Genomic DNA, 55,857 nt, shown 5'->3' on the forward strand with positions numbered 1-55,857 from the left:
ATTTCTTTGCCGGGCGTCGCCCTGCGTGGCGGGGCGTCAGCCCAAGGCCGCTGCGGCCTGTTCCTGTAGCCACGCCACCATTTTGCGATAGGGCACAGGGCCATAGCTGATCCGCGCAACCCCCAGCTTGGCCAAAGTTGCGGTGTCGGGAGTGCCGGGCAGGGCAATGATGTTCACCGGCAGATCCGTGGCCTTACACAGGCGACCGATCATGGCTTCATCCTTTAAACCGGGGGCAAAGAATCCGCTGGCACCTGCATCGGCATAGGCTTTGGCGCGTGCGATGGCATCATCCAGCATGGCGTCGTCATGGGTGTCCGGCTGCGCCTTGAGGAAGATATCGGTCCGCGCGTTGACAAAGGCTGGGATACCGGCGGCATCACAACCCGCGCGCATCGCGGCCACGCGGGTCGCCTGCGTTTCGATGTCAAACAGGTCCTTGGTCCCGACGATCTGATCTTCGAAATTGAAACCGATGACCCCGGTTTCCAGCGCGCGCTGCACGTTACCCGAAATGCCCGCCGCATCCGTGGCATAGGCCCCTTCGAAGTCCAGGGTGACGGGCAGGTCCACCGCGCCGACGATGCGCAGAGCGTTGTCCAACACATAATCCATGGGAATGTTCTGACCGTCCCCGAAACCCTGCGCCATCGCAACTGGTGCGCTGCCTGTGGCCAAGGCTTTGGCCCCGGCGTCCTGCACGGCCTTGGCGCTGCCCGCGTCCCAGATATTGTATAGGATCACCGGATTGCCCTTTTGATGCAGGGCGGCAAAGGTCTTGGCGCGGGTGGTTTGATCGGTCATGGCAGGGCTCCTGTCTTGAAATTTGAAGACAGTTAACCCTGCAATGGGGCGTTTCGAATAGAAAAATCGAAAGCGCCCCTCACTTTGAGGTGACTTAGACCAAACGCGACGTCTCTTTCGCAGCGCGTACGAAGTCGCGGAACAGAGGGTGGGGCTCAAACGGTTTGGATTTGAGCTCGGGGTGGTATTGAACCCCGATGAACCATGGATGATCGGACCATTCGACAATCTCGGGCAGACGGCCATCGGGTGACATGCCCGAGAATTTCAGGCCCGCTTTTTCTAACTTATCCCGATATTTGATGTCGACTTCATAGCGGTGACGGTGACGTTCTTCGATATTTGAGCCGCCATAAACCTCGGCCACCTTGGACCCATCCGCCAGAACCGCATCATAAGCGCCCAGACGCATGGTGCCGCCCTTGTCGTCGCCAACTTTGCGTTCGACCTTGTGGTTGCCCTGCACCCATTCTTTCAGGTGGTACACCACGGGTTCAAAACGCTTTTTCCCGGCCTCGTGGTCGAATTCTTCGGACCCGGCCTCGGTGATGCCTGCTGCGTTGCGGGCGGCCTCGATCACAGCCATCTGCATGCCCAGACAAATGCCCAGGTAAGGCACCTTATGTTCACGCGCATATTGCGCCGCTTTGATTTTGCCCTCGGTCCCACGCTCGCCAAAACCACCGGGTACGAGGATCGCGTGGAAGCCCTCTAAATGAGGGGCGGCGTCTTCGGTGTCGAAAACCTCGGCATCGACCCATTCGACCTTGACCTTGACACGGTTGGCCATGCCGCCGTGGGTCAGCGCCTCGGCAATCGACTTATAGGCGTCTTCCAACTGGGTGTATTTGCCGACGATGGCGACTTTGACCTCGCCTTCGGCGTTGTGGATGCGGTCGCTGACATCTTCCCATTTGGCCAGATCGGGTTTGGGGGCCGGGCTGATCTGGAACGCGTCCAGAACAGCCTGATCCAGACCTTCGCGGTGATAGGCCAGCGGAGCGTCATAGATGGTGCTAAGGTCCTGCGCCGCGATCACGCTGTCCGGGCGGACGTTGCAGAACAGGGCCAGCTTTTCACGTTCTTTCTTCGGAATCGGGCCCTCAGAACGGCAGACCAGAATATCCGGCGCCAGACCGATGGAGCGCAGTTCCTTGACCGAGTGTTGGGTCGGCTTGGTTTTCAACTCGCCCGACGCTTTGATGTAGGGCAGCAGTGTCAGGTGCATAAACATGCACTGACCGCGCGGCTTGTCCTGACTGAACTGACGAATGGCCTCAAAGAAGGGCAGGCCCTCGATATCGCCCACGGTGCCGCCGATTTCGCACAGCATGAAATCGACCTCATCCTCTCCAATGGCGATGAAATCCTTGATCTCGTTGGTGACGTGCGGGATCACCTGAATGGTCTTGCCGAGGTAGTCTCCGCGACGTTCTTTCTCGAGCACGTTAGAGTAAATCCGACCCGAGCTCACCGAGTCGGTCTTGCGCGCAGCAACACCTGTAAAACGTTCATAGTGGCCAAGGTCCAGATCGGTCTCGGCCCCGTCGTCGGTGACGAACACTTCGCCATGTTCAAATGGCGACATCGTGCCGGGGTCAACGTTCAGATAGGGATCCAGCTTGCGCAGGCGAACCGAGTAGCCCCGCGCCTGCAACAAAGCGCCCAAAGCCGCCGAAGCCAGCCCTTTGCCCAAGGACGAAACCACACCACCAGTGATGAAAATAAAACGCGCCATGTTGTTCGGCTAGCTCCCGTGAGACGTCAAAATCAGCTGCCCGACGGTTTACGAAAAACCGCTGCATCACGGGACTTCACATATAAAGGATTCGCGCCCATAGCGCAAGAGAACCGCAAGATGCTGTTGCAGTTCTCTGTCAGATTTCTAGGTTTTGTGGCTTAATCCGCTTGCGGGATCAGCGGCGCATTGTCGCCCTGCGCCGGAGGCAGCAGATCATCCGCCGACGGAACCGCCGGTGCGCTTTCTTCGGTTGCGGCCGGGGCAGGGACGCCCAAACGGTCAATGACTGAGCTGCCCGAGGATTTCTGCGCCGCAATGATCGTCAGCGTGATCGAGGTGACGATAAAGCACGCCGCCAGAATCCATGTGACCTTGCTCAGCGCAGTTGCGGCAGCGCGTCCGGTCATGGCGCCACCGCCACCGCCACCCATGCCAAGGCCACCGCCTTCAGACCGCTGCATCAGGACGACGGCGATCAGGCCCAAAGCCAGAAGAAGATGGATGATGAGAACGACGTTTTCCATGGTGGTCCTGTACAGCGTGGCGTGTATCGCGTGGTACTTATGCAAGTTTGGGTCCGGGGGCAAGACACGAGTTTCCATCACCTCTGGTGATGTGTGATATCACGTCAAAGGGACTGGACAGACTGGCGGATCGTGACGCAACCTGCGGCCATGCCACATGACGATCACGACCACCCGCACGCGCTGTTGCCGCCGGAACCTGCGCTTCGAGTCAAGGCGCTGGAGACGATTCTGACCCGTAAGGGTCTGATCGACCCGGCGGCTTTGGATGAAATCATCGACACCTATCAGAACAAGATCGGCCCTCAGAACGGGGCGCGCGTTGTCGCCAAGGCTTGGGCGGACCCCGAGTTCAAGCGCGCCTTGCTGGAGGATGCAACGCCCGTCGTCGCCGATCTGGGGTTTTACGGGCGGCAGGGCGAACACATCGTGGTCGTGGAAAACACGCTCGAGCTGCACAATATGGTCGTATGTACCCTGTGCAGTTGCTATCCGTGGCCGCTGCTGGGTATTCCGCCGGGCTGGTACAAATCCGATGCTTACCGCGCCCGCGCCGTGCGTGAACCGCGCAAGGTTCTGGCTGATTTCGGCGTGTCTCTGCCCAAAGACACCGCCATTCGCGTCTGGGACTCAACGGCTGAGATTCGGTATCTGGTTCTGCCGATGCGTCCCGAAGGCACAGAAAGTCTGTCCGAGGACGAACTGACCGCCCTTGTTACCCGCGACAGCATGATCGGCACCGGTCTTCCCAAGGTGCCCTCATGACCCGCGTTCACGATATGGGCGGGCGGTTCGGGGATGGCTCAGTTATCCCCGAGGCGGAAGATGCTCCAGTTTTCCCGCAGGAATGGCATGGGCGTGCTCTGGCCGTAACTTTGGCTGCTGGCTTCCTGGGGCAATGGAATATCGACATCTCGCGCCATGCGCGCGAACGTCTGTCACCAAAGGACTACACACGGTTTTCCTACTACGAGAAATGGATTTCGGGCTTGGCCGACCTCTTGATTGAACGGGGTGTCCTGACGTTGGAGGATCTAAAAGGCGGGAACGGTGACACCCCCCATCCGTTGGCGTCGCGAGCCCTGAAAGCAGAGAACGTCAGCGCTGCGCTGGCCAAGGGCGGCCCTGCGGACCGCCCGTCCAAGGTTGCTATGCGTTTCCAGCCGGGACAGGCCGTTCGCACGGCGCACCCATCCGCCAACCGCCTGATCGACGGTGGGCATACTCGGCTGCCAATTTACGCGGCCGGTGCGCAAGGGTGGATATTGCGCCTCCATGGGACACATGTTCTACCTGATTCCAACGCGCATGGATTAGGGGAAGCGCCCGAACCCCTCTACGCGGTGGCCTTCACGGCATCAGAACTTTGGGCAAACCCGGAAAACCCAAAGGACGAGGTCGTACTGGATCTCTGGCAAAGCTATCTGGAGCCCGCATGACCGACTGCGTCGCACACACAGCGCCCGAACCCGTTTTCGCCGAGCCCTGGCACGCACAGGTCTTCGCGGTGACTGTCGCATTGAATGAAGCAGGCCGATTCGAATGGCCAGATTGGGCCACCCGATTTTCCGCGACACTTAAGCGGCGGGGGCTTTCGAAAGAGTTGGATGGCGGAGACGACTATTTTCGAGCGTGGCTGGACGCGCTTGAAACCCTGTTGGAAGACGCCGGAGAGGCCGATGCGCAAGATATCGGCGAAATGTCGGCAGCTTGGGAAAATGCTTTTCTGACCACGCCGCACGGACAGCCAGTCAAATTGGCAACCGGGTAGGGGGCTCTGCCCCCGCCGCCCGTTCCGGGCGACTCCCCCGGGATATTTCTGGCCAGATGAAGCAGGGGATCCGCTCTTCATCTGGCTATAAATATCCCCGCCGGAGGCACCGCGCGCAGCGCGGTTTAAAGCTGCGGCGAATTATCGGTTTCCCTGTCGCTGTCACATCGCTATACGAGCCGAGTTTGATTACTCAGCGCAAAAGGACCTGTTATGGCCAATGTGGTTGTTGTCGGCGCCCAGTGGGGTGACGAAGGAAAAGGCAAGATCGTCGATTGGCTCAGTGAGCGGGCGGATGTGATTGCGCGTTTTCAGGGTGGGCATAATGCCGGTCATACGCTGGTTATCGATGGCGAGGTCTACAAACTGCACGCGTTGCCGTCCGGCGTCGTCCGCGGGGGCAAGCTGAGTGTGATCGGCAATGGTGTTGTGCTGGACCCTTGGCATCTGCTCAAGGAGATTGGGACTATTCGCGCGCAGGGTGTTGAGATCTCGCCCGAGACACTGATGATCGCCGAGAACACGCCTTTGATCCTGCCAATTCATGGTGAACTTGACCGGGCCCGAGAAGAAGCAGCGAGCAAGGGGACCAAAATCGGGACGACTGGTCGTGGGATCGGCCCGGCTTATGAGGACAAGGTGGGGCGCCGATCCGTTCGTGTTGCTGACTTGGCCGATGAGGCAACGCTCGAGGCGCGCGTCGACCGGGCGTTGCAGCATCATGATCCGCTGCGTAAGGGCTTGGGGATCGAGCCGGTTGACCGCGACGCGCTGATTGCGCAGTTGAAAAACGTCGCGGCGGAGATCCTGCCCTTCGCCGCACCGGTCTGGAAAGTGCTGAACGAAAAGCGCAAGGCCGGTAAGCGCATTTTGTTCGAAGGGGCACAGGGGGCTTTGCTGGATATCGATTTCGGCACCTATCCGTTTGTGACCTCGTCCAACGTGATTGCCGGTCAGGCGGCAACGGGTGTGGGCATCGGGCCGGGCTCGATCGATTTTGTGCTGGGCATTGTCAAAGCATACACGACCCGTGTTGGCGAAGGTCCGTTCCCGACCGAACTGGATGATGCCGACGGTCAGCGTTTGGGCGAGCGGGGCCATGAATTCGGTACCACCACGGGGCGCAAGCGCCGCTGTGGCTGGTTTGATGCCTGTCTAGTGCGTCAGACCTGTGCAACCAGTGGTGTGAACGGCATCTCGCTGACTAAACTGGACGTTCTGGACGGGTTCGAGACCTTGAAAATCTGTGTGGGGTACGAACTGGACGGCCAACGTCTGGACTACTTGCCCACCGCTGCGGATCAGCAGGCGCGTTGCAAGCCCATTTACGAAGACATGCCGGGTTGGAGCGAATCCACTGAAGGCGCGCGGAGCTGGGCGGACTTGCCTGCCAATGCGATCAAGTATGTGCGCCGGGTCGAGGAACTGATCGAATGCCCTGTGGCCCTTTTGTCCACCAGCCCGGAGCGGGACGACACCATTCTGGTGACCGACCCGTTTGCTGACTGATGAGCAGCGAGGAAAAGCCGGGCCTTAGCTATAAGGCGCGGCGTAGATGGTCTCTGGTTCTGCTGCTGGTGGGACTGCCAGCCTATATCGTGGCGGTTGTGACGGTCGTGAACTGGCTTGATCGACCGCCGATTTGGTTAGAACTTCTGGTCTATGTGGTTCTGGGCATGCTCTGGGCTTTGCCGTTCAAATTTGTGTTTAAGGGTGTTGGCAAGGACGACCCGGATAACCCACAGGATTGACCGCCAATACCGACCTCACCTTCGAGGCCAACTGAGAATTGCACGGGCGAATGCATGGTATTCTCCGGAGATTTCTTCAGCCAGGCTAAAGGGTGAAGGCCATGGCGTCGCCAGTGTTGCTTCGATCTGGCCTGTGATTAGTTTCAATTCTGCTTTGTGCTTGGCTGCCAGACGACGCATCTTTTGGTTGGTGGCAAGGCACAGCATGTGGACTTCGTTGATCCCGCGATTGCGTGCAGCGGTAAGGAGGCGGGAGAGCAACCCGTCTCCAATGCCCCTGTCTTGCCAGCCAGTTTCAACAGTTAGCGCGACCTCTGCTACGTAGTTCAGGCTGTCCGGAACAGCCCGAAGTTCCCCTACGCCGCGCAGTCGTGAATCCGGGAAAGCCCCAAAAATCAATGCCGCATCATCAAAGATACCGGAAAGATAAGCTTCAACGAATTCTGTGCTGACGGGCGCGCCGAAACGCGATGTCAGTGCGTCACTTTCCAATGATTTGAAGTGGCTTTCGATTTTGGGCCTGTCATAGGGCCTCAGACAGCGAATCGGAAGTTCATACATGGCGCGACCTCTGTTTGAACCGAGGGAAAAGTGCCTGGCGTAGTGGTTCAAACCTAGCATAATTCTGCGGTGCAGCATAGCAGGACGCTAGGTACTTTCAGTTTAGTGCTCAAAAAAAAGGGCCAGAGGAATTTCTCTGACCCTTCTGGTTTTAGTTTTTTTGGCGATCAGCCCGCGGCGCGTTCGTCGTCGTCGGGGCGGAAGCCAATATCCGTTGAGGCTGCAAACCGGCCACCACCGGCTTTTTCGATTTTGCCGTCGCGCAGCAACTGACCGAATGAGCGCAGGCTTTCCTCGCGGTTGAAATCCGCCTGTTGGAGCGACCGGATTTTGTTCATCAATTGCGGACGCGAGAACTGCTCCTGACCTTCGATAAATGACAGATAGGATGCGGCGGCTTCCAGAAGGTCGGGCAAGGACTGGGCGCCCTGTTCTTGTGCGAAAAGGGCAAAGCCGCCTTCTTCGCCCGCCTGAGCATCCTCAGATGAAGACACGCGGCGCGGCGTGACGGGGGCTGCCTCAGGGGCATCCGCGTCGATACGCTGCTCGGCGACCAGTTTCAGCGGGGCCATCTTATCTGATTGCGGGCGCGTGCCGGTGACCTGAATGTCCGGCCGGCGTGGGCTGACCGATGCGGTCAGATCACGATAGACGCTGTGATCAGATGTTTCTTCGGCTTTTGGCTTGTCCTTGCGCTCGGCTTCGGTCGCGGCCACTGCAGCGCGCAGGTGCGAGTATGTCTCGCGCTGATCTGTGGTTGCCGGGTCCTCCATCTGGACATCGGCTTTGTCCATAAGACGCGAAACGTCCTGGTCCAGGCTTCCGGTATCCGAGGCAGAGTCCGCCGCGCGTCGGGCAAGAAAAGCCTCGACATTCGAAATCTCGCTCAGCAGGTCTTCTTCATCGTCGGCAGTCAACACCCCTTCCTCTTGGGTGGTGTCGTCCTCCGGCATATCCATGGCTTCCTCGTCCTCCTGCAGCAGGTTGACGGGATCGTTTTCTTCCATGGCATCGGCTTCGGGTGTCAGGTCTTCTTGCGCTGCTTCCTCGGCCTCTTCAACCATCGCGGCAGGCTGAATTTCTTCTTCCGGCTCACCATCAGAGACTTCGGTTGGGGCTGCTTGGACTTCTTCTGCAGGTTCACCGAATTCGGTGCTCAGGGTATCGTCGAAGACCTGCTCAGTTTCTTCAGGCGCATCTTCGACAATCTCATCTTCGGCCAAGGCTTCTTTGATCGCGGCCACGGCCTCTTCCGGGGATTCTTGCGGTTCGGTATCGGACGCTTCGCCCAAATCCTCGGCGGTTAGCGAACCAGCTTCGAATGCTGCGGCCACAGCGTCCGACGGTCCGGCCGCCGCCTTCATCAAGGTCGTTTCTTCATCCTCGGAATAGATGACGGTGTTTTCTTCCGAATGAGAAACGACCGCGCGGATGCGTTGCAGTTTGGCGGCGATGCTGTCGGCGGCGGGAGTAGGCGCGTCTTCGACCTCGTCCGCTTCGGTAGCCACCGGATCGGGTTGAGACGGTACAGGCTCAGGGTCGGCGGTGGGCGTGGGTGCTGTGGCAATCGGGGCGGGTGCGGGTTGTTCAGTGGCACGCAGCAGCAGGCCCGAGTCATTCTGGCTGGCTTCCACCCGGCGCGCGACATCGCGCTGAGCGATGCGGGCCAGCATCTCGGCATCCGGTTGCGGGGGTTCTGACCCGAAGTAACGATCCTCGGCGGCAAGGTCGCGGAAATATTCTGCGATTGCCTTCATTGTCTCGAAGGAATCGTCAAAGCCTTCCAAAGTGCATGAGAAGGTTCCGTATGAAACGGTCAAAACCTTGTTATTCTGTACCATCAGACGCACGTCCTTTACAAACTACGAGAGCCAACCCGCCCGGCGATGGGCATACCCATTGGCCCTGAACTATGCCAATCAGCCTATCATTTTGTGGTTTCAATGTGTCCAAATCCGGGAAAAATGATCAATCTTAGAAAAAATACGGGAATTGTACGCTGTGATGGGCCAATAACGCTAGTCGGCGGCGGAGAAATCAACCCAAAGGACATCGAACTGGCGCTGATTCGCGCCGAAACCTGCGTTGCAGCTGATGGAGGGGCTGCGCCATTGCTGGATGCGGGGGTCATTCCTGACGCGGTGATTGGCGATTTTGATTCGCTTTCAACAGACCACAAGGCCCAGATTCCTGCGGATCGGTTGTTTCCTGTTCGTGAACAGGACAGCACGGATTTCGACAAGGTTCTGCGCAATGTGGCGACGCCGCTGGCGCTGGGTATTGGGTTTCTAGGCGCGCGTCTGGATCATCAGCTTGCGGTGCTTAACGCTCTGGTTCGGCATCAGGATCGTCCGTGTCTCCTGTTGGGCGCGCAGGAAGTGGTGTTTCACGCGCCCCCCCGGATCACATTGCCTTTGGCGGTGGGACAGACTGTGTCATTGTTTCCATTGCGGCGCATAACCGGGCGCAGTCAGGGGCTGGAATGGCCGATTGACGGGTTGGAACTGGCCCCGGATGGGCAGGTCGGGACCTCAAACCGCGCACTGGCGGATGTGACACTGGAAATGGAGGGGCCGGGGCTGCTGGTGATGGTGCCTCGGGATGCGTTGGATCAGGTTATGCGGGCGTTTCTGTCGGGGCGGACCGGGCGCTGGCCCGCTCTCGCAGAATGACGAACAATCCGGCTGCGATGGTGATGGCGATCCCCACGGCTGCGATTCCGTCTGGCAGGTCATGGAAGATCAACCAGCCGATCAGGGTGGCGACAGGGATTTCCAGATATTGCATCGGCGCCAGTGTGGCCGAGGGCGCATAGCGCAGGGACCACGTCATGAACAAATGCGCCACGGTGCCTAACAGGCCGATGGCCCAGAGAAGCGCATAGGTGCCGTCGGTGGGTGCGATCAGCGACAGTTCCCACACGCCTGCGACGGTTCCGATCAGCAGAAACGGCAGCATCAAGACCGTGGCCATAGTGCCGGAAACGGCTTGCAGAGCGATCGGGTCGGTCTCTTTCGCAATGTGCCGTGTGACCAGCATGAACAGCGAAAAGACCACGGCGACCACCAGCGGCAACAAAGCTGCGGCGCCGACTTGTACAAAGCTGGGCTGGATCACCAACAGCGTGCCAACAAACCCGACGATACAGGCGATCAGGCGGCGCAGGCCGACCTCTTCCCCCAGAACGTATTTGCCGAGTAGCAGCATGATGAAGGGCATGACAAACGCGATGGCCACCGCGTCTGCCAGCGGCAGATATTGCAGCGAGGTGAACATCGCGCTGATCCCGATGATGTGCAGAACTGTACGCAGCAAGGTCAGCCGAAACACGCGACGGGACATCCGCCATAGCCGCCCTGTCAGGGCGACCAGCGGCACAAGCACCAGCGCCTGCACGGCGAAGCGCACAAAGACCAGCATGGCTACTGGGGTCGTCTCGCCCAACAGCTTGGCCATCGCATCGCCCACCGGGGCGAGGACGCAAAAGCCAAGCATCAACATGATGCCAAGAACGGGACGATCCTGAGTCATGGGCGGCACGCTACGGGGTTTGCGCCGCCGATGAAAGCGCCTGTCTCAGCAGTTCGGGACGTTCACAGCCAAACCGCCCAGCGAGGTTTCTTTGTACTTCTCGTGCATATCGTGCCCGGTTTGGCGCATGGTCTCGATCACCGCGTCAAGCGGGACAAAATGATGCCCGTCCCCGCGAAGCGCCAGAGACGCGGCTGAAACCGCCTTGATCGCCCCCAATCCATTGCGTTCGATGCAGGGGACTTGAACCAGCCCGGCGACCGGGTCGCAGGTCATTCCAAGGTGATGCTCCAACGCGATTTCGGCGGCGTTTTCTACCTGCTCCGGCGTTCCGCCCATCACCGCGCACAAACCTGCGGCGGCCATGGCTGAAGCGCTGCCAACCTCGGCCTGACATCCGGCCTCGGCCCCCGAGATCGAGGCGTTGAACTTGACCAGACCGCCAATGGCGGCGGCAGTCAGAAGGAAATCCTCAATGCGGCTTTCAGAGGCACCTGGCACGTGATCCAGGTAATAACGCAGCACCGCCGGCAGCACGCCGGCCGCGCCATTGGTAGGGGCGGTGACGACCTGACCCCCAGCGGCGTTCTCCTCGTTCACGGCCATGGCGTAAACGCTCATCCAGTCGTTGATCGTGTGCGGGGCGTTCAGGTTCATGCCCCGCTCGGCTTGCAGCGCGTCATGGATGCCCTTGGCGCGGCGGCGCACATGCAGGCCACCAGGCAGGATGCCATCGGTGTTCAGACCACGCTCGATACAGTCGTTCATCACCTGCCACAGGCGCGCGCTGCCCTTGGCGAAACTGTCCGCGCACCCGCGCGCAATCTCGTTGGCGCGCTTCATTTCGGCGATGCTTTTGCCACTGGCTTTAGCCATGTCAAGCATCTCGACTGCGGATTTGAAGGGGAAGGGCACCGGGTCGCCTTCGTCGGTTGCCTTGCCCTCGGCCAGTTCCTCTTCGGTCAAAACAAAGCCGCCGCCGATCGAGTAATAGACTTGTCGCAGGATCACGTCGCCCTGTGCATCCGTAGCCATCAGGATCATGCCGTTGGCGTGGCCGGGCAGGTGGTGTTCGTAGTCAAAGACCAAATCGGTCTTTGGGTTGAACTCCAGCGCCGGCAGCCCCTCGGGCATGACGCTATGCGTTTCGTTGATCGCGGCCAGCGCGGCCTCGGCCTTTTCATTGTCATAGGTGTCGGGCACAAAACCGGCGAGGCCCAAAATGGTAGCGCGGTCGGTGGCATGGCCGACACCGGTGAACGCCAGCGATCCGTGCAAAGACCCGCGCAGCCCCGAAAATTCGAACGGAGAGGCGCGCATCTGGTCCAAAAACCGCGCGGCGGCCACCATCGGCCCCATAGTGTGCGACGAGGACGGGCCGATGCCCACTTTGAACATATCGAAGACAGACAGGAACATATCAGGTAGCAGAGCCTTCTGTAGGGTTAGCGTAAGTCGGGGCGGTGAAGGGCGTGGCGCCCAACCCCTCGGCCGCGATGGCGGCGCGGGTTGCGGGACGGGCTTCCAACTGCATCACGATGCGTTGCAAGTGAGGAGTATCAGCCAGTTGATACCAACTGCGATCCGCCTTGGCAGGATAGAGCGCCATCCAGCGCATCTGGCAGGCCAAATAATAGGTCAAAACCGACGGGCTGTCAGGATGCAGCCAGTTCGGAGTGCTTTGGGCCAGCGTATCCAGCAATTTCAGGTGATGCCGAAGGCGCGGGCGGATACCAGCGCGGAGGGTGTCGGCCTGTGCCGCGTCGATATATTTCTCGGCATAGAATAAAATGCGCAGATCTGCGTGCAGCGTGTTCGAAGCAAAGAACATCCATTTCAGAAACGCGGCCCGCTCGGGATCGGTGGCAGCGGGGGCCAACTGCCCATGGGTGTCAGACAGCCACAGCAGAATAGCGGCTGTTTCGAAAATCGGGCCCTGCGGCGTTTCCAGCACCGGGATCAGCCCGTTCGGGTTCAGCGCGCGATAATATGCGCTGTCCTGCGCGTTGCGGGTGCGATCCACCAGCACGGTCTCGAACGGCAGGTCCATCTCGGACAGTGCCAGCCGGATCACCAGCGAGGCGTTGTCGGGGGCATAGTGCAGGCGATAGGGCGCAGTCATGAAACCTATCTATACCTTACATCATTTTCCCAAAGCCCCGATTGCGACGTTTCCAATCGGAAACGCGTAGTTTCGCGACGCGTTGGCCCGCGTGGTTCTGCAATTCGCTCTCGCAGTTGGCGCGGGCATTCCGTATACGTTGCCTCAGTAAGACAGGGGGATGCCGCCATGACCGCAGAAATGTCACCGATCGACCGGGCAAAATACGTGGCCGCGCGTCGGGCCGCCGATCTGGTGCAGGACGATATGCGCGTGGGGCTGGGGACCGGGTCCACCGCCGCCTGGATGGTGCGCCGCTTGGGCGAACGGGTGCAGGAGGAAGGCCTGAAGATCAAGGGCGTTCCCACCTCGACCCGGACTGCGCAACTGGCGCGTGAGGTCGGGATCGAGGTCGTGTCTTTGGATCAGGCCGGATGGCTGGATATGACCATCGACGGCGCGGATGAGTTCGATCAGGAGATGAACCTGATCAAGGGTGGCGGCGGTGCGCATTTGCAGGAAAAGATCGTCGCGACGGCCAGCGATCAGATGGTGGTCATCGCCGATGCCGGGAAAGAGGTTGAGACCCTTGGCGCTTTCCCCCTGCCGCTTGAGGTCATTCCTTTTGGCTGGCAGACCACGCGCACTCTGGTCGAAGAGGTTCTGGATACGATGGACGTTCTGGGTACTTCGACCGCTTTGCGGATGGATGGGGACTTGCCCTTTGTCACTGACGAAGGCAACCATGTGCTTGACCTGCATCTGCACCGTATCGGAAACGCCCGGCAGCTGGCGCTGGTGCTGAATCAGGTGCCAGGCGTGGTCGAAAATGGGTTGTTCATCGACATCTGCGACAAGGTGGTGATTGGGCACGGCGATGGCCGGGTCGAGATCAGGGATATCAATGAGGGCACGACCGAAACAGAGCAACCTGCCGACAGTGATGAGAACCTGTTTTTGGACATTGCGGACTGATACGAGTGATTTCTTCGCAAAATCCGGCCCATCAAGGGTTGGCAGTTTCGCAATCGACCCCAGATAAGCAACGAAATTTGGCCTGACAAAAAGGAACTCGGGATGAGCTTTGACTATGATCTTTTCGTCATCGGCGGAGGCTCGGGTGGAGTCCGCGCCGCGCGTGTCGCGGCGGGTGAAAACGGGGCCAAGGTGGCGCTGGCCGAGGAAGATCGCTATGGCGGAACCTGCGTTATCCGGGGCTGTGTGCCCAAAAAGCTGATGGTTTTCGCCAGTGAGTTCTCGGGCATGGTGGGTGACGCGCAGGCTTACGGTTGGGATATCCAGCCCGGCGCGTTCGACTGGAATACGTTCCACGGCAAGCTGGTAACAGAACTGGATCGGCTGGAAGGCATCTATCGCAACATCCTGAAGAACAACGGCGTGGAAAGCTTTGACCAGCGGGCCACCGTGGTGGATGCGCATACGGTTGAACTGGCCGATGGCACCCGCAAGACCGCCAAGCATATCCTGATCGCCACCGGCGGTCGCCCGGTTGTGCCTGAGTTTCCGGGATCAGACCTCGCCATCACTTCAAACGAGATTTTCCACCTGCCGAAACTGCCCGAAAACATCCTGATCGTGGGCGGCGGCTATATCGCCAGCGAATTTGCAGGGATCATGAATGGGCTGGGCGTCAAGACCACGCAATTCTATCGCGGTGAACAAATCCTTCGCGGCTTTGACCAAGAGGCCCGCGATTTGATCTGCAACGAAATGCGCGCAAACGGGATCGACGTGCGCCTGGGTACCAATGTGGTTGAAATGGCCAAGGATGGCGACAAGATCCGTGTCAAAGCCACCGACGGGACCGAGGATCAGTTCGACGTGGTCATGTACGCCACCGGTCGAGCGCCCAATGCCGACAATCTGGGGCTTGAGGCCGTGGGTGTTGAACGCGGCCGCAAGGGTGAGATCATCGTGGATGAATACAGCCAGACCGGCGTGCCCTCGATTTATGCCATCGGGGATGTGACTGATCGTGTAAACCTGACCCCGGTTGCGATCCGCGAGGGCATGGCCTTTGTGGAAACCGTCTTTAAGGGCAACCCGACGCCCGTGGATCATGACCTCATCCCCACCGCCATTTTCACGCAGCCCGAAATGGGCACCGTGGGTCTGAGCGAGGAGGAGGCCGCCGCGCAGGAACCGGTTGAGGTTTATGCGACCTCTTTCAAACCGATGCAAAAGGCGTTTGCAGGCGGGTCCGACAAAGTGATGATGAAGCTGATCGTTTCTCAGGCGACACGCAAGGTCCTGGGTTGCCACATAGTCGCGCCTGGCGCGGGTGAGATGATCCAGCTGGCGGGCATTGCCGTAAAGATGGGCGCAACCAAAGAAGATTTCGACCGCACGGTCGCCGTTCACCCGGTCATGGCCGAAGAACTGGTGACAATGCGTCAACCTGTGCGCACTGCTTGATTTGCAACCTCGCGCACACAAGTTACAAGGGAACCCGTGATCACACGGTCCAACACAAGGGAAAAGATACATATGGCGGGCAACAGCGGTGGCCCCTGGGGGGGCGGAGGCTCCTCGGGCGGCGGAGGAAATCGGGGTAACAACGGGAACGGGCAACGCCCACCCGAAGGCGATGGCCCGCAGATCCCCGAGATCGACGATCTGGTAAAAAAGGGGCAGGAACAGCTGCGCGTCCTGATGGGCGGTCGCGGCGGTTCGGGCCGAGGAAGCAATGGCAAGGGCGGCGGCGGTGGTCCGCTGTTTACGAAGGGGACCGTGCTTATCGGTCTCGTCGTTGGTGCTGTGCTTTGGGGCGCGGCCAGCTTTTACACCGTCAAACCCGAAGAACAGTCGGTTGAACTGTTTCTGGGCGAATTCTCATCGGTCGGAAATCCCGGCCTGAACTTTGCCCCTTGGCCGTTTGTCACCGCCGAGGTTATCCCGGTCACTCGGGAACAGACCGAAGACATGGGCGGAACACGCGGCAGCGACGATGGGTTGATGCTGACCGGGGACGAAAACGTGGTCGATATCGACTATCAGGTCGTCTGGAACATCAGCGACCCCGCCAAGTTCCTGTTCAATCTGCGCGATGCGCGTCAAACGATCCGTGCGGTGTCTGAGTCGGCCATGCGTGAGATTATCGCACAAAGTGAGCTGGCACCGATCCTGAACAGGGACCGTGGTGTGATCGCAGAACGCTTGCAAGAGCTGATCCAATCAACAATGGACAGCTATGATTCCGGCGTGAACATCATCCGTGTGAACTTCGACAAGGCCGACCCGCCGCAGGACGTGATCGCCGCCTTCCGCGACGTTCAGGCCGCGGCGCAGGAACGTGACCGTCTGCAAAATGTGGCGGACGCTTATGCCAACCGCGTGTTGGCGGAAGCGCGCGGTGAAGCCGCGCAGGTGCTGGAAGAGGCTGAAGCCTATCGCGCCCAGCAGATCAACAGCGCCATGGGTGAGGCCAGCCGCTTTAGCGCAGTTCTGGAAGAGTATTCCAAAGCACCCGATGTGACCCGTAAGCGCCTCTATCTGGAACGGATGGAGCAGGTTTTGGGTGACGTGGACAAGATCATTCTGGACGAAAACTCGACCGGTTCGGGGCAGGGCGTTGTGCCGTACCTGCCGCTAAATGAACTGCGCCGCAATTCTGGGCAGGAGAGCAACTGATGCGTAAATCACCAATTATTCTAGGTGCAGTTGTCTTGTTGGTAGTGGGCATCCTGTCCTCTATTTTCATCGTAGACGAACGCGAACGCGCGCTGGTTCTGCAATTTGGACGCGTGGTTTCCGTTAAGGAAGAACCTGGTTTGGCTTTTAAAATCCCGCTGATTCAGGAAGTTGTGCGCTATGACGACCGTATCTTGTCGATCGACGTGCAACCGCTTGAAGTGACGCCTCTGGACGATCGCCGTTTGGTGGTCGATGCCTTCGCGCGCTACCGGATTTCGGATCTGGAGCAGTTCCGTCAGGCGGTCGGTGTCGGCGGCATTCCGGTGGCAGAGGATCGTCTGGACCGTATCCTCCGCGCTGAAACGCGGGAAGTGCTGGGGTCGGTCTCGTCCCGTGACATCCTGAGCTCCGACCGTGCAGCGTTGATGCTGCGCATCCGCAACAGCGCGATTGCCGAAGCGCGGGCGCTGGGCGTGAACGTGATCGACGTACGCCTGAAGGCGACGGACCTGCCGCAGGCCAACCTGAACGCGACCTTCGACCGGATGAAGGCCGAGCGAGAACGTGAAGCGACCGACGAACGTGCCCGTGGTAACGAGGCTGCCCAGCGTGTGCGCGCGCAGGCCGACCGGACCGTGGTTGAACTGGTGTCGGACGCCAACCGTGAGGCCGAGATCATCCGCGGTGAGGCTGACGCCGAACGAAACGCGATCTTCGCCGAAGCTTTCGGCAAAGACCCGGAGTTCTTCGAATTCTACCGCTCGCTGTCGGCATATGAACGTGCGCTGGGCGGTGGCAACAGTTCGATGGTGCTGAGCCCGGATTCCGAGTTCTTCAACTACCTCAAATCGCCTACAGGGCAGGCAGCCCAGTAATGGGTATGATCCTTCTGGCCTTCGGGCTGGTACTGATTGTCGAGGGGCTGGCCTATGCGCTGGCCCCTTCGCTTATTGAACGCATGTTGGAAGCGTTGCGCAGCCTGCCCGAACAGGCGCGGCGGCTGGCCGGATTGCTGTGCGTGGTCTCGGGTCTGGTGCTGCTTTGGGCCGCGTATCAGGTCGGGTTTTAATACAGCCTTTTCACTTGCCGGTGATTTCCCCGCGATCCTCAGTTGCGGGCTAGGCCAAACCGACTACATTGGTTGTCAAGAAGGACCGCCTGCGGGCGATCTACCGTGTAGTGACGACAAGGAGTTCCCAAGTGCAGGCACAAGCGCGCAGTATTTCCGTCCGGCGGGACGAGGTTGTTGGTTTCATGCGGCTGATGTGGTTGGCCATTGCCGGGATGGTTCTGGTTCTGGCCCAAACCGTCGCCGCGCAGGCGCGCGGGGAAAGCCTTGCGCCTCTGGCTGAAAAGATCAGCCCGGCGGTGGTGAACATCACCACTTCAACCTTGATCGAAGGGCAATCCGGGCCGCAAGGCATTGTGCCCGAGGGCTCTCCGTTTGAAGATTTCTTTCGGGAGTTTCAGGATCGAGAGGGCGATGACGACAACCGCCCGCGCCGCAGCAACGCGCTGGGTTCGGGTTTTGTGATTTCCGAGGATGGTTTCATTGTCACGAACAATCACGTGATTGCCGAAGCCGATGAAATCCTTGTTGAATTTTTCCCCGGCGACGGTCAACCCAAGAAAGAGCTGCCTGCAAAGGTCATCGGCACTGATGAGAAAACCGATATCGCACTGCTTAAGGTCGAGGCCTCGGGGCCACTGCAATATGTGCAGTTCGGCGATAGTGATGTGGCACGTGTGGGCGATTGGGTGATTGCGATGGGCAACCCGCTGGGTCAGGGCTTTTCGGTTTCAGCCGGGATCGTCTCGGCCCGCAATCGTGCGCTGAGCGGGTCCTACGACGACTACATCCAGACCGATGCAGCGATCAACCGGGGCAACTCGGGTGGGCCGCTGTTCAATATGGATGGAGAGGTCATTGGTGTGAACACAGCGATTCTGTCGCCCAATGGTGGCTCAATCGGGATTGGTTTCTCGATGGCGTCGAATGTGGTGATCAAGGTCGTGGATCAACTGCGCGAGTTTGGTGAGACCCGCCGTGGTTGGCTGGGTGTACGCATTCAGGACGTGACCGAGGATATGGCCGAAGCCATGGGTCTGGAAAAGCCCGGCGGTGCGTTGATCAGCGATGTGCCGGACGGCCCAGCCAAAGAGGCTGGCCTGCTGGCGGGCGATGTGATTCTCAGCTTTGATGGTGTTGAGGTTGAAGACACGCGCGGTTTGGTGCGGCAGGTCGGTGAAACTACGGTGGGCAAATCTGTCCGCGTAGTTGTGCACCGTGATGGCGGCACGCAGACCGTTCTGGTGACATTGGGCCGCCGTGAGGATGCCGAGCGTTCCGGTGGGAGTGAAGAAGAACCTGCAGAGGAAGCTCCGGTCGAGGAAGACGCGGATATTCTGGGCCTGACGATCTCACCGTTGACTGAGACGCTGCGCACCGATCTGGAATTGGATGCTGACGCTGAGGGACTGGTTGTAACAAATGTGGATGAAGCCTCGGAGGCTTATGCCAAGGGCCTGCGGGCGGGTGATCTGATCACCGAAGCCGGTCAGCAGAAGGTCGCGTCGATTCAGGATCTTGAGACGCGCATGGACGAAGCACGCGAAGCGGGCCGCAAGTCGCTGTTGCTGCTGGTACGGCGTGGTGGCGATCCACGTTTTGTAGCACTTAGCCTGGGCGAATAACCTGCCTTTCAGATTGCAAGAATGGCCGGGGTCTGCACCCCGGCCTTTTTTCATACACCGGAAATGAGAAGAGCCGCACACCGGGGAAGGCGTGCGGCTCTGATACAGGGAGAGGTCAGTGGACAGATATCGGGGATGATTCTCTGACCTCCTACGGTAACAGTTATGAAGATAGTCTTAACGACTACACAGGTATGTGAAGCAGGTCACAGCGGATCAGATAAGATCGGAATCCGCCAATTCCCGAAGCGCGTCGAAGTCGTGGATCATCAACCCGCCACGCGATGCCTCGACCACCTTGTCGCGCTTCCAGGTCGAGATGGTTTTCGACACGGCCTCGCGCGTGGCGCCGACAAACTCGGCCAACTCGCTTTGCGAGAGGGACAGACGGCTTGAGGGGTCCTCTTGCAGGTCGGTCAGGTGCAGCAGCTTGCGGGCCAGACGGATCGGCATGGGCAGGAAAACCTGTTCGTTCAACTGGGACCCCATCCAACGCATCCTGAGACCGGCCAAACGGATCATATCAACTGCCAAATCCGGGTGTTGTCGGATTTGGTTCATCACATCTGCGCGCCGCACCCGCAATACGCGAGAAGGCTCGGCGGCGGCAATGGTCGCTGTACGCGGACCGCTGTCGAACAGCGCTATCTCACCAAAAACTTCGCCGGGTTTCATCAGGGTCAGCGACAGTTTGCGACCGCTCATCGCCAGAAAGGACACTTCGAGCGTACCGGCGAGAATGGCGTAGAGCGCATCGCCCTCATCGCCCTGTTCAAACAATGTCTCGCCTTCATCAAGCGAGATTTCGGTCGCCTGTGCCGACAGCATCGCGCGCAGACGGTCGGATGCTTCGGCCAGAAAACCGGTATTGGGAAAGGCCGTCATGTGGATGTGGTGCTCCGGCTGGCAGGTGTGAGTGGTCCCACAACTTTCCACAGCACGGGCGATTAGCCAAGGATTTTATGTAGTTTTACGGAATCCACGGCCTATTGCTGGTCAGGATCGTCCATATAGGTCTGCAACATGCTGAACTGAAGCATGAGAAAGACCATTAATGCGATCGGAAAACCAAAGGTTTCGATTTTGACCCACAGATCGGTCGACATGGTGCGCCAGACGAATTCATTGGCGACGGCCAGCACTGCGAAACAGGCACACAGCCGGCGTGTCAGAATCATCCAACCTTCGTGGCGCATGGGCAGCATCTCGTCCAAAACATAGGCGAGGTAGGATTTCTTTTGCAGCAGACCAATGCCGAGGATCAGGGCGAAAAAGCCATAGACCAGGGTGGTTTTCATTTTGAAGAACCGCTCGTCATTGAACCATGCGGTCAGGCCGCCGAAGAAGATCACCATGAAAGCGGTGAAGATCTGCATACGACTGAGCTTGCCGGTCAGGAACCACAGGATACCCATTGCAGCCAGCATGAGGGGAACGAAGATGATCGTCGCGACGATAAAGCCGGAATATTCCGTTCCTGCGAACTGAAAACTGTCATCGCGTAGGCGCAAATAGATGAAGAAGAAAGCCAGCGGCGGGCCAAGCTCCAGCACCTGTTTCAGAAACGGGTTGATCTCATTCTTGCCTGTCATGTCGGTTCCCTGCTGTTTACCCGCCCATTTCAACTATTACGGCGCCGAGTGCAATCAATGCCATCAGCGCGATGCGTCTGGGGCCAACGGTTTCTTTCAAAACCAGCCAGCCAATAAGCGCTGCGAAGACGGTTGAGGTTTCACGAAGGACAGCTGCTTCGCCGACTTTATCCAGACGGGTGGCGAGCATGATCGAACCGAAGGACAGAGGCGCAATGATACCTCCCGCTAGCCCGCGCAGCATGAGGGGGCCGAGCGTCGGGCGGTGGATCATCGCGCGCCATCTGAGGAAGGCGTAGAAGGGCAGCGTCGCCCCGTCGATCATGAAAAACCATGCAAGGAAGGTGAATGGATCGGCGGTGGCACGAATGCCATATGCGTCATAGGTGGTATAGAGCGCGACGAACAAGCCGGTGGCGAAGGCAAGTGCCAGGGCGACGCCAAGTGTTTCGCGGTTGGTTTCGAGAAACCGGAAGTTATAGGCGGCCAGTCCGAAAATCCCGCAAAGCAGGACAGCCACACCGAGCCATTGGGTGCCGGTGAAGGTTTCGTCAAACAACAGGTAAGCGCCAATCACGGTGAACAGTGGACCGGTGCCGCGCACGACCGGGTAAACCACTGTGTATGAGCCTTTGGTGTAGGCCAGGGCCTGAAGGATTTTGTAGAGGATGTGGATCAGCCAGACGACTGCGAATATGGGCCACATAAAGGGTTCGGGCCAAGGCACGACGAAGAGGGCAAACGGGGCCGCCATAAGGCAATAGCAGGCGTCAATCACCCCGCGCGACATCCAGGGATCGTGGCGCCCTTTTTGCAGCGCGCCAAAGGCTGCGTGCAGGAAAGCGGCTGACAGCGCAAGCGCCAGGGCGAGCCTGTGGCCCGCTTCGGTGCCTTCAAGGGAGATCAGCCAGTCGCTCAAATTTCGGTCTTTGTTTTGGCGGAGAAGTGGGGGGCTGTCTGCCCCCCACGCCCCCCGAGGATATTTTTGGCCAGATGAAGCGGCGGATCAGCTTTGCAGGCCGGTGAGGGCGGCGGCGAATTCTTCGGGGTCGAACGGGGCGAGGTCGTCGATTTGCTCTCCGACGCCAATGGCGTGGATGGGCAGACCGAATTTATCCGCCAGCGCCACCAGAACCCCGCCTTTGGCGGTGCCGTCGAGCTTGGTCATCACCAGACCGGATACATCAGCCAATTTCCTGAAGGTTTCGACCTGGCTGAGTGCGTTCTGGCCGGTGGTGGCGTCCAGTACCAGCAGGGTGTTGTGAGGGGCGCTGTCGTCGACCTTGCGAATGACGCGGACAATTTTTGCCAGTTCCTCCATCAGGTCGGCGCGGTTTTGCAATCGGCCAGCGGTGTCGATCATCAGAAGGTCTGCGCCTTCGTTCCGCGCTTTGGTCAGGGCGTCAAAGGCCAGCGACGCCGGGTCCGAGCCTTCGGGGGCGGTCAGAACCGGGACGCCTGCGCGGTCGCCCCAGACTTGCAATTGTTCGACGGCGGCGGCGCGGAAGGTATCCCCCGCGGCGATGACGACTTTTTTGCCCGCGGCTTTGAACTGGCTGGCCAGCTTGCCGATGGTGGTGGTTTTGCCCGAACCGTTGACACCCACAACCAGCACGACCTGCGGGCGTTTGGGGTAAAGCGGCATGGGCTTGGCCACGGGTTCCATCACGCGGGCGACTTCCTGTGCCAGCAGCTGCTTGATTTCCTGCGTAGACAATTTGCGTCCAAAGCGCCCCTCGGCCATGTTCGAGGTGACACGCAGGGCGGTATCGACGCCCATATCCGAGGCGATCAGCAGCTCTTCGAGCTGTTCCAGCATGTCATCGTCCAGGGTGCGACGGACAACGGTTTGGGACTCGGACCGGTTGAACAGGCGGCTCAAGACGCCTTTGGGCTGGGTTGGTTCGGGCGCGGGTTGTGCGGCAGGTTCAGGTGGCGCGGTTTCGACCGGTTGTGGCGTGCGTTCAGGTTCGGGCGGTGCGGAGACGGGTTCAGTTTGCGGTGCAGGCTCAAGTGGGCTGGGCTCGGGTGCAGCCGTTTCCTCTCCGCCATCTTCGACGATTGCATCCAGCCCCTGTTCGAGGCGGGACGAGGATTTGAACAGCTTGTCCTTGAGCTTTGAGAAAAACGCCATTTTTGGTCTCCGCAGGTGTTCCTTTCACCTAATGCGGATTTGCGGCAGTTGCAAAGGGTCAGAGAAAGGCGATCAACAGACCGGCCTGTGCGCCCCAGTATAGCGGCCAGACCAGATAAGGCGTCATCCGCAGGGCCGGGTGATGGGCGGGCAGCAGGAATTTCTCGGTCGCAAGGATCAGGTCCGAGGCGATGAAGGCCATCGCTGCGGGCAGGGCCCAACGCAAAGCGCCGGTGTCGGGCAGGGCCAAAACGGTGACGCCCATGCCCAGAATGATCGGGATATAGCCCAGAACTGGTAGTTTGAGATCCCCGGCACGTGGGGCCAGAAGAGTTGCCGCGACGATACCCAGCAGGATCAGGGACCAGAATAGGCCGGGGTGAGTTAAAATCAGGCTGGTATCGCTGCTGGGATGCGACAGAAACAGTGCGATATAGGCCAGGTGTCCGGCTGCAAAGGCACCGATCCCTGCCATGAACGTTGTGTCGGTTTCGCGCGACAACAGCGCGTCTCCGATGGCGCAGAGGCTCAGTGCGGCGATCAAAAGGAGTGGCGCCTCAGACAGCAGGGCGATGACGGCAAGGCAGGCGACCGAGGCGGTTTTCAGCACCGACCTAAGTTTGCTGGCCGGGCGAGGCGCCAAGGGCAGATAGGCCAACGCGCAGGCAGCAGCGACCAGAAACAGCGCAGTTGTCATTCAAGTGTCCCTTTTTTCGTCCAGCTTCATCGGGAATGCGTCCGCAACTCAACCCATGACGTTAAGGCAGCCTGTCCTGACAGATTGGTAATTGGCATTGCCGGTTGGCATCTGACATCATGCGGACATGATCAGGCATGTTGCGATTCTTCTGGCTATGTCCGCGCAGATGGCGGGGGCGCAATCCGCGCTTTCGGGGGCTGAATTTGACTCGTATACGCAGGGTAAAACCTTGTTCTACGGCTTTGAGGGGCAGGTTTATGGGGTCGAACGTTATTTGCCCAACCGACGCGTGATCTGGTCCTTTCTGGACGGAGATTGCAAGGAAGGCGTCTGGTACGAGCAGAATGACCAGATTTGTTTTCTGTACGAAGACCGGCTGGACCCGCAATGCTGGGTGTTTGTCGAATCCGGCAGCGGCTTGATTGCTCAGTTTGAAGGCAACCCCGAGCAGACGGAGCTGTACGAGGCCGAAGATATCGATGAGGAGATGGTCTGCCTCGGCCCCGAGGTTGGCGTTTGAGCGAGACCTAGAACAGTGAACCCTGATCAGGTGGCGCTTTTTTCTGCGTTTTCTTAGCTGGTGGCTTTGCTGTGGACGACATGCCCGTCGCTAATATGCCGTCGGCGAATTCGATCTCAAGCGCGGTATGTTTTGCCGCCTGTTTCCGGGTTGTCACCACCTCGCCCTCGGCGCGCACCACGGCATAGCCCCGCTGCAACGTGGCCTTGTAGCTGAGTGTTTCTCGAAGCCTGTCCGTGGCTTCTAACGTCTGTCGCATCCGGTCCAAACGCGTGGTCTGGGCGGTGTTCAGACGCTCGGTCAAGCGGGTCAGGGATTGCCGTTGAGCGTCAATGTCGCGCTGAATAGGGCGCAAGGACAGGCGGGATGACAGGTTGCGCACCGCCTCCTGCCGTGAGGACACCAGATTTCGCAGGGTCGAGGGGCGCAGATGGGCCGACAGTTCCACAACTTTGATGCGTCGCGCTTGAACACCACGTTCCAAAGCCGGGGTCAGGCGATCGGCAATCAGATCAAGACGTTGACGCGGTGTGTTCAACAGGCTGTCGGGGCGCGGTAACGCTCGGGACAGGTCGCGCAGGCGTTGGCTGCGGCGCTGCACGGCGTCGGTCGCAGCGCGGGACAGGCGCGCGCCCTGTTCGCCGGTCCAGGCCAACAGTTCCATCCGCACGGGCACGGCCAGTTCGGCGGCGGCGGTGGGCGTCGGCGCGCGACGGTCCGAGACATAGTCGATCAGTGTCGTATCCGTTTCGTGCCCCACGGCTGAGATTAGTGGAATGTCTGAAGTCGCAGCCGCCCGTGCGACGGCCTCTTCGTTGAAACCCCACAGGTCCTCGATCGACCCGCCGCCGCGGGCGACGATGATCAGGTCTGGGCGCGGCAGGGCGCCTCCGGGGGTGAGTTGGTTGAAACCGTTGATTGCGTTGGCAACCTCGGGTGCGCAGTTCGATCCTTGCACGGCGACAGGCCAGATCAGCACCTTGCGCGGGAACCGGTCGCGCAGGCGGTGAAGGATATCGCGGATCACCGCGCCAGATGGTGATGTCACTACGCCGATGATCTGCGGTAGATAGGGCAGGGGCTTCTTGCGTTCAGGCGCGAACAGCCCTTCGGCCTCTAGCTGTTTCTTACGCTTTTCCAGCAACGCCATCAGTGCGCCTTGGCCTGCGACGGCGACCTCATCGACATTCAGGTTGTATTTCGATTGCGCGCCAAACGCGGTGAGACGCCCGGTTACGACGACCTCAAGCCCTTCATCGGGCACCACGGACAGTCCCGAGATCTGACCCTTCCACGTGGTGCAAGCCAGCACGTTCCGGTCATCCTTGATATCATAGTAAAGATGGCCTGAGCGCGCCTTGAACACGCGCCCGACCTCACCACGCACACGGATTCGGCCAAAGGTGCCTTCCAGTGTGCGTTTTACCTCGCCGGAAATGTCGGAAACACTGTATTCAGGTGTGTTTTGGCCGGGAATGGGATCGTCAAGCAGGTCGGACATTTCAGCGCCTTGTGTCAAATGCCCACCCAGCTTAGAACGCGCGGAAGGCGAGGCCAAGCAGATCGGAGAGCAGTCATGAATATCCTCATTCTCGGGAGCGGTGGACGCGAACACAGCCTAGCCTGGGCGGTGATGCAGAACCCCAAGTGTGACCGTCTGATAGTCGCGCCGGGCAATGCCGGAATTGCTCAGATTGCCGATTGCGCGGCTCTGGACATCGAAAATGGCGGCGCTGTGGTCAGCTTTGCCGAAGACAACGCGATTGATTTTGTGATTGTCGGCCCTGAGGCCCCCTTGGCGGCTGGGGTTGCCGACCGCCTACGCGAAGCGGGTGTTCTTGTCTTTGGCCCCTCGGCTGCGGCGGCGCAGTTGGAGGCATCAAAGAGTTTTACCAAGGAAATCTGCGACGCCTCGGGCGCGCCGACGGCAGCCTATGGGCGCTTTACCGAGGCCGAGCCCGCCAAGGCCTATATCCGCGAACAAGGCGCGCCGATTGTGGTCAAGGCCGATGGACTGGCCGCCGGCAAGGGCGTGATTGTGGCGATGGACGAAGGGACCGCGCTGGAGGCCATCAACGACATGTTTGGCGGGGCTTTTGGCGGGGCCGGGGCCGAGGTGGTGATCGAGGAATTCATGGAGGGCGAGGAGGCCTCGCTTTTCGTGCTGTGTGACGGTGAGGATATCCTGTCGGTCGGCACCGCGCAGGACCATAAGCGCGTAGGCGACGGGGATACCGGGCTGAATACAGGCGGGATGGGAGCGTATTCTCCGGCCCCGGTTCTGAGCGCCGAGGTCGAAGCCCGCGCGATGGAAGAGATCATCAAGCCGACCGTGGCCGAGATGAAAAAGCGCGGGATGCCGTTTCAGGGGGTTCTCTATGCGGGTTTGATGATCAAGGACGGGCAGCCGCGACTGGTGGAATACAATGTGCGCTTTGGCGATCCCGAATGTCAGGTGCTGATGATGCGCCTGGGCGCGCAGGCGATGGATCTGATGCATGCCGCAGCCGAGGGCCGTTTGCGTGAGGCGCAGGTGAACTGGGCCGATGATCATGCGCTGACCGTTGTGATGGCGGCTCAGGGATATCCGGGGTCTTACGAGAAGGGCAGTGTTATTGGCGGTCTCGACGGGCTGCCCGAGGACAGCAAGAACATGGTCTTTCATGCCGGGACCAAGGCTGCGGATGGGCAGGTATTGGCCACGGGTGGTCGGGTTCTGAACGTCACCGCTCGGGGCGAGACATTGCAGGAGGCGCGTGATCGGGCTTATGCGATGGTGGATGGGATTGACTGGCCCGATGGGTTCTTTCGCCGCGATATCGGCTGGCGCGCTTTGTGATCTGATTGCCGGGCCGCGCCCGTCTCGATTTTTTGGCGCGAGGGGCCAGCCCCTCGCGCTCCCTGGGATATTTTGGGCCAGATGAAGGGCGGATCAGCAAATGAGTGCGTTTGTTAGGTCACTGCGCTTCTTGAGGGGGCCAAGGTCGCGGGTTTGCCAATCGCCTCGGTAAGAAACGCTGACGATGGTGCTCCAGTCGGCGCTGGCGACGACCATCTCGGGGCCGGTGCCGCAATCGCGGATGGCGCTCGAAATATAAGCTTCTCCAATTTTGTGGTTTGTCAGACCAGGCAGTACCGCGATTTCGGTCAGTGCGCCATCTTTGAAGCGCCAGATGCGCAGGGTTTTGGCCAGGTGAGGGCGGTCGATATAGGCGATCTCGACGTAGCCGTCGCCGTCCAGATCGGCCGCGCCGATCGGTGCGAGCCAGCGGAAACGGGTGCCGATATGCGGGGTGGCGGCGATCTTTTCCCCGTGCGCGTTATAGATGGCGAGTTGTGCGCCTGTATCCTTCTGGGCTTCGACAACCAGAACTTCGAGCGTACCGTTTTGATCAACGTCCGCCAACCGGGGCGCTAGATCTTCGAAAACACGGTCCTCGGGCAGGCGGATGGTCAGGGCAGATCGTTCCTTGGCGCCCGTCGAGCCTTGTGTGGCAGGCGTGTTTTCTATGGTAAGCTCAAGCGCTCCATATTCGATCTGATCCCCCAGGACGCCATGAGGATATCGGGTCGTGGGTTCGGTATAACGAGCCGCGACAATCGTATCTGCAATGGCAGGGGCTGTTGTGACCAACCACAAGCACATTGCCATAAGCGCGCCGCGTGACCTGCCTTGCCAGAGGCGAGAGAGTCGGCGCGGCGCTTTGGAGATCATCAGATCTGTTTCTCGGGCATCTGAACGACCAGACCGTCCAGCGCGTCGGTGACTTTGATCTGGCAGGTCAGGCGGGACCGCTCTGGGTCGGGCTCAAACGCAAAGTCCAGCATGTCTTCTTCCATGTCGTCTTTGGCTGGCACTTTCTCGACCCAATCAGGGTGGATATAGACATGGCAGGTCGAGCAGGCGCAGGCGCCGCCGCAATCGGCCTCGATGCCGGGGATGTTGTTGTCACGGGCCCCTTCCATGACGGTCAGTCCGTTGGCGACCTCGACAGTGTGCTCGGTACCGCCATGCTCGACATAGGTGATCTTTGCCATTGCGTGCGTCTTCCTTTTACGATGTTCGAAACCTTCCTTAGTCAAGCCATTTAGGTCTTTCCACCCTCATTTGCGACTCGGGATGCCGCGACTGGACATTCCTGTGATATGTTCTATTTTTGTTCTCATGCTTGTTGCCCCTGTTCGCAGTGCAGTTTCAAACCGAGACTGGCCGCGCCCACCCGCTTGCCTGCCAGCCAATCGGCTGGACGATCCGCCCGATCATGCGCGTGTGACCGTGGCCGGGCTGGTGATCTTGCGGCAGAGGCCGGGTACAGCCAAGGGCGTGATCTTTCTGACGCTGGAGGACGAAACCGGCATCGTGAACGTGGTTGTCTGGCGCGCGATGTATGAACAATTTCGCCGGGCGGTGATCTCGGGCCGGTTGCTGCGGATCACGGGGCGGATGCAGCGGGCGCATTCCGTAACCCATGTGATCGCGGAAGAGATCGAAGATATCTCGGCCATGTTGGACGTGTTGGTACGGGGGGAGGGACAATCGCCCCAAAGCAAGTGAGAAGAAAACACCCAGACGTCATGGTTTTGCCAAGGTTGAATGTAATTCAGTCACCAGTTTGACGGGTATTACATTATGAAAAACAAGTATTTGTACCGCGTATTTCGACTGCGCCGGCTGATATTTCTTAGTTTGTTTCTTTTGTTCGTGCCATGGGCTGTGGGGACGCAGGTATTTGGTCATTCCGCACTTTTGGCGGGTCCGAAAATGCAACTCGTGACGGCCTTGTTTGGTGTATTTGCAATCATGTTACTGGTGCTCATTTACCCGCGGGTCTGGTGGGAGACGGTCACAACGGCCTTGGTGCTTGGGATAACGCTAATGCTCTTGCCGGTGATTGAGATGCTGCCCGACCTTGCGCCAACACAAAATCAAGGGAAGGCAACAGCCTGGACGATTATCGGAACGGTTCTGGTCAGTTTTTTCTTATGGCTCGGCCTGAACTGGCTGCCCAGCGTTTTTCTGCATGTTCCCCTTGGTTTGCGGGAATGGAAGTCGCGCGCCAGATACCTCATCCCTGCACAGCGTGCCTTTGACATTCTGAAGACAGCACCTGACAGCTATAGCGGAAAATACAAAACCGGCCCGGTGGGGGATGATGGGTTGTTCACGGTCTCGATGAACGTGAACACCGTAAATCCCGACACCTGGGACCCGGAGAACATGGAAATGCTCTATAAATGCAAGATCGAGCAAGAGAGCGGTACGAGTCAGGTTATTTCGACGTATTATATGGTTGAAGGAGAGGCCAACGTGGATGTCGAACGCTTGACTGTCCGCGGCGAAGGGCAGACCGCGATATGTGAGACAGTGACAATCAGAAGCCGACGAAACCTGTACGAAGATTTGGGTTTTTGGGTGCAGGATTTCGGAGCGGACCATTTGCATGCTAGATTGGATGCCGCCGAAGGTCTGTCCTCGATTGCGCTGGTCGACTTGCCGTATGTGTCGCCATTGGTCGGGCTTGCGCGGTTTTTCGAGCAGTTTAATGAAGATCCGCCTGGTAAAAGCGGCGGATCGATTTAGCACTCTGCCGACTATCGCTTGTCCCGGTGGTTCTTGGACATGCCGACATACGGTACACGGCCCGCCTGAAACTTACTCCTGCCTTGCCCAAACGTCAGCGTTGATGCACAGTTTCATCATCGGAACTTTGGCGGCGCCGACAGGCTGCCGTGCCACGCTTTGGGAGGACCGTGACATGCCATCCAAAACCGCAGATTCCACACCGCCAGACGACCTGACGCCCCAGCCACAGGACAGGGCCAACGTCAATACGATCACTGCTGACGATATCACGGCCTCTTTGAAGGCCGGGTTTTCCGACTTTCTGGCGCGCCCGGTCATGAGCGGCTTTTTTGGTCTGTTCTATGCGGTCTTCGGCATTCTACTGGTTTGGGTCATGGTCTGGCTGGGCAGGATCTGGATGATCATTCCGGCCATTGTCGGCTTTCCGTTGATTGCACCATTTGCAGCCGCCGGGCTGTATGAAATGTCACGCCGGTTGCAAAAGGGACAGGCGTTCGGGTGGTCCGACATCCTGACCGTCATGGCCCATCAGCGCAAACGCGAGATGGGCTGGATGGCCTTTGTCACCCTGTTCATTTTCTGGGTATGGGTTTATCAGGTTCGGCTGTGGCTGGCGATTATCCTGCAAAACGCCTCGTTCTCGGATTTGAACGGGTTTTTGAACATCGTCTTCTTTACCCCGCAGGGCTGGACGTTTCTGGCCGTTGGCACGTCCATAGGCGCATTCCTTTCCGCGGTCCTGTTCTCGGTCACTGTCGTCGCCATGCCCATGTTGCTGGATCGCGAGACCAACTTTGTCTCGGCCATGCTTACATCTATCCGCGTCGTCACCGAAAACCCTGTGGTCATGCTGAGTTGGGCGGCGATTATTTCGGTCACGATGCTGTTGTCACTAGTTCCGGCATTTCTGGGCCTGATCTTCACCTTGCCGATTCTGGGGCATACGACATGGCATCTCTACCAGCGGGCGGTGCCACCGGTAGAGGGGTGATTTGAATGTGAACCCTTCGGAAAAGGGTCAGCCGCCGACCGTGTTCATCGCTTGAACAAATTGCTCTGCGATTGCTTGTCCCGGTGATCTCCGCGCAACTCGGCGTGCAGCGCGCGACCGGCCTGAACGCCGGGGCGGGCGCTGACGGTTTCCAGCCAGCGGGTGAAATGAGGTTTGTCCTCCAGCACCTGTTGCTGACCTTCCCACAGGCTGGCCCAGCCCCAGATCGACATGTCTGCAATCGAGTAGAAATCGCCCGCGACATATTCATTCTCGGCCAGCCGCCGGTCGAGCACGCCGTAAAGCCGCCCAACTTCGGTGCGATAGCGATCCTTGGCATAGGGCAGGTCCTGTGGCGGATCCAGTTGCGGGGCGTATTTCAAAAAGTGGTGCGCTTGACCGGCCATGGGTCCGACCCCGCCCATTTGCCACATCAGCCATTCCTCAACGGCGATCCGGTCACGCTCGGTTTCGCCATAGAACCGCCCGGTCTTGCGGGCCAGATACATTAGGATAGCACCGCTTTCGAAGACCGAGATCGGTTCTCCATCCGGGCCGTCGGGGTCCACGATGGCAGGCATCCGGTTGTTGGGCGCGATTTTCAGGAATTCGGGATCGAACTGATCGCCCTTGCCGATATTGATCAGATGGGTGGTGTAGGGCAGCTCCATCTCTTCCAGAGCGATAGACGCCTTCCACCCGTTTGGCGTAGGCCAGAAATACAGATCAATCATGGTCTCTCCTTCGGTTGACGGCGATCATGAAGGTTTCGGGCCATTGGGCAAGGGGGCAGGGGCAAACTGTTACGAAACCGTGACTGATTGCGCCTAAGGCTTGACGCCTTTGCATGCGCGGCGTAAGGGCAAGGCACCACGTGGCGATTTGTTACCGGATTGCGGGCCACGCTAAACAACACCGCTAAAAGGTCAGGATGAAAGACCCCTTTCGCTTGGCCGCGTCTGGGGTTTTTTGTTTGCCTCCACAGAGGGGCCGAAAGGAATGACATGAGCGAGAACTGGAACAAACGCACACAGGCCGTCCATGGCGGCATCCGTCGCAGCCAATATAACGAAGTGTCCGAGGCGATCTTTCTGACGCAGGGCTTCGTTTACGAAAACGCCGAACAGGCCGAGGCGCGGTTTATCGAGACCGGCCCGGATGAGTTTATCTATGCCCGTTATGGCAACCCGACCGTGTCCATGTTCGAACAGCGCATCGCAGCGCTGGAAGGGGGCGAGGACGCCTTTGCCACCGCATCCGGCATGGCGGCGGTGAACGCGGCGCTGGTATCGATGCTGAAGGCGGGCGACCATGTGGTGTCGGCCAAGGCTTTGTTCGGCTCGTGTCTGTATATTTTGGAAAACATCCTGACCCGTTACGGTGTTGAAGTGACCTTTGTCGACGGCACCGATCTGGACGCGTGGAAAGCGGCAATCCGCCCCGACACCAAGGCTGTGTTCTTCGAATCCATGTCGAACCCCACGCTTGAGGTGATCGACATCGAAGCGGTGGCCACGCTGGCCCATGCCGTCGGTGCAACCGTGATCGTGGACAATGTGTTCTCGACCCCGGTCTTTTCGCGCGCGATCCAGCAGGGCGCGGACGCGGTGGTCTATTCCGCAACCAAGCATATTGACGGGCAGGGCCGGGCTCTGGGTGGCGTAATCATCAGCACCAAAGAGTTCATCCGTGGCACCGTTGAACCCTATCTGAAACATACCGGCGGCGCGCTTAGCCCGTTCAACGCGTGGGTCATGCTCAAAGGGCTTGAGACGATGGCTCTGCGGGTGAATGCGCAGGCCGAGACGGCGCAGATCATTGCCGAGGCGCTGGAGGACCATCCCGCGCTGGAACGCACGCTGTATCCGGGGCTGAAAACCCATGCCCAAAATGCGTTGGTGCAATCTCAGCTGGGCGGCAAGGGCGGTACGGTTCTGTCCCTGGACATCAAGGGCGGGAAAGCAGCGGCTTTTGCTTTCCTCAACGCGATGACTATCCCGGTGATCTCGAACAATCTGGGCGACGCCAAGTCGATCGCGACGCATCCGGCAACAACGACCCATCAACGCTTGAGCGATGCGCAGAAAGATGAGTTGGGCATTACACCAGGCTTGATCCGGTTCTCGGTCGGGTTGGAAGATGCTAGCGACCTGCTTGCCGATATTAAACGCGCATTGGACGTTTCTCAGCAGTAAACGTCGCGTCAACGGTGCTACAAACAGGCTCAAAGAGATGCGTGCGGGGTGGTAAATCGCTCATCCTGCACCAAAAATCGATCCGGACTGTGTTTTCCGGCGTATACGGTTAAACTGGAAAACACGCCCAAGCTGTATATAGATCGGCGGCGAACCCCGAGGAACCCCAAGCGATGAACGTGCATCCCCGTGACATTGACGACGCCCCCGACCATGACGAGGCCGCTGCGGCGCTGAAAGTTCTGCGCAAATGGGCGGTATCCGCGACCGACGCCGAGATCAGTCAGCTTGATCCGGCAATCGCGCGCCTTGTGCCGGGGCAGGAGACGTCCAACTATCCGTCTTTGTCGCGCGACTACCCCGAGGACTTCAAGGCCGATGAGGCCTATCGCGCCACGCTGCCCGATCTGCAAAACGGTCCGTCCAGCTTGATCCGGGGAGCGAAGCAGCAAATTCAGCATGTGGGTATCTCGAATTTCCGCCTGCCGATCCGGTTTCACCGCAAGGATGGCGAAGACCTGACGCTTGAGACCTCGGTCACGGGCTCGGTCAGCCTTGAGGCCGAGAAGAAGGGCATCAACATGTCCCGTATCATGCGGTCCTTTTACAAACACGCCGAGCGCACGTTCAGCTTCGAAGTCATGGAAGCCGCGCTGGATGATTATATGACCGATCTGGACAGCTTTGACGCGCGTATACAGATGCGGTTTTCCTATCCCGACAAGGTGAAAAGCCTGCGCTCGGGGCTGGAAGGCTATCAGTATTACGACATCGCGCTGGAGCTGGTGGAACAGAACGGCGTGCGCCAGAAGATCCTGCATCTGGACTATGTCTACTCTTCGACTTGTCCCTGTTCGCTTGAGCTGAGCGAACATGCTCGTTCAACACGTGGCCAGTTGGCGACGCCGCATTCACAGCGGTCGGTGGCGCGAATTTCGGTAGTGGTGGATTGCGACGCCGATTGCCTTTGGTTCGAGGACCTGATCGCGTTGTGCCGTCGTGCCGTGCCCACGGAAACACAAGTTATGGTTAAACGCGAGGACGAGCAAGCCTTTGCCGAGCTGAACGCCGCAAACCCGATCTTTGTCGAAGATGCTGCGCGCCTGTTCTGCGCCGAACTTCTGGCCGACCACCACGTGGGTGATTTTCGCATAGTCGCCAGTCATCAGGAAAGCCTGCACAGCCACGACGCTGTATCGGTTCTGACCGAAGGGCCGACCTTTGTATCATCCAGCCTTGACCCAAGGCTGTTCTCGACTCTGTTCCATGTCGGCTGAACGCGCAAAGTCTCAGGATTAACCTTACGGCACGTTTTTGCCGCATCGCAGCAAAAAATGCTGCGCTCGCACGGTCTTTGAAGTAGACTGATGTGGAATGCAGCCGTGGTTAGACCGTTGGTCAATGGGAAAGCCACTCTGAAGGAAGCTGAAACGTGCAACGCTTGATCCTGCGTGACATCGTTTCCCGCCCGTTATCCCAGGGCGGGCAGGGCCTCTTTTTCTCAAGCGTGCTGCGTTACTTTCAGAGGAGAGACTACGTATGAATCCGATTACCCAGCCCTTGGAATTTCAGGCTGCCGCAATCCGCATGGCAGGCTACGCGGTGAGCAACCAGATGAAAATCATGCAAATTCTGGCTTGCTCGGCGATGGAGCTGCCATTTTTTCAGGTGCAGGCACTGCACGCCTCATCCGCTGCGCCCGCGCCTGTTGCACCGAAACCTCCAGCGCCGGCCAAGCCGAAACCGGTAGCCCGTGCTGCCAAGGTGAAAACGCCGCCGGCGGCTAAAGCCAAACCTGCGGTCAAAGCGAAACCGGCAGCGAAGCCAGCCGCCGAATCACCTAAACCGGCAGCCGTGAAATCCACACCGGCCAAAGCAGTGGCTGCCAAACCGGCCAACAAACCGCAGATAGCCAAACCAGTGGCGAAAAAACCAGCTGCGGCCAAGCCAGCGGCAGTTAGATCGCCCATCGTAGCCAAGCCTGCGGCTGCAAAACCGGTAGCTGCCGCCGTTGCGGCGAAGCCTGCGGTTAAGGCTGCGCCGAAACCGGCAGCGGTCCCTGCTGCATCCAAGCCAGTGACCGCAAAAGCTGCGCCGAAACCGGCCGCTCCTAAGCCTTCGGCGGTAAAACCCGCAGTTGCAAAAACGGCAAAGGTCAAGGCAGAGGCACCTAAACCAGCCGCACCCAAGGCGCAACCTGCCAAACCCGCAGCACCCAAGGCCGAAGCCGCGAAACCCGCAGCACCCAAGGCCGAAGCCGCGAAACCTGCTGCACCCAAGGCCGAAGCCGCGAAACCTGCTGCACCCAAGGCCGAAGCCGTCAAACCTGCTGCACCCAAGGCCGAAGCCGTCAAACCTGCAGCCCTCAAGGCAGAGGTCGTGGCACCAACCCGCCGGACCCGTGCGCCATCGAAGCCGCCCGCAATGCCCAGCGCGACCAACAAAACGCAAAAGTAAATCGGGGCATCCGCTTGACACAGTCGTGCAGGCGCGCCAACGCTGCGCCTCATGACGGATATACGCCCGGTTGGATATGTGATTGGCCTGCTGGTTGCCATTCTTGGGGCGACCATGATTCTGCCTTTGCTTGCGGACCTGATCGAAGGGCGCGACGAATGGCATGTGTTCCTTGAAAGCGGGATCATCACCGTCCTGACAGGCGTCATTCTGGCAATGAGCTGCTCGAACGGGGTGGGCGAAGGTCTGACAATCCGTCAGACCTTTTTGCTGACCACCGGGGTTTGGGTCGCTCTGCCGTTTTTCGGCGCGATCCCTTTTTTGATCGGCGCAACAGAACTGCGCTTTGTCGACGCTTACTTCGAAGCGATGTCCGGCCTGACGACCACCGGTTCGACCGTGATTTCCGGGTTGGATAAGCTGCCGCAGGGCCTGTTGCTGTGGCGCGGAGTGCTGCAATGGTTGGGTGGGATCGGGATCATCGTCGTCGCTATGGTATTTCTACCCGAACTTCGGGTGGGCGGGATGCAGATCTTCCGCTCGGAAGGGTTTGAAACTATGGGGAAAATTCTACCCCGCGCGCAAGAGATCGCGGGTCAGATTTCCCTGATCTACGTCTTTCTGACCTTCGTCTGTGTGCTGGTATATGCCGGCTTTGGCATGAGCTTTTTCGACGCCGTCGTCCACGCCATGACCACAATCGCGACTGGAGGGTTCTCGAACTACGACGCCTCGTTCGGGACGTTCTCGGGGCCGACGGAATATGCCGCCTCGGTGTTCATGATTTTGGCGGCGCTTCCTTTCGTGCGCTATGTGCAACTGGCAAATGGCAACACCAGTTCGCTGTGGAAAGACAGCCAGATCCGTGCCTTCCTGGCCACGATCCTTCTGCTAGTCGCGATAATGACCGTCTTTCTGCTAACCGTCTTTCCGCATCACTGGGAACAAGCGTTCCGGGAATCTCTGTTCAACATCACCTCGATCATCTCGGGCACAGGCTATGCCAGCGTGAACTATATGACCTGGGGCAGTTTTCCGGTCATGGTGTTCTTCCTGATCGGCCTGATCGGTGGCTGCGCGGGCTCGACCGCCTGTTCGATCAAAGTGTTCCGCTATCAGTTACTGTTTGCCTCGATCAAGACCCAGATACGCCGCATCCGCTCGCCCCATGGGGTGTTCATGCCTTTGTATGATGGACGGCCGATAAGTACGGATGTTCTGACCTCTGTGATGAGCTTTTTCATGTTCTTTGTGCTGTCAATGGGCGTTCTGGCCTGGGCTCTGGCGCTGACGGGTCTGGACTTTATCACCTCGGTCTCGGGCGCGGCGACGGCGTTGGCCAATGTAGGGCCGGGGCTTGGTGATCAGATCGGTCCGGCAGGCAATTTCGCGGGGCTGAGCGATACCGCCAAGTGGCTGTTGTCCATCGGGATGCTGGTCGGGCGGCTTGAGCTCCTTGCCGTTTACGCCCTGTTCACCGTTCAATTCTGGAGAAACTGATGAAAAGACCCCTCGGCGCGCAAATCTCGCATATGCTTCGGGATCGCGGTGTGGATGTGATTTTCGGCATCCCCGGCGTGCATAATCAGGAAATGTACCGGGGGATCGAAGAGGCGGGCATCACCCATGTTCTGGCTCGGCACGAACAAGGGGCCGGGTTCATGGCCGACGGCTATGCGCGGGCAACTGGCAAGCCGGGGGTGGCCTATGTGATTACCGGGCCGGGCCTGTGCAACATCATGACACCTATGGGGCAGGGATATTCGGATTCGGTGCCGATGCTGGTTCTGTCCTCATGTCTGGACGAGACCGAGGCGTCAAAGGGCCAGTTGCATCAGATGAAGGACCAGCGTGGGGCCGCCGGTACGGTTGCGGATTGGTCGGTGCAGGCAAATTCGGCCCAAGCCGCTTACGGGCTGGTGGAGCGCGCCTTTGAGGAATTCGAACTGTCGCGCCCGCGTCCCAAGCATATTCAGGTGCCGATCAAACAGCTCCAGGCCGAAGCAGATCCGGCCCCGTTTCCCAATCAGCCGGGGCTGCGCACCAAGGCCGCGCCGCCGGATGTCGCGCCCGTTCTGTCGATGCTGAACATCGCCGACAGGCCCTTGTTCATCCTGGGGGGCGGGGCGCGGTCCAACCTGTGGCGGCAGATCCTGACCCAACTGGGGGCGGCCTGTTTCACCACCTATGCGGGGCGCGGCATGGCCGGGTTGAACTATGCGTTGGATTTTGGTTCCTACCTGCCCAGGCCGGGCAGCGCGGAAGTTATCGACTCGGCCGATCTAGTTGTGGTCGTTGGATCGGAGCTGGGTGAAGTTGACCTGTGGCGCGACGATCTGGGGCATTCCGGAAATCTGGTGCGGGTCGATCTGGACCCGGCTGTACTGTCCGACCGCCACCGGGCAGCGGTCAAATTGCAGGTGGATGGAGAAAGCTTCGCCCATGCGCTTTGGGCGGCGATCGACCATGTGAAACCGGCAACTGGCTGGACCGAGGACGAAGTGGCGCAAGCCCGCGCGAAATGGCGGGTCGAGGTGGACGCCGAACGCCCCGGCATCGTCCCCGTGCTGGACGCGCTGCGCGAAGCGATGCCGGCCGAGACCATGATCTATTCGGACATGACCCAGCTAGCCTATGTCGGCAAAGAGGTCTGGGACATGACCTTCCCCTACCACTGGCATCACCCGACCGGGTTCGGCACGCTGGGTTACGCTCTACCCGCGGGGATCGGCGGTGCGGTTGCACGGCGCGGAAAACCGACGGCGGTGATGGCCGGGGACTACGGGTTTCACTACACAATGGCCGAGCTGGGTGTCGCGGTCGAGTTGGGCTTGTCTCTGCCCATCATTCTCTGGGACAACGCCAAGCTGAAAGAGATCGAGGACAGCATGGTCCGGGGTCAGATCGCACCCAACGCCGTGGTCGCGCGCAACCCCGATTTCTGCAAACTCGCCGAAGCGTTTGGCGCTCTGTCCGCAAACCCCTCTAGCCTGGAGGAGATGCAGCAGACGGTTCGTGGGGCATTCTCGGCGCCGGGTCCGACGCTGATACGGGTGACGCCCGACATCCTGACATAAGAAAAGCGCTGCGTGGGTTTTGCGGCGCTTTTTTGTTTTGGATTAAGTGCTTACTCCCAGCAGTGAACCAGTACAGTCATACCTGTAGCGCGACGGTTCAGTTCGTTGGGCGACACCTGACCGGTGGATTGACCGGCCTGACCGGCAACGCCCGCCTTATCAAGGATTTCACCCAGACGCGCCGCGGTTGCGGCCAAACTGACCGAGGCGGGCAGGGTTCGGCCGTCCGCGGGCGTCGGCAATAGCATCCCCACAACCTGACCGCTGGTGTCAAAAATCGGGCCACCTGCGTCGCCGGGTAGTGCGGCCAGCGCCAGACGTTTCACGCCCTCTTCACCGTTCAGCCCGCGCACATCGGCGATCTGGCCATAGGTCAGCGTCGGTGCGCCCAACGCGCCTTCATAGGAGAACCCGGACACGGCGACCTCGGTCTGAATACGCGGAGTAGCTTTATTGAACTCGGCAACATTCAGCGGGGCGAGGGTGGTTTTGGGACGCAGGACGGCGACTCCAAGATCCACATCGGTCCAGGCGACCTGAAGTTCCTGATCACCGTCCAGCGTCAGGCGGGTGCACATGTCGGTGGCCTCGGTCACGGTCAAAATCGTACCGTTGGCGTCCGCGAAAAAGCCCGAACGCGACAGACGGGGTTTGCGCAGCTGCAGGCCCGAGATCAGGTCAATGCGCTGCTCTGCCTCGGCGCTGGCGCTGGCATCCAGAACGGCGTCATTGGTGGAAAAACTGGTCTTCATCGCCGCCAGAACACGGGCGCGGCGGGCCTCATCCCCGTCGGGCCACACAAGGGCGAAGCCCTTGATCTGGCCGTCTTGCAACTTGGCTTCGGTATAAGACACGATACCGTTGCCGCGCCCTTCGAGCGTAAAACGGTCACCGCGCAACTGACGAGGGCCGTCCAGCGGCACTATCTCGAGCGATTGCATGACCTCGTAAAGCGCGCGCAGGGTGTTCTTGTCGCCTTCCTGACTGATCAGCAGTGCCTTGGCATTCAAGTCAGAGGCGCTGTTGAAATGGGCAAACGGGGCCTCATACCGGTCAAAGGCAACAGCGCTAAGCGGCAGGTCCAGATCAATCCCCGCCTGCGGGTCGGAATGGCGGGCCATCCCGACGCTGATCAGAGGGGCGTTGTAGTCGTCCATCAAGGTGGTGCGTTGCGCGGTGGTTAGAACTCCGGTGGCCTCGAACCCGTTGAAGCGCTGCCAATCCGCCATCGAACGACGGGTGCCTTGCCCGAAAGCTCCATCAATGGTCGAATTGTAGAACCCGGCGGCCTGAAGGGCGGTTTGCAACGCGCGTCGATCCTGCGCGCTGAGCAGCCGTTCGGATTGTAGCGCCTGCGCGCGGGTTTCATCTGATGTCTGCGGCGTCAGCCCGGTTGCAGGTTGTTCCGGCGCAGCGGTTGTCGGAGGTTCCACTGCGGCGCGGTCTTGGCCGGTGCTCGAAACAGGCCAGAACTGCGGCCCAAAACTGTTGGAAAACGCGATGTAACTGTCGGAGGGGATTTGGCCTTCAGCGCGATAAACCCTCAAAACTTGCTCGGCATCAGCGCGTAAATACGGTCCTATAACAATGGCGTACCAGCCAGAGTTCAAGCGAAACCCATTCACGTCTGGTAGAAGGGACGCATAGGCCTGCGCGCGCTCTTGGGCTTGGCTCAGGGATGGCCGTGCCTCGACCTGAACCCAGACGCCTGCCTCTTGCTGAGCGAAAACGGCGCGGGTGCCGAAGAGGAAAAGAAATAGAATTGCTGTAAATATGCGTGTCATTGTCTGCCCGTGTCCGCAATTTTTATCTGGGTGGCAGAGTACGCCAAGTGCAGGGTTGAACACCATGCCCAGATTGCGGGGAATTTGCAGTGTGGCGACGCAGTGACAGGACGGACGCACTGGCCCGTTGACGCCCATTGGCCCCTTGCATAGGAAGGGCAAAACCCATCGTTACCGGCGCAGCGGCGCCCAAAGGGAATGTCATGACCGAACAGTCCAGCGCACCTCGTTCTTTTCAGGAGATTATCCTGCGGCTTCAGTCCTATTGGGCCTCGAAAGGCTGCGCGATCCTGCAGCCCTATGACATGGAGGTCGGTGCAGGCACATTCCACCCGGCGACGACTTTGCGCGCCCTGGGGTCCAAGGCATGGGCTGCTGCCTATGTGCAACCCTCGCGCCGCCCGACCGACGGGCGATATGGTGAGAACCCCAACCGATTGCAGCACTACTACCAATATCAGGTGTTGATCAAACCCAGCCCACCGGACCTGCAAGAGCTGTATCTGGGTTCGCTTGAAGCGATCGGTATCGACATGGAGCTGCACGATATCAGGTTCGTCGAGGATGACTGGGAAAGTCCCACTCTGGGCGCATGGGGTCTGGGCTGGGAGGTTTGGTGCGACGGTATGGAAGTCAGCCAGTTCACCTATTTCCAGCAGGTCGGCGGCCACGACTGTACACCCGTTTCGGGCGAACTGACCTATGGGCTGGAACGTCTGGCCATGTATGTGCTGGGTATCGACCATGTGATGGACATGCCCTTCAACGACCCTCAATCGCCCAGCCCGTTGAAATATGGCGATATCTTCAAACAGACCGAGGAAGAATACGCCCGCTGGAATTTTGACGTGGCCAATACCGAGGTCCTGCTGCGCCACTTTGAAGAGGCCGAGGCGGAATGCGCCACTATTCTGGCGCAAGAGCATGATGATCCAAAGACGGGCAAGCGCATCGTGATGGCGCATCCGGCTTATGATCAGTGCATCAAGGCCAGCCATATCTTCAACCTGTTGGATGCGCGTGGGGTGATTTCAGTCACCGAACGGCAGGCCTATATCGGGCGGGTGCGTGCCCTGGCCAAACAATGCGCAGATGCGTTTGTCATGACCGAGGCTGCCGGGTACGAGGCTTGATGGCCAGATCACGCCAATCCGGGCAGCAACACCTTCAGGCCGTCGGCGATCATGCTTATGGCGATGGCCGAAAGGATCATGCCCATGAAGCGGCTCATAATAACGCGCGCGTTTGCGGACAATCGTTTGGCCAGCGCCGATGCGTTCCAGAAGGTGACGAACAGCAACAGCAGGACGACCAGAAATACGCCTGCATAAAGCATCGCATCCACTGGTTTGGTGATGTGATGAGCATAGAGGATCAAAGTCGTGATCGTGCCCGGACCGACCAGAATGGGAAAGGCCAGCGGATAGAACGCCACGGTGTCGGGTTCGGGATAGGATTGCTTTTCATCCTCGGTACCGTGATGGGTGGTGCTTTGATTGCCGCTCAGCATGTTGAGGCCGATCATCAGGACGACCAGTCCTCCCGCAACGCGCAGGTCATCGACCGAAATGCCAAACAACCCCAACGCCTGATTGCCGATGGCCGCAAAAGCACCCCCCAGGATCAGGCAATAGATCGTCACTTTCGCCGCCACCTTACGCTGATCGGCCGAGGACAACCCTTCGGTCACGCTGAGGAAAACGGGCAGGTTGGTGATCGGGTTCATGATCGCAAACAAAGCGCCGAAGAATCCGACGGTAAGGGTGGAGTCCATTCGATAAGCCTCGTATCAACCTGTTACGTGCCGGACCCTGTCCGATTTCATGCGCATTTGAAAGAGGCTGCGTGACCAATGACCGGAAAACTGCTTGCTCTTCTGTTGCTTGGCTCGGCCGTTTTGGCCGGGGCAGGGATGTACTACCTTCAGGTTTACGGGTTCTACTATTCGGTCGATCCGCAGCCGCGACGCGATGTCCAGCTGGTGGCTGTGACTTCTGAAAAAGCGGAGCCAATTGCTTACTCGGGGTTTCAGGCGATTGATGCCGACAGCTCTCCGATCCGGTATCGGGCCTGCTTTGAAACCGAGCTGACCCGGGAAGATCTGGCCGCTTTCAAGCCGGTGGACAATGCTGAGCCGCTGACCGCGCCCGGGTGGTTTGACTGTTATGATGCCGTGACGATTGCGGATGCACTGAAATCGGGACAGGCGCAGGCTTTCATGGGGCAAAAGAACATCCACTATGGCGTGGACCGGATCGTAGCCGTGACGCAGGACGGCAAAGGCTATGTCTGGCATGCGCTGAACAATTGCGGCGAAAAAGCTTATGACGGAACCGTGGTAGGCGAAGAGTGCCCGCCGCGCCCGCAGGAGTAGCGAATTGATCGAAGAGATGCTGCAAATCCCGGATTTCCTGACGGCCACAATGGGGTTTGCTGTCTATCTGATCGGGGCCGAGATCAACGCCCGTGTAGCAGCGCTACGGCAATTCAACATCCCTGAACCCGTAACCGGAGGGTTGCTGGCCTCGGTCTTTCTGCTGGGGCTTTATCTGCTTTTCGGGATTGAGATGACTTTTGGTCTGGCCGCGCGGGATTTCCTGCTGGTGGTGTTCTTTGCAGGGATCGGTTTGAATGCCCGGCTGTCGGATTTGATCGCGGGCGGGAAGCCGTTGCTTTTGCTTCTGATTCTGACACTTGTGACGATTATTTTGCAAAATGGCGTGGGCGCTGTTGGGGCAGTGCTTTTTGGCTATCCGGCGCAGGCCGGGGTGCTGTTCGGCTCGGCCGCGCTGATCGGCGGGCACGGCACTGCAATCGCCTGGGCCCCCGAAGTGGGTGCGGTAACTGGATTAGAGGGCGCGACCGAACTGGGTGTGGCCGTTGCAACCTTGGGCCTTGTATTGGCGGCTCTAGTCGGCGGCCCCATCGCGCGTTATCTGATCGAGGGCCGGAACCTGACACCTGAACGACCGGACGAAGAGCACACCGTCGGCCTACCCGAAAACCCCTCCGAGGCTGCCTCAAAGGTGGATCACCTGACCATCATGCGGGTGATGCTGTATCTGAACATCGCAATTGTTGCCGGGTATTTGCTTCATCAGGCCATCAGCGCGGCGGGGTTGAAGCTGCCGCTTTTCGTGCCTTGCCTAATCATGGGGATCGTAATTGCCAATCTGCGTTCTGCGCTTTTCCCCAAGGCTCCGCCCGTTGCCCGAACGCCCTCGCTGGCGCTTATTTCCGAGTTCTCGCTGGGCGCGTTTCTGGCCATGTCACTCATGAGTTTGCAGCTGTGGACCATTGCCGAGTTGGGGCTGGCTATCATTGTGATTTTGGCAGCGCAGACACTTATGGCCGTGGCTTTTGTTATCTGGGTATTGTTCCCGGTGATGGGCGGCAGCTACCGCGCTGCTGTCTTGTCAGCGGGGTTCGGCGGGTTCGCCCTTGGGGCCACTCCGACCGCTATCGCGAATATGACCGCTGTTACCAAGCGATATGGCCCGTCGCCTATTGCCTTTATCGTGCTGCCCCTTGTATCCGCGTTCTTTGTGGATATTGCCAATGCCATCGTCATCCAGACGATCGTGAACTTCTAAGGACCGACCATGCCCGACCTGCTGATCGAACTGTTTTCCGAGGAAATCCCCGCACGGATGCAAGCCCGTGCCGGTGAGGATCTGAAAAAGCGGATTACCGATGGTCTGGTCGAGGCCGGTCTGACCTATGCCGGGGCCGCAGCGCTGACCACGCCGCGCCGCCTGACTCTGGCGGTTGAGGGGCTGCTGGCGGAAAGCCCAACCATCCGCGAAGAACGCAAGGGCCCAAAGGTCGCCGCCCCGGACAAAGCCATCGAAGGCTTCCTGCGCGGTGCGGGTCTGACCCGTGATCAGCTGGAAGAACGCGACACCCCCAAGGGCGCGGTTTATTTCGCCACCATCGAAAAAGCCGGTCGCCCGGCAGCCGAGATCGTGGCCGAAGTGCTTGAGGCCACCATCCGCAATTTCCCATGGCCCAAGTCGATGCGCTGGGGCAGCGGCCCGCTGCGCTGGGTGCGCCCTTTGCATTCGATCCTGTGCATTCTGTCGGATGAGGCGGGCGCGCAGGTCGTGCCGCTTGAGGTTGATGGGATCAAATCCGGGGATACCACGGGGGGGCACCGTTTCATGGCTCCGGATCGGTTCTCGGTCACGTCTTTCGAAGACTATGCCGCCAAACTTAAACGCGCCTTTGTGGACCTGAACCCTGCGGACCGGGCCGAGCATATCTGGAACGACGCGCAAAACATGGCCTTTGCCGCCGGTTTGGAAGTGGTCGATGACAAGGGCCTGCTGGCTGAGGTTGCCGGTCTGGTCGAATGGCCGGTGGTTCTGATGGGTAAGATCGATGACGAATTTCTGGACCTGCCCCCTGAGGTTCTGCAGACCTCGATGAAAGAGCATCAGAAGTTCTTTTCGGTGAAGAACCCCAAGACCGGTCGGATTGAAAAGTTCATAACCGTCGCCAACCGCGAGACTGCCGACAATGGCGCGACTATTCTGGCAGGGAACCAAAAGGTGCTGTCGGCCCGACTGGCGGATGCAAAATTCTTCTGGGAAAATGACCTGCGCATCGTCAAGTCCGACGGGTTCGAACCTTGGGTCGAGAAACTGAATGCGGTGACGTTCCATGCCGAACTGGGCTCGCAGGGCGAGCGGGTTCTGCGCATCGCCGCGCTGGCGCATGAACTGGCCGGGGCAACGGGTGCGACGCCCGCACTGGCGATGATGGCCGCACAGGCGTGTAAGGCCGATCTGTCATCCGAGATGGTGTTCGAATTTCCCGAATTGCAGGGCTTGATGGGCCGCTACTACGCTCAGGCTGCCGGATTGCCAGCCGAGGTGGGGCAGGCCAGTCAGGAGCATTACTCGCCGCTTGGCCCGTCGGATGATGTGCCGACCGCGCCGGTTTCCGTGGCGGTGGCGCTGGCCGACAAGCTGGACACGCTGACGGGGTTCTGGGCGATTGACGAAAAGCCGACGGGCTCGAAAGACCCGTTTGCGCTGCGCCGTGCGGCGCTTGGGGTGATCCGGTTGATCCTGACCAACGATCTGCGCCTGTCATTGAATGATACCTTCACGTCGGCATTGGGAAGCCTGCTGAAACTGCCCGAATGGCAGGCAGCCCTGCTGGGGGCCAAGGCGAAACAAGCTAAGGCCGAGGATGCTGAGGCTGCCGCGCAGGAGGTTCATGGGCTGGCTCATCAGGTCGAAGCCGCGACAGCGATTGTCAGCAATGCTCCGGCGGACCTGCTGTCCTTCTTTCACGACCGCCTCAAGGTGTTCCTGCGAGACGAGGGCATCCGCCACGACATCATCGACGCCTGTATCGCGATGGACGGCAATGATGACCTCAACCTGTTGGTCAAACGCGCTCGTGCTCTGAACGCGGTGATCGCGACCGAGGATGGCGAGAACCTTGTTCAGGGCTTCAAACGCGCCAACAACATCCTCACACAGGCCGAGGAAAAGGACGGCGTCGAGTATTCCTACGGTGCGGATGTGAAATTCGCCGAGACCGACAGCGAAAAGGCGCTGTTTGCGGCGCTGGATAACGCGCAAGGTAAGATCGAAGCCGCGCAGAAGGCCGAGGATTTCCCCGCAGCCATGACCGCTATGGCCGCACTGCGCGGTCCGGTGGATGCCTTCTTCGAGGATGTTCAGGTCAATACCGACAATGACATCCTGCGGCGCAACCGCCTGAACCTGCTCAGCCAGATCCGGCAGGTCTGCGCGCGCGTCGCGGACCTCAGCAAGATCGAGGGCTGATCCAGATCGCCCTTGCGCCATTGGTGCAGCGGCTTATGCTGCGGGCAAACAATAGGTGCCGCAGTGCAGAATAACCCGCATACTACATTAATTACGCCCACAGCACCCGTGACCGCTTCGTCGCACGGGGGGCGTGCGAAGTGCCTGCAACGGCTTGTGCGTCTGGATATGCCGGTTCCGCGCACCGTGGCTCTGTCTTTTGATGCGGTGCAGAACATTGCGCAGGGCCAAGTTCCTGATATCGACGCTATTCTGGAGCAGTTCGCGCAGACGGATCTGTTGTGTGTCCGTCCCAGCTCTGAAGACCCCGATTGGGGTGGTCCCGGCGCAATTCTGAATATCGGGATGAACGACGCGCGCTATGTGGACCTGTCGGATTCGATGGGCGTCGAGGCTGCGGCAGCTTTGTACCTGCGTTTTGTCCAAAGCTACGCGATCCACGTGGCACGTCTGGACGCGGATGTGTTTGACGAGATCGACGCGGACGGGCGCGAAGGTCTGCAACAATCCCTGCGCGCCTACGAAGACGAGACGGATGAAAGCTTTCCGCAGGACCGGGGCGAGCAATTGGTTGCGGTTTTGCGCTCGATGGCGCGGGCGTGGGATGGCACTTCGGCGCGGTTGCTGCGGCAGGCAAAAGGTGCGCCCGCGGATGCCGGGCTGGGCCTTGTGATTCAAGAGATGATACCCGGCGTCGGTCAGGGAGAATGCGGGTCGGGCGTGTTGCAACTTATTGATCCGACAACAGGAATGCCGCAGATCACCGGTCGCTATCTGAGCCAGAGCCAGGGCCGCGATGCGCTGGGGGAAGGGGTGGCCGCGCTCTATCTTGAAAAGGACCCGCGCGGGAAATCTCTCGAAGAGGTTGCGCCTGACGCGTTTGCTGACCTGAAGGCACATGCCGCGCAGATGCGAGCCAAGCTACGCGAGGAGATGCAGGTCGAGTTCGTGATCGAAAACGGTCATGTCCATATTCTGGACGGTGTGCGGGTGCAACGCAGCGCTCGGGCGGCGGTCCGGATTGCCGTGCGTCTGGCCGAAGACGGCATCATACCGCCGCAAGAGGCCGTGATGCGAGTCGATCCGCATTCGCTGAACGAGTTGTTGCACCGTCAGGTTCACCCAGACGCGCAGCGCGACGTCCTGACCACCGGGATTGCCGCCAGTCCGGGTGCTGCTACTGGCAAGATCGTGTTCACAGCCGCCGAGGCACAGGCCAGCGCCGCACGGGGTGAACCCTGTATTCTGGTCCGCCGCGAAACCGCACCGGAGGATGTGCGCGGGATGCACGCAGCTGTTGCCGTGTTAACCGAGAAGGGCGGGATGACCAGCCACGCGGCGGTGATTGGCCGTGGTCTGGGTCTGCCCTGCATAGTCGGCGCGTCCGAGATGCGATTCCAGACCAAGAAGAAGCTGCTGACCGCACCGGATGGTCGGATGTTCAAAACCGGGGATGTTCTGACAATCGACGGTAGTTCGGGCCAGGTTCTGGCAGGGCAGCCCGCAATGCTTGAAGCTGCTCTGGACGATTGTTTTCAAACGCTTATGGGCTGGGCTGACGCGGAGCGTGACATTGCCATCCGCGCCAATGCCGACACACCTGCCGATGCACAGACTGCACGCAACTTTATGGCGCAGGGTATAGGACTGTGCCGGACCGAACACATGTTCTTTGATCCCGGTCGTCTGATCGTGATGCGCGAGATGATCTTCGCGCAAACCTCTTCGGGTCGCGCGGCGGTGCTGGAACGCCTTTTGCCGATGCAGCGCGAAGACTTTGTCGAACTGTTCCGCATTATGGAAGGCCAACCCGTCTGTATCCGCCTGTTCGACCCACCATTGCATGAGTTCCTGCCCACCACTCGCAGCGGTCAGCGTGAGCTGGCCGAAGCGCTGGATCTGCCGGTCTCGGACGTTGAGCGCCGGGTGGACGCAATGACCGAATATAACCCCATGTTGGGTTTGCGCGGCGTCCGTCTGGGCGTGACCGTGCCTGAGATTTACGACATGCAGGCCCGCGCCATCTTTGAGGCGACGCTTGAGGCCAGCAAGAACGGCGCACCAGTTGTGCCCGAGGTGATGATCCCTCTGGTTTCGGCCAAGCGCGAGGTCGAGCTCGTCAAATCGCGCATCGACACGGTTGCCGCCTCGGTCGCGGCTGAGCGCGGGCAAGAGTTTGAATATCGGCTGGGTGTCATGGTCGAAACCCCGCGTGCCTGTCTGCGCGCCGATGAGATTGCGCCGCAGACTGCGTTTCTGAGCTTCGGTACCAACGACCTGACCCAGATGACTTACGGCCTGTCGCGCGACGATGCCGGGCGCTTTATGTCGGCCTATGTCCAGCAGGGTGTATTCGCCGAAGACCCATTCCACGTGTTGGATTCGGATGGCGTGGGAGAACTGCTGAAACTGGGCGCTGAGAGGGGGCGGCAAGTTAAACCGGACGTGACCCTATCGGTCTGTGGTGAACATGGCGGAAACCCCGAATCAATCGCCATCTGCCGTGCGCTTGGATTCGACTATGTCTCCTGTTCACCCTTCCGGGTCCCGGTCGCTCGGCTGGCTGCCGCTCAACTGGCGATTTCGTCCAGACTTGGGGGTTGACAGCGGCACAGTCCGCTAGGATTAGTTGGAAACAAATCTCACCGTCGTCATATATTTTTGACGTTACGGCGATTTTCCACTTGCTTTTTTTAGAAAACTGGACGTTTCCGATTCAATTCGGTATGAGCCTCGTCGCGCCCGCCGGGGGAGGGTATGGCGCCGAATGTGCCTGTGCGAGGTTATCTGAATGCTACGATACATACTGGCTGCTGCCACATTGGCGGCAACCGTGCTGCCAAGTGTTTCCGTCGCTGAGAGGGAAACCACTGATACTGCCAAGCGTGAACTTGTGACTCGGACTGAACTGCCCGGTCAAAACTTCCGCGAATACTTGAATTTGTTCAAGCCCCGAAAGGTGCTTGAACAGCAGAAAATATCCTACTCCAAGGACTGGCTGGATGACCAGCCCGCCGCAACCGGGGATGAGCACTTCAAATGCCTGGCCGAGGCGCTTTACTTCGAAGCGCGTGGGGAAAGCGTGCGCGGTCAATTTGCCGTGGCTGAGGTCATCATGAACCGTGTAGACAGCAGCCGCTTTCCGGACACGCTGTGTGGGGTAATCAAGCAAGGGACCGGCAAGAAATACCAGTGCCAGTTCACTTATACTTGTGATGGCCGCAAGGAAGTGATCCGAGAGAAAAAAGCCTATGAGCGGGTGTCCAAAGTAGCCCGTGCCGCGATTGACGGCCTGAGCGATGCGCTGACCGAAGGGGCGACCCATTATCATACCAAGGCGGTGAAACCGTCCTGGGCGCGGGTCTACAAGGAAACGGCTCGGATTGGTGTGCATATTTTCTATCGCCACAATTATCGGACGGCTAGCAACTAACTGACGCACCCGCGCTGGAACCCTGATGGCGCGGGGCGTTGGATGATCTATGTTATGGGCCAGGAGGCTCATAATGCTGTTTAACCGTCGACAATTCCTGGGCGCGTCTGCTGCCCTATCTGCCTTTCCAAAAGTGGGCTTGGCTGCGTTTCCAGAACTAGTGGCGCGCGAAGCGGCGCAACAGATTGCGCCGGTGGAATTCCCGAAAACACCGGTTTGGGGCTTTGGCGGAACCGTACCGGGTACAGAAATCCGCGTACCGCAAGGCGGGCGCGTGCAGCGCAGGGTGTCGAATGCTCTGCCTCAGGCCACGTCAGTGCATTGGCACGGCATTCGAATTGACAATGCGATGGACGGTGTGCCGGGGCTGACGCAGGATGTCATCGAGTCCGGGGGCGCGTTCGACTATGACTTTGCTGTCCCTGATGCCGGAACCTATTGGTATCACTCACACAATCGCACGGTTGAACAGGTGGCCCGTGGCCTTTATGGCCCGCTGATCGTCGAAGAGCCTGACGCGCCAGACGTCGATCGGGATCTGACGTTGATGCTGGATGACTGGCGGCTGGACCCGGAAACCGGGCAGATAACGGATGATTTCGACAATGGACATGACCTCAGCCATGCCGGGCGGCTGGGTAATATCATTACCGTAAATGGTCAGTTGGATCCCTCGTATCAGGTGGGTGCGGCCGAGCGGCTGCGCCTGCGTCTGATCAACGCCTCGAATGCTCGGATATTCGATCTGGGTATAGATGGGCTGACCGGCTGGATCGTGGCGCTGGACGGGATGCCGTTGGAGACCCCGCTGGAGATTACCGACACCTTCCCGCTGGGGCCGGCGCAACGGGCAGACATGATCGTTGACGTGCGCGCCTTGGCCTCAGAAACCGCCAGCCTTGTCAGCTTTGAGCGTGACGGTGGTTTCGGCCTGGTCCGCTTTGACGTGTCGGGTGCGGGCAGAGCGGTGCGATCCGGCATCGCGGCGCTGCCGCCCAATCCTCTGCCGGTGATATCCACGGATAGTGCACCACTGCATCGGATGGAGATGCAGGGCGGCGCGATGCGTTGGCTCAGCTCGGCCAAGCTGGGCGAAACCGAGCTGACGGGGCAGGAACTGGCCCAACTTGGGCGGTTTTGGGCGTTGAACGGATATGCTGAACGCCCCAAGGACCCGTTTCTGGACACCCGACTGGGGGAAACCCACCAGATCGAGTTTGCCAACCAGACGGCGTTTCCCCATGCGATGCACATGCATGGCCATCATTTCCGTATCATCTTGTCGGACGGCAGCCTTGGTCCGTGGCGCGACACCGTCCTGCTGGGGCGGGGGCAAACCCGACAGGTCGCTCTGGTTGCGGATAATCCGGGCAGTTGGCTGTTGCATTGTCACATGTTGGGCCATGCCGCATCGGGGATGATGAGCTGGTTTCGCGTCACCTGACGACGCATTCGACGACTGGAAAGGCGTTTGTTGCGGTGCTATACGCGCCCGCAATGTCTAATTTGGGCAGATCAGTCCCAATGCCCGAGAAGGTCCGTCTTATGAGTTCTGAAATCCGCCTCGCCTTTGCGCACCCTTCGGAACGGTCCGAAGCGATGGCCGCCGGAGAGCCTTTGGATCGAATCTCGCTGAGGGATCACATTGTTGAGGTCGAGATCGGTGCCTTTCAGGCCGAACGTGGGACCACCCAGCGCATCTGCTTCAACATTGTGGTCGAGGTGCGGCCTTTGACCGATGCGATTGATGACGATGTTGACCGCATCCTGTCCTATGACCGCGTGACCGAGGCGATTGCCTTTGAACTGGCTGCCGAGCGGTTGAACCTGCTGGAAACATTGGCAGAGCGTGTTGCCGAGCGTATTTTGCTTGAACCGCAGGCTGTAAAAGCTTTTGTTCGAATTGAAAAACTGGATCGCGGGCCTGGCGCACTGGGGGTCGAGATTGTGCGTGGCAAGGATGCTGTGCACCACGACGTGGTCGAGGAAGAACGTCCCCATCCACGTCTTGTCTTCCTGTCGAACGAGGCGATTGCCTCGGGCAATCTAACCGGTTGGATCGACCAGCTTGAGAACCGGCAACGCCCGCTTATCCTGTGCGTTGGAAGTGCAGACTTGGCTGTTCCCCAGACGGGTCATGCGATGACCCAGCGTCGGATCGACCTTTTGGCGATCGAACAAAATGCTTGGGTTCTGGCCGCGCGGGATCACCGCTGCGTTGTTGTCTCGACCCGGACCGAGCTGGATTGGGCGATGAAGAACGGGCAGATTTGCGTTTGGGCCCCGTCCAAGATCGTGCTGGATGCGGTTGATGGTCCCTCGGCCGCGCCGTCGGACGCGGTGGCGCTGGCGGCCTGGTTTGCGGCCACATTTGAAGCCAGCGAGATGATGGTCATTGGAGGCGCACTGCCAGACGACCCTAAAACACCATTGCGCGCTGTCTCTGTGGATCAGGCGCAACTGTGACCACCTACTACAGACCTTTGGTTCAGAACGGCGCTCGGCGTCCTGAAGGGGCCGTGACTTTGGCCGGACAGGCGCTGTGGTTTACCCATGTGGAACGCTTGAGACGGACGGAAAACGCCTCTGTGGTCGCAGTGCAGGACGTGCCTGATGAGATTCTGGCCATCCTTTCGCGTCCCCGCGCGCCCATTGCAGGGCTGGATATGAACTGCCCGCACATCATGGGCATCTTGAATGCAACGCCGGACAGTTTCTCGGACGGCGGGGTGCACAATTCGGTGCAAACTGCCCGGGACGCGGCGGAGCAAATGGTTGGGCAAGATGCGACGATCCTGGATATCGGCGGCGAATCCACCCGACCCGGAGCCGCGTTTGTCCCAGAGGACGAAGAGATCGCCCGGACCAAGCCTCTGATCCAAGCGATCTGCGAGCGGACCAAAGCGCTGATTTCGATCGACACGCGCAAAGCCAGCGTCGCAAAGGCGGCGTGGCAGGCGGGGGCTGGCCTGATCAACGATGTCTCGGGCTTTACTTTCGATCCAGACTTGGCCCCGTTCTGCGCAGAAGTTGGGGCACCGGTCTGTGTCATGCATATGCAGGGCGACCCGACCAACATGCAGGACGATCCCAGATATAATGACGTGCTGCTGGACGTGTATGACTTCTTGAACGATCAGGTGCAGTATCTGGAGGCCCTTGGTCTGAACCGCAACCAGATCATTGTCGATCCGGGTATCGGTTTTGGCAAGTCCGTGGACCACAACGCAACTCTGTTGCGCAATCTCAGCCTGTTTCACGGGTTGGGATGCCCAATCCTATTGGGTGTGTCGCGCAAGGGGTTCATCGGGCAGATCGGCAAAGAGACGCGCAAGGACGCCCGCGCGCCCGGTTCGATTGCGGTTGGGCTGGCTGGTCTGGCACAAGGGGTACAGATCCTGCGGGTTCACGACGTGGCTGAGACCGCTCAGGCCTTGCGTCTGTGGGCTGCCGTCCGGTAATCCGGTCGCAGGCAAGAAACGACGGAGAGAGACCAATGCGCAAGCTGTTCGGAACCGACGGGGTGCGGGGCACTGCCAATACCCATCCGATCACGGCTGAGATGGCCCTGCGCATGGGAGCGGCCGTAGGCCGGTATTTCCGCCGCGATCAATCCGGTGCGCACCGCGTGGTTATTGGCAAGGACACGCGCCTGTCCGGGTACATGCTGGAAAATGCGCTGACAGCGGGGCTGACCTCGACCGGGATGAACGTGTTGTTGCTGGGGCCGGTGCCGACGCCTGCGGTTGGATTGATGACGCGATCGATGCGGGCGGATCTGGGCGTGATGATCTCGGCCAGCCACAACCCGGCCGAGGATAACGGCATCAAGTTCTTTGGCCCGGACGGGTTCAAACTGTCGGATCAGGCTGAGATTGAGATCGAGCGTCTGATCGAAGAGGGTGTCAAACCCGCGCAAGCGCAAAATATTGGCCGCGCGCGCCGGGTGGACGATGCGCGGTTCCGTTATGGTGAGCGAGTCAAATCCTCGCTGTCCCGCGATCTTCGGCTGGATGGATTGAAGGTGGTGGTTGATTGCGCCAACGGGGCCGCCCACCGCACCGCGCCCGAGGTTCTTTGGGAGTTGGGGGCCGAGGTCATCCCGGTTGGCGTCACGCCAAACGGTAAAAACATCAACTTGAATTGCGGCTCGACCAAACCTCAACTCGCGGCTGAGACGGTTGTGGCCCATGGTGCCGATGTAGGCATCTGTCTGGATGGCGATGCGGACCGGGTCGTTATGGTCGATGAACACGGGCAGGTTGCGGATGGCGACCAGTTGATGGCTCTGCTGGCCGGGAGCTGGGCCGAGGCTGACCGCCTTAAAGGCGGTGCTTTGGTGGCGACAGTTATGTCCAATCTGGGGTTGGAACGGCATTTGAACGCGCTTGGGTTGCGGTTGGAACGGACGGCGGTTGGAGACCGCTATGTCGTCGAACGGATGCGCGAAGGCGGGTTCAATCTGGGCGGCGAACAATCTGGCCATATCGTCATGAGTGACTATGCCACCACTGGTGACGGGTTGATGGCGGGGCTGCATTTTCTGGCCGAGATGGTGCATTCGGGTCGCAAAGCCTCGGAACTTGCGGTGCAATTCGAAACGGTCCCGCAATTACTTAAGAATGTGCGCTACGGCGAAGGGCAAACGCCGCTCGATACTGCGAACGTCAAAGCGGCCATCGCTGATGCCGAGGCGCGTCTGAACGGGCAGGGGCGCTTGCTGATCCGCAAATCGGGGACCGAGCCACTGATCCGCGTCATGGTCGAATGCGAGGACGATGCGCTGCTGACCCAAGTCGTTGATGGCATCGTCGCCGAGGTCGAGGCTGTCGCCGGTTAACGCCCAATCAGCATTCGGCGTAGGCTGAACCATTGGCTGATCGCCAGCCCGGTCAGGATCATGGCCAGCGCGATGAAGAATCTCAGCGGCAACGCCTCAGACAGAATCCATGCGCCAAAGACCATCGACCAGATGGGCACCTGATAGTTAACCAGCGTCAGGAATACCGACCCCGCGCTACGGATAATGGACACGCGCAATAGGGTGGCGAAGGCAGTGGGTAGAAGGCCAAGCGCAATGATTGCCAGACCGGGGCGCGTGCCCTGCCACTGCGGGATGCCCTCGGTCAGCAGCATGACGGGCAGCAACAGAACCGCCCCCACCATCAGCGACAATGCCGCCAACGCGACCGGATCAATCGGTGGGCAACGTCGGGTGAAGATCGATGCGCAGGAATAACAGAGCGCCGCTCCGATACAGGCCAGTTGCGCCAGCGGTTCCGTGCCTTGTCCGATCTGCGTTAGACCTGGTCCGATCAGCACCAATGCCCCGGAAAAACCCAGCGATACGCCCAGAAATCTGCGTAGATTCAACGGCTCGTCCGAGAAGAAATGCGCCAGCGGTAGTACCATTAGTGGAATCGCTGCCATCGACAGCCCCGCAAAGGCCGAAGGCACATATTGCTGCCCCCAGCTCAGCAACAGAAAGGGCAACGCGGTCGATAGCAGGCCGATGATGGCAATGAAGGACCACAGCTTGGCATCGCCCGCAGGCAATTTGCGACCAGTCACAGCCATCATTGCCAACAAAGTGACTGCCCCCAAAGTGGTCCGCGCGGTTGCAACCGTGACGGGGCCGTACCCTTCCAACGCCATAGCCACGACCATGAAGGTGCCGCCCCATATCAGGCCAAGTGCGATGACGCCGCTCCAGTCGCGGGATGTGGGTTGATCGACCATGCGCGGCCTCCGATTGGGACAAAAAAGGCGACCCGAAGGCCGCCCTTTCGCGTGATCCCGTGGGGATCAGTTCTTTTCTTTGTCGACCATTTTACCGGCCGAGATCCAGGGCATCATGGCGCGCAGTTTTGCACCGGTTTCCTCGATCATATGCTCGTCATTGGCGCGGCGCGACGCTTTGATGGTCGGCTGGCCAACGGCGTTCTCCAGCATGAAGTCGCGGACGAACTTGCCCTGCTGAATGTCGCTGAGAACCTCTTTCATACGCGCTTTGGTCTCGTCGTATTTCAGAATACGCGGGCCGGTGACGTACTGGCCGTACTCAGCCGTGTTCGAGATCGAGTAGTCCATGTTCGCGATGCCGCCTTCATAGATCAGGTCCACGATCAGCTTCACTTCGTGCAGACACTCGAAATAGGCCATCTCAGGCGCGTAACCTGCTTCGACCAGAGTTTCAAAGCCGCAGCGGATCAGCTCGACCAGACCACCGCACAGAACGGCCTGCTCACCGAACAGGTCAGTTTCGCATTCTTCGCGGAAGTTGGTCTCGATGATGCCCGAGCGACCGCCACCGATGGCGGAGCAATAGGACAGACCGATTTCCAGCGCCTTGCCGGTTTCGTCCTTGTCGACGGCCACCAGACAGGGCACGCCACCGCCTTTGACGTATTCGCCGCGCACGGTGTGGCCGGGGCCTTTGGGGGCCATCATAATGACG

General features: G+C 59.5%; 53 protein-coding genes and 1 riboswitch (1 of these 54 cut by a window edge). Of the genes, 32 read left to right on the plus strand and 21 right to left on the minus strand.

The features are described from left to right. Positions 1 to 36 precede the first annotated feature (36 nt). The 3 genes from ACR3E7_RS03085 to secG form a co-directional block, all read right to left on the minus strand. Positions 37 to 804, minus strand: a complete 768-nt coding sequence (locus ACR3E7_RS03085) for an isocitrate lyase/PEP mutase family protein (protein WP_480503054.1) — start codon at positions 802 to 804, stop codon at positions 37 to 39. Between the two features lie 94 nt (positions 805 to 898). Then, positions 899 to 2,542: a CTP synthase gene (locus ACR3E7_RS03090; protein ID WP_170788437.1), complete on the minus strand. Its 1,644-nt coding sequence runs from the start codon at positions 2,540 to 2,542 to the stop codon at positions 899 to 901. Between the two features lie 161 nt (positions 2,543 to 2,703). Then, positions 2,704 to 3,069 (minus strand): preprotein translocase subunit SecG, encoded by a 366-nt coding sequence (secG, locus tag ACR3E7_RS03095; protein WP_170788438.1) that lies wholly within the window; start codon positions 3,067 to 3,069, stop codon positions 2,704 to 2,706. A gap of 150 nt (positions 3,070 to 3,219) precedes the next feature. Here secG and nthA point away from each other — a divergent pair, with 150 nt between their 5' ends. From nthA to ACR3E7_RS03120, 5 genes are all read left to right on the plus strand, one after another. After that, positions 3,220 to 3,834 (plus strand): nitrile hydratase subunit alpha, encoded by a 615-nt coding sequence (gene nthA, locus ACR3E7_RS03100; protein ID WP_480503365.1) that lies wholly within the window; start codon positions 3,220 to 3,222, stop codon positions 3,832 to 3,834. Then, positions 3,831 to 4,508, plus strand: coding sequence for a nitrile hydratase subunit beta (nthB, locus tag ACR3E7_RS03105; RefSeq protein ID WP_170788439.1), 678 nt, complete (start codon positions 3,831 to 3,833; stop codon positions 4,506 to 4,508). Before nthA ends, nthB begins: the two co-directional genes overlap by 4 nt. Then, positions 4,505 to 4,840 (plus strand): nitrile hydratase accessory protein, encoded by a 336-nt coding sequence (locus tag ACR3E7_RS03110; RefSeq protein ID WP_237217917.1) that lies wholly within the window; start codon positions 4,505 to 4,507, stop codon positions 4,838 to 4,840. The genes nthB and ACR3E7_RS03110 overlap by 4 nt, the downstream gene beginning before the upstream one ends. 213 nt (positions 4,841 to 5,053) lie before the next feature. Further along, positions 5,054 to 6,349, plus strand: coding sequence for an adenylosuccinate synthase (locus ACR3E7_RS03115; RefSeq protein ID WP_480503053.1), 1,296 nt, complete (start codon positions 5,054 to 5,056; stop codon positions 6,347 to 6,349). After that, positions 6,349 to 6,591 carry a DUF2842 domain-containing protein gene (locus tag ACR3E7_RS03120; protein WP_480503052.1) on the plus strand — a complete coding sequence of 81 codons (243 nt, stop codon included), beginning with the start codon at positions 6,349 to 6,351 and terminating at the stop codon, positions 6,589 to 6,591. Before ACR3E7_RS03115 ends, ACR3E7_RS03120 begins: the two co-directional genes overlap by 1 nt. Before the next feature lie 15 nt (positions 6,592 to 6,606). On the opposite strand, the gene ACR3E7_RS03125 is transcribed toward ACR3E7_RS03120, so the two are convergent. Together ACR3E7_RS03125 and ACR3E7_RS03130 are read right to left on the minus strand one after the other, a co-directional pair. Then, positions 6,607 to 7,152 carry an N-acetyltransferase family protein gene (locus ACR3E7_RS03125; protein WP_480503051.1) on the minus strand — a complete coding sequence of 182 codons (546 nt, stop codon included), beginning with the start codon at positions 7,150 to 7,152 and terminating at the stop codon, positions 6,607 to 6,609. Positions 7,153 to 7,319: 167 nt separating this feature from the next. Beyond that, positions 7,320 to 8,993, minus strand: a complete 1,674-nt coding sequence (locus tag ACR3E7_RS03130) for a hypothetical protein (protein ID WP_480503050.1) — start codon at positions 8,991 to 8,993, stop codon at positions 7,320 to 7,322. Positions 8,994 to 9,116: 123 nt separating this feature from the next. On the opposite strand from ACR3E7_RS03130, the gene ACR3E7_RS03135 reads away from it, so the two are divergent. After that, entirely contained in the window at positions 9,117 to 9,824 is a 708-nt protein-coding gene (locus tag ACR3E7_RS03135) for a thiamine diphosphokinase (protein WP_480503049.1), read from the plus strand. Here the strand turns inward: ACR3E7_RS03135 and ACR3E7_RS03140 are convergent. From ACR3E7_RS03140 to ACR3E7_RS03150, 3 genes are read right to left on the minus strand one after another with little or no spacing between them, the layout of a single operon-like run. Continuing rightward, positions 9,769 to 10,683: a DMT family transporter gene (locus ACR3E7_RS03140; protein ID WP_480503048.1), complete on the minus strand. Its 915-nt coding sequence runs from the start codon at positions 10,681 to 10,683 to the stop codon at positions 9,769 to 9,771. The genes ACR3E7_RS03135 and ACR3E7_RS03140 overlap by 56 nt on opposite strands. Before the next feature lie 45 nt (positions 10,684 to 10,728). Continuing rightward, positions 10,729 to 12,102 carry an L-serine ammonia-lyase gene (locus ACR3E7_RS03145; RefSeq protein WP_480503047.1) on the minus strand — a complete coding sequence of 458 codons (1,374 nt, stop codon included), beginning with the start codon at positions 12,100 to 12,102 and terminating at the stop codon, positions 10,729 to 10,731. A gap of 1 nt (position 12,103) precedes the next feature. Then, a complete protein-coding gene (locus tag ACR3E7_RS03150; RefSeq protein ID WP_480503046.1) occupies positions 12,104 to 12,805 on the minus strand; it encodes a glutathione S-transferase family protein in 702 nt (233 codons plus the stop codon). A gap of 168 nt (positions 12,806 to 12,973) precedes the next feature. Here ACR3E7_RS03150 and rpiA point away from each other — a divergent pair, with 168 nt between their 5' ends. From rpiA to ACR3E7_RS03180, 6 genes are all read left to right on the plus strand, one after another. Beyond that, positions 12,974 to 13,759, plus strand: coding sequence for a ribose-5-phosphate isomerase RpiA (rpiA, locus tag ACR3E7_RS03155; protein ID WP_480503045.1), 786 nt, complete (start codon positions 12,974 to 12,976; stop codon positions 13,757 to 13,759). A gap of 102 nt (positions 13,760 to 13,861) precedes the next feature. Further along, positions 13,862 to 15,220 carry a glutathione-disulfide reductase gene (gor, locus tag ACR3E7_RS03160; protein ID WP_480503044.1) on the plus strand — a complete coding sequence of 453 codons (1,359 nt, stop codon included), beginning with the start codon at positions 13,862 to 13,864 and terminating at the stop codon, positions 15,218 to 15,220. Between the two features lie 72 nt (positions 15,221 to 15,292). After that, positions 15,293 to 16,435, plus strand: coding sequence for an FtsH protease activity modulator HflK (hflK, locus tag ACR3E7_RS03165; RefSeq protein ID WP_170788449.1), 1,143 nt, complete (start codon positions 15,293 to 15,295; stop codon positions 16,433 to 16,435). Then, entirely contained in the window at positions 16,435 to 17,313 is an 879-nt protein-coding gene (hflC, locus tag ACR3E7_RS03170; protein ID WP_170788450.1) for a protease modulator HflC, read from the plus strand. The genes hflK and hflC overlap by 1 nt, the downstream gene beginning before the upstream one ends. After that, the gene (locus ACR3E7_RS03175; RefSeq protein WP_170769382.1) at positions 17,313 to 17,507 is read left to right on the plus strand and encodes a DUF2065 domain-containing protein; all 195 of its coding nucleotides are present in this window, start codon (positions 17,313 to 17,315) and stop codon (positions 17,505 to 17,507) included. Before hflC ends, ACR3E7_RS03175 begins: the two co-directional genes overlap by 1 nt. A 185-nt stretch (positions 17,508 to 17,692) precedes the next feature. After that, the gene (locus tag ACR3E7_RS03180) at positions 17,693 to 19,132 is read left to right on the plus strand and encodes a Do family serine endopeptidase (RefSeq protein WP_170769838.1); all 1,440 of its coding nucleotides are present in this window, start codon (positions 17,693 to 17,695) and stop codon (positions 19,130 to 19,132) included. A gap of 216 nt (positions 19,133 to 19,348) precedes the next feature. Here the strand turns inward: ACR3E7_RS03180 and ACR3E7_RS03185 are convergent, their stop codons facing one another. The 5 genes from ACR3E7_RS03185 to ACR3E7_RS03205 all read right to left on the minus strand — a co-directional run bounded on the left by ACR3E7_RS03185 (position 19,349) and on the right by ACR3E7_RS03205 (position 23,555). Further along, positions 19,349 to 20,017: a Crp/Fnr family transcriptional regulator gene (locus ACR3E7_RS03185; protein WP_170784358.1), complete on the minus strand. Its 669-nt coding sequence runs from the start codon at positions 20,015 to 20,017 to the stop codon at positions 19,349 to 19,351. Positions 20,018 to 20,118: 101 nt separating this feature from the next. Next, the gene (locus ACR3E7_RS03190) at positions 20,119 to 20,724 is read right to left on the minus strand and encodes an inner membrane-spanning protein YciB (protein WP_170788451.1); all 606 of its coding nucleotides are present in this window, start codon (positions 20,722 to 20,724) and stop codon (positions 20,119 to 20,121) included. Positions 20,725 to 20,740: 16 nt separating this feature from the next. After that, positions 20,741 to 21,643, minus strand: coding sequence for an EamA family transporter (locus ACR3E7_RS03195; protein WP_170788452.1), 903 nt, complete (start codon positions 21,641 to 21,643; stop codon positions 20,741 to 20,743). A gap of 87 nt (positions 21,644 to 21,730) precedes the next feature. Continuing rightward, on the minus strand, positions 21,731 to 22,858 hold the full coding sequence (gene ftsY / locus ACR3E7_RS03200; protein ID WP_480503042.1) for a signal recognition particle-docking protein FtsY: 1,128 nt from the start codon (positions 22,856 to 22,858) through the stop codon (positions 21,731 to 21,733). A gap of 58 nt (positions 22,859 to 22,916) precedes the next feature. Continuing rightward, complete coding sequence (locus tag ACR3E7_RS03205; RefSeq protein WP_480503040.1) at positions 22,917 to 23,555, minus strand: lysoplasmalogenase family protein; 639 nt, start codon at positions 23,553 to 23,555, stop codon at positions 22,917 to 22,919. A gap of 127 nt (positions 23,556 to 23,682) precedes the next feature. Here ACR3E7_RS03205 and ACR3E7_RS03210 point away from each other — a divergent pair, with 127 nt between their 5' ends. Then, the gene (locus ACR3E7_RS03210) at positions 23,683 to 24,078 is read left to right on the plus strand and encodes a hypothetical protein (RefSeq protein ID WP_237215748.1); all 396 of its coding nucleotides are present in this window, start codon (positions 23,683 to 23,685) and stop codon (positions 24,076 to 24,078) included. Positions 24,079 to 24,085: 7 nt separating this feature from the next. On the opposite strand, the gene xseA is transcribed toward ACR3E7_RS03210, so the two are convergent. Then, entirely contained in the window at positions 24,086 to 25,579 is a 1,494-nt protein-coding gene (gene xseA / locus ACR3E7_RS03215; RefSeq protein ID WP_170788455.1) for an exodeoxyribonuclease VII large subunit, read from the minus strand. Positions 25,580 to 25,654: 75 nt separating this feature from the next. On the opposite strand from xseA, the gene purD reads away from it, so the two are divergent. Continuing rightward, positions 25,655 to 26,917, plus strand: a complete 1,263-nt coding sequence (gene purD, locus ACR3E7_RS03220) for a phosphoribosylamine--glycine ligase (RefSeq protein ID WP_480503038.1) — start codon at positions 25,655 to 25,657, stop codon at positions 26,915 to 26,917. Positions 26,918 to 27,010: 93 nt separating this feature from the next. On the opposite strand, the gene ACR3E7_RS03225 is transcribed toward purD, so the two are convergent. Both ACR3E7_RS03225 and ACR3E7_RS03230 read right to left on the minus strand, forming a co-directional pair. Further along, positions 27,011 to 27,712, minus strand: coding sequence for an FG-GAP repeat domain-containing protein (locus ACR3E7_RS03225; protein WP_480503037.1), 702 nt, complete (start codon positions 27,710 to 27,712; stop codon positions 27,011 to 27,013). 80 nt (positions 27,713 to 27,792) lie between these two features. After that, complete coding sequence (locus tag ACR3E7_RS03230; RefSeq protein ID WP_170769391.1) at positions 27,793 to 28,116, minus strand: 2Fe-2S iron-sulfur cluster-binding protein; 324 nt, start codon at positions 28,114 to 28,116, stop codon at positions 27,793 to 27,795. A gap of 127 nt (positions 28,117 to 28,243) precedes the next feature. Here ACR3E7_RS03230 and ACR3E7_RS03235 point away from each other — a divergent pair, with 127 nt between their 5' ends. From ACR3E7_RS03235 to ACR3E7_RS03245, 3 genes are all read left to right on the plus strand, one after another. Next, positions 28,244 to 28,633, plus strand: coding sequence for an OB-fold nucleic acid binding domain-containing protein (locus tag ACR3E7_RS03235; RefSeq protein WP_237215751.1), 390 nt, complete (start codon positions 28,244 to 28,246; stop codon positions 28,631 to 28,633). Between the two features lie 75 nt (positions 28,634 to 28,708). Next, on the plus strand, positions 28,709 to 29,659 hold the full coding sequence (locus ACR3E7_RS03240) for a hypothetical protein (protein WP_480503036.1): 951 nt from the start codon (positions 28,709 to 28,711) through the stop codon (positions 29,657 to 29,659). A gap of 175 nt (positions 29,660 to 29,834) precedes the next feature. Further along, positions 29,835 to 30,653, plus strand: coding sequence for a DUF2189 domain-containing protein (locus ACR3E7_RS03245; protein WP_480503035.1), 819 nt, complete (start codon positions 29,835 to 29,837; stop codon positions 30,651 to 30,653). 44 nt (positions 30,654 to 30,697) lie between these two features. Here the strand turns inward: ACR3E7_RS03245 and ACR3E7_RS03250 are convergent, their stop codons facing one another. After that, positions 30,698 to 31,387 (minus strand): glutathione S-transferase N-terminal domain-containing protein, encoded by a 690-nt coding sequence (locus ACR3E7_RS03250; protein WP_170784363.1) that lies wholly within the window; start codon positions 31,385 to 31,387, stop codon positions 30,698 to 30,700. A 130-nt stretch (positions 31,388 to 31,517) separates the two neighbouring features. After that, a riboswitch (SAM riboswitch) is annotated at positions 31,518 to 31,595 on the plus strand. 62 nt (positions 31,596 to 31,657) lie between these two features. Between ACR3E7_RS03250 and metZ the strand changes: the two genes are divergently transcribed. The 5 genes from metZ (at position 31,658) to ACR3E7_RS03275 (ending at position 38,382) form a co-directional block, all read left to right on the plus strand. Next, positions 31,658 to 32,848, plus strand: coding sequence for an O-succinylhomoserine sulfhydrylase (gene metZ / locus ACR3E7_RS03255; RefSeq protein WP_480503034.1), 1,191 nt, complete (start codon positions 31,658 to 31,660; stop codon positions 32,846 to 32,848). A 173-nt stretch (positions 32,849 to 33,021) separates the two neighbouring features. Then, positions 33,022 to 34,125 (plus strand): GTP cyclohydrolase FolE2, encoded by a 1,104-nt coding sequence (gene folE2 / locus ACR3E7_RS03260; RefSeq protein WP_480503033.1) that lies wholly within the window; start codon positions 33,022 to 33,024, stop codon positions 34,123 to 34,125. Between the two features lie 262 nt (positions 34,126 to 34,387). Beyond that, positions 34,388 to 35,305 carry a hypothetical protein gene (locus ACR3E7_RS03265; protein ID WP_480537108.1) on the plus strand — a complete coding sequence of 306 codons (918 nt, stop codon included), beginning with the start codon at positions 34,388 to 34,390 and terminating at the stop codon, positions 35,303 to 35,305. Positions 35,306 to 35,356: 51 nt separating this feature from the next. Beyond that, positions 35,357 to 36,805 (plus strand): TrkH family potassium uptake protein, encoded by a 1,449-nt coding sequence (locus ACR3E7_RS03270; protein ID WP_170784370.1) that lies wholly within the window; start codon positions 35,357 to 35,359, stop codon positions 36,803 to 36,805. Beyond that, positions 36,805 to 38,382 carry a thiamine pyrophosphate-binding protein gene (locus ACR3E7_RS03275; RefSeq protein WP_480503030.1) on the plus strand — a complete coding sequence of 526 codons (1,578 nt, stop codon included), beginning with the start codon at positions 36,805 to 36,807 and terminating at the stop codon, positions 38,380 to 38,382. The genes ACR3E7_RS03270 and ACR3E7_RS03275 overlap by 1 nt, the downstream gene beginning before the upstream one ends. A 50-nt stretch (positions 38,383 to 38,432) precedes the next feature. Here the strand turns inward: ACR3E7_RS03275 and ACR3E7_RS03280 are convergent, their stop codons facing one another. Next, complete coding sequence (locus ACR3E7_RS03280; protein ID WP_480503029.1) at positions 38,433 to 40,166, minus strand: serine protease; 1,734 nt, start codon at positions 40,164 to 40,166, stop codon at positions 38,433 to 38,435. Between the two features lie 203 nt (positions 40,167 to 40,369). On the opposite strand from ACR3E7_RS03280, the gene ACR3E7_RS03285 reads away from it, so the two are divergent. Next, positions 40,370 to 41,299, plus strand: coding sequence for a glycine--tRNA ligase subunit alpha (locus ACR3E7_RS03285; RefSeq protein ID WP_170769402.1), 930 nt, complete (start codon positions 40,370 to 40,372; stop codon positions 41,297 to 41,299). Positions 41,300 to 41,307: 8 nt separating this feature from the next. On the opposite strand, the gene ACR3E7_RS03290 is transcribed toward ACR3E7_RS03285, so the two are convergent. Next, complete coding sequence (locus ACR3E7_RS03290; RefSeq protein WP_170788468.1) at positions 41,308 to 41,940, minus strand: MarC family protein; 633 nt, start codon at positions 41,938 to 41,940, stop codon at positions 41,308 to 41,310. A gap of 78 nt (positions 41,941 to 42,018) precedes the next feature. Here ACR3E7_RS03290 and ACR3E7_RS03295 point away from each other — a divergent pair, with 78 nt between their 5' ends. From ACR3E7_RS03295 to glmM, 9 genes are all read left to right on the plus strand, one after another. Then, complete coding sequence (locus ACR3E7_RS03295) at positions 42,019 to 42,540, plus strand: DUF6446 family protein (protein ID WP_480503028.1); 522 nt, start codon at positions 42,019 to 42,021, stop codon at positions 42,538 to 42,540. A 16-nt stretch (positions 42,541 to 42,556) separates the two neighbouring features. Next, entirely contained in the window at positions 42,557 to 43,759 is a 1,203-nt protein-coding gene (gltS, locus tag ACR3E7_RS03300; protein WP_480503363.1) for a sodium/glutamate symporter, read from the plus strand. 9 nt (positions 43,760 to 43,768) lie between these two features. After that, positions 43,769 to 45,967 (plus strand): glycine--tRNA ligase subunit beta, encoded by a 2,199-nt coding sequence (glyS, locus tag ACR3E7_RS03305; protein ID WP_480503026.1) that lies wholly within the window; start codon positions 43,769 to 43,771, stop codon positions 45,965 to 45,967. Between the two features lie 108 nt (positions 45,968 to 46,075). After that, positions 46,076 to 48,571 carry a putative PEP-binding protein gene (locus ACR3E7_RS03310; protein ID WP_331252071.1) on the plus strand — a complete coding sequence of 832 codons (2,496 nt, stop codon included), beginning with the start codon at positions 46,076 to 46,078 and terminating at the stop codon, positions 48,569 to 48,571. Positions 48,572 to 48,758: 187 nt separating this feature from the next. Next, positions 48,759 to 49,400, plus strand: coding sequence for a cell wall hydrolase (locus ACR3E7_RS03315; protein WP_170769407.1), 642 nt, complete (start codon positions 48,759 to 48,761; stop codon positions 49,398 to 49,400). A 73-nt stretch (positions 49,401 to 49,473) separates the two neighbouring features. Next, on the plus strand, positions 49,474 to 50,844 hold the full coding sequence (locus ACR3E7_RS03320; RefSeq protein WP_480503025.1) for a multicopper oxidase family protein: 1,371 nt from the start codon (positions 49,474 to 49,476) through the stop codon (positions 50,842 to 50,844). A gap of 101 nt (positions 50,845 to 50,945) precedes the next feature. Next, positions 50,946 to 51,866: a dihydroneopterin aldolase gene (locus ACR3E7_RS03325; protein ID WP_170769409.1), complete on the plus strand. Its 921-nt coding sequence runs from the start codon at positions 50,946 to 50,948 to the stop codon at positions 51,864 to 51,866. Continuing rightward, on the plus strand, positions 51,863 to 52,861 hold the full coding sequence (gene folP / locus ACR3E7_RS03330) for a dihydropteroate synthase (protein WP_170788472.1): 999 nt from the start codon (positions 51,863 to 51,865) through the stop codon (positions 52,859 to 52,861). Before ACR3E7_RS03325 ends, folP begins: the two co-directional genes overlap by 4 nt. Before the next feature lie 35 nt (positions 52,862 to 52,896). Next, entirely contained in the window at positions 52,897 to 54,240 is a 1,344-nt protein-coding gene (gene glmM, locus ACR3E7_RS03335) for a phosphoglucosamine mutase (protein WP_170788473.1), read from the plus strand. Here glmM and ACR3E7_RS03340 read toward each other — a convergent pair. Beyond that, on the minus strand, positions 54,237 to 55,139 hold the full coding sequence (locus ACR3E7_RS03340) for a DMT family transporter (RefSeq protein WP_170788474.1): 903 nt from the start codon (positions 55,137 to 55,139) through the stop codon (positions 54,237 to 54,239). The genes glmM and ACR3E7_RS03340 overlap by 4 nt on opposite strands. Before the next feature lie 66 nt (positions 55,140 to 55,205). Then, positions 55,206 to 55,857, minus strand: the 3' portion of a protein-coding gene (gene ilvC, locus ACR3E7_RS03345; RefSeq protein ID WP_170769413.1) for a ketol-acid reductoisomerase. The gene runs 371 nt beyond the window's last position; only the last 652 of its 1,023 coding nucleotides appear in the window; its start codon lies beyond the right edge, outside the window; it ends in the stop codon at positions 55,206 to 55,208.

It is taken from the genome of Ruegeria sp. BK1 (assembly GCF_056535645.1).

Excerpts from the sequence above, each read along its gene's own strand:
- ACR3E7_RS03210 (WP_237215748.1), top strand. The coding sequence starts at position 23,683 with ATGATCAGGCATGTTGCGATTCTTCTGGCTATGTCCGCGCAGATGGCG.
- xseA (WP_170788455.1), bottom strand. The coding sequence starts at position 25,579 with ATGTCCGACCTGCTTGACGATCCCATTCCCGGCCAAAACACACCTGAA.
- ACR3E7_RS03235 (WP_237215751.1), top strand. The coding sequence starts at position 28,244 with ATGCTTGTTGCCCCTGTTCGCAGTGCAGTTTCAAACCGAGACTGGCCG.
- ACR3E7_RS03275 (WP_480503030.1), top strand. The coding sequence starts at position 36,805 with ATGAAAAGACCCCTCGGCGCGCAAATCTCGCATATGCTTCGGGATCGC.
- ACR3E7_RS03120 (WP_480503052.1), top strand. The coding sequence starts at position 6,349 with ATGAGCAGCGAGGAAAAGCCGGGCCTTAGCTATAAGGCGCGGCGTAGA.
- ACR3E7_RS03230 (WP_170769391.1), bottom strand. The coding sequence starts at position 28,116 with ATGGCAAAGATCACCTATGTCGAGCATGGCGGTACCGAGCACACTGTC.
- metZ (WP_480503034.1), top strand. The coding sequence starts at position 31,658 with ATGAGCGAGAACTGGAACAAACGCACACAGGCCGTCCATGGCGGCATC.
- glmM (WP_170788473.1), top strand. The coding sequence starts at position 52,897 with ATGCGCAAGCTGTTCGGAACCGACGGGGTGCGGGGCACTGCCAATACC.
- nthB (WP_170788439.1), top strand. The coding sequence starts at position 3,831 with ATGACCCGCGTTCACGATATGGGCGGGCGGTTCGGGGATGGCTCAGTT.
- gor (WP_480503044.1), top strand. The coding sequence starts at position 13,862 with ATGAGCTTTGACTATGATCTTTTCGTCATCGGCGGAGGCTCGGGTGGA.
- ACR3E7_RS03320 (WP_480503025.1), top strand. The coding sequence starts at position 49,474 with ATGCTGTTTAACCGTCGACAATTCCTGGGCGCGTCTGCTGCCCTATCT.
- ACR3E7_RS03150 (WP_480503046.1), bottom strand. The coding sequence starts at position 12,805 with ATGACTGCGCCCTATCGCCTGCACTATGCCCCCGACAACGCCTCGCTG.
- ACR3E7_RS03285 (WP_170769402.1), top strand. The coding sequence starts at position 40,370 with ATGACCGAACAGTCCAGCGCACCTCGTTCTTTTCAGGAGATTATCCTG.
- ACR3E7_RS03140 (WP_480503048.1), bottom strand. The coding sequence starts at position 10,683 with ATGACTCAGGATCGTCCCGTTCTTGGCATCATGTTGATGCTTGGCTTT.
- ACR3E7_RS03145 (WP_480503047.1), bottom strand. The coding sequence starts at position 12,102 with ATGTTCCTGTCTGTCTTCGATATGTTCAAAGTGGGCATCGGCCCGTCC.
- ACR3E7_RS03265 (WP_480537108.1), top strand. The coding sequence starts at position 34,388 with ATGAATCCGATTACCCAGCCCTTGGAATTTCAGGCTGCCGCAATCCGC.
- ACR3E7_RS03245 (WP_480503035.1), top strand. The coding sequence starts at position 29,835 with ATGCCATCCAAAACCGCAGATTCCACACCGCCAGACGACCTGACGCCC.
- ACR3E7_RS03240 (WP_480503036.1), top strand. The coding sequence starts at position 28,709 with ATGAAAAACAAGTATTTGTACCGCGTATTTCGACTGCGCCGGCTGATA.
- ACR3E7_RS03110 (WP_237217917.1), top strand. The coding sequence starts at position 4,505 with ATGACCGACTGCGTCGCACACACAGCGCCCGAACCCGTTTTCGCCGAG.
- ACR3E7_RS03340 (WP_170788474.1), bottom strand. The coding sequence starts at position 55,139 with ATGGTCGATCAACCCACATCCCGCGACTGGAGCGGCGTCATCGCACTT.
- ACR3E7_RS03130 (WP_480503050.1), bottom strand. The coding sequence starts at position 8,993 with ATGGTACAGAATAACAAGGTTTTGACCGTTTCATACGGAACCTTCTCA.
- gltS (WP_480503363.1), top strand. The coding sequence starts at position 42,557 with ATGCTGCAAATCCCGGATTTCCTGACGGCCACAATGGGGTTTGCTGTC.
- ACR3E7_RS03185 (WP_170784358.1), bottom strand. The coding sequence starts at position 20,017 with ATGACGGCCTTTCCCAATACCGGTTTTCTGGCCGAAGCATCCGACCGT.
- ACR3E7_RS03270 (WP_170784370.1), top strand. The coding sequence starts at position 35,357 with ATGACGGATATACGCCCGGTTGGATATGTGATTGGCCTGCTGGTTGCC.
- ACR3E7_RS03135 (WP_480503049.1), top strand. The coding sequence starts at position 9,117 with ATGATCAATCTTAGAAAAAATACGGGAATTGTACGCTGTGATGGGCCA.
- ACR3E7_RS03190 (WP_170788451.1), bottom strand. The coding sequence starts at position 20,724 with ATGACAGGCAAGAATGAGATCAACCCGTTTCTGAAACAGGTGCTGGAG.
- ACR3E7_RS03250 (WP_170784363.1), bottom strand. The coding sequence starts at position 31,387 with ATGATTGATCTGTATTTCTGGCCTACGCCAAACGGGTGGAAGGCGTCT.
- rpiA (WP_480503045.1), top strand. The coding sequence starts at position 12,974 with ATGACCGCAGAAATGTCACCGATCGACCGGGCAAAATACGTGGCCGCG.
- ftsY (WP_480503042.1), bottom strand. The coding sequence starts at position 22,858 with ATGGCGTTTTTCTCAAAGCTCAAGGACAAGCTGTTCAAATCCTCGTCC.
- ACR3E7_RS03090 (WP_170788437.1), bottom strand. The coding sequence starts at position 2,542 with ATGGCGCGTTTTATTTTCATCACTGGTGGTGTGGTTTCGTCCTTGGGC.
- ACR3E7_RS03315 (WP_170769407.1), top strand. The coding sequence starts at position 48,759 with ATGCTACGATACATACTGGCTGCTGCCACATTGGCGGCAACCGTGCTG.
- hflK (WP_170788449.1), top strand. The coding sequence starts at position 15,293 with ATGGCGGGCAACAGCGGTGGCCCCTGGGGGGGCGGAGGCTCCTCGGGC.
- ACR3E7_RS03280 (WP_480503029.1), bottom strand. The coding sequence starts at position 40,166 with ATGACACGCATATTTACAGCAATTCTATTTCTTTTCCTCTTCGGCACC.
- hflC (WP_170788450.1), top strand. The coding sequence starts at position 16,435 with ATGCGTAAATCACCAATTATTCTAGGTGCAGTTGTCTTGTTGGTAGTG.
- ACR3E7_RS03115 (WP_480503053.1), top strand. The coding sequence starts at position 5,054 with ATGGCCAATGTGGTTGTTGTCGGCGCCCAGTGGGGTGACGAAGGAAAA.
- glyS (WP_480503026.1), top strand. The coding sequence starts at position 43,769 with ATGCCCGACCTGCTGATCGAACTGTTTTCCGAGGAAATCCCCGCACGG.
- secG (WP_170788438.1), bottom strand. The coding sequence starts at position 3,069 with ATGGAAAACGTCGTTCTCATCATCCATCTTCTTCTGGCTTTGGGCCTG.
- ACR3E7_RS03125 (WP_480503051.1), bottom strand. The coding sequence starts at position 7,152 with ATGTATGAACTTCCGATTCGCTGTCTGAGGCCCTATGACAGGCCCAAA.
- ACR3E7_RS03205 (WP_480503040.1), bottom strand. The coding sequence starts at position 23,555 with ATGACAACTGCGCTGTTTCTGGTCGCTGCTGCCTGCGCGTTGGCCTAT.
- ACR3E7_RS03180 (WP_170769838.1), top strand. The coding sequence starts at position 17,693 with ATGCGGCTGATGTGGTTGGCCATTGCCGGGATGGTTCTGGTTCTGGCC.
- ACR3E7_RS03175 (WP_170769382.1), top strand. The coding sequence starts at position 17,313 with ATGGGTATGATCCTTCTGGCCTTCGGGCTGGTACTGATTGTCGAGGGG.
- ACR3E7_RS03085 (WP_480503054.1), bottom strand. The coding sequence starts at position 804 with ATGACCGATCAAACCACCCGCGCCAAGACCTTTGCCGCCCTGCATCAA.
- ACR3E7_RS03325 (WP_170769409.1), top strand. The coding sequence starts at position 50,946 with ATGAGTTCTGAAATCCGCCTCGCCTTTGCGCACCCTTCGGAACGGTCC.
- ACR3E7_RS03290 (WP_170788468.1), bottom strand. The coding sequence starts at position 41,940 with ATGGACTCCACCCTTACCGTCGGATTCTTCGGCGCTTTGTTTGCGATC.
- folE2 (WP_480503033.1), top strand. The coding sequence starts at position 33,022 with ATGAACGTGCATCCCCGTGACATTGACGACGCCCCCGACCATGACGAG.
- ACR3E7_RS03295 (WP_480503028.1), top strand. The coding sequence starts at position 42,019 with ATGACCGGAAAACTGCTTGCTCTTCTGTTGCTTGGCTCGGCCGTTTTG.
- purD (WP_480503038.1), top strand. The coding sequence starts at position 25,655 with ATGAATATCCTCATTCTCGGGAGCGGTGGACGCGAACACAGCCTAGCC.
- nthA (WP_480503365.1), top strand. The coding sequence starts at position 3,220 with ATGCCACATGACGATCACGACCACCCGCACGCGCTGTTGCCGCCGGAA.